The following is a 57,671-nucleotide window of genomic DNA, read 5'->3' as shown; positions in this document are numbered from 1 at the left end:
GATCTGCTGCAATTAAGGCAGATAAAGTAAAAAAGTTAAATGCAGGCGGTGTATCTATAAACACTCGATCATAATGCCCTTCTAATTGTTGCAAGGCATCTCTGAGTTTATAAATTTTATGTTTCGACTCTAATGCATGTGCTAACGCGCCTAAACTAGGGCTTGCAGGAATCACATCTAAATTTTTAAAAGGCGATTGATGTACAAAAGCCTCTAGCCCCTTAGATCTATTTTTTAAAAGATTGTTTAAGGTATTTCCAATTAAACCCTTCGTTTGATTTGCACCCAAAATCTCATCAAAATAATTTTCTATATTGGGCTCTAAAGCAGGCTTATCTGTTGAATATGTTGCATCATCACCTAATAAGTACTGACTAGAATTGGCTTGAGGGTCTAAATCGATAACAAGCGTGTTAAAGCCATGATGTGCGCTAATTGCCGCTAAATTAACGGTAATACTCGATTTTCCGACACCACCTTTTTGGTTAAAAATCACTCTGGTTAGCATATCCACTTCCCCCATTTATTTTTATTTCATGCATGTAGTTTAACCTACATGCATTTTGACCAAGAAGAAAGTGTCTAACAATTACCCAAAGACAGGTTTCAGCAAAACTAATCCATAAATTGAAATAAAAGCAACCAAAGCAATGCCCCAACCTGCTTTACGCTGAATCAATAAAATCGCGTCATCTTTTTTATAAGCTTTCATTAAAGACGAAAGCATAACCAAGAACAAAACCACTTTTGCATAAAACCAAGTTTCAACTTGGAAATTATTCATTGCTAATAAAGTTATGCCTGTAATCACAACAAGTGTTAAAGATGTATGTTGAATGGCAACAAATAACTTTCTAAAAGATGGATTCGGCTGATTCCCTTGCGTACCTTTAAATAAAGTCGTTGAACGAGCAACAATGACCATAAAAAGCAATGCAATACCCACAACATGAATTGTGCTTATAACAGTAGGGTTCATCTAGAAATTCCTCTTATGATGTTTTAGGTGCATGCGCACATTCCGGACTAGATGTATCTTGGTTTTTCCACTCTTCAGCAATAAATGCATGAATGGCCAAAGCATGAATATTTCCTGCACCCAAAAGCTCACCCACAACTGCATATACTTTTTGATGGCGCTGAACTAAACGCAAACCTGTAAAACACTCACTCACAATAACAACTTTAAAGTGCGATTCTTTGCCAGGGAAATACCCACCATGCCCTGAAGACTCATTCACAATATCCAAATAGCTGGGTGCTAAAGTTTGTAAACGCTCATTGAGTTGTTGTTCCAAGCTCATATTTAACCTTTATATATTTAAACCATCTTCATATTGAGTATAACGTGTTCTGACATTTTCAATAAAAATTATAATAATGATTCTGTTCCATGTGGCTACACAACCAATCTCTGCATGTTTTTTACCCATATCCATCATGCTATACATAAAAATGGCTTTTATTTATGCAAACGATTAAAGTTTTTGAATAAAAATGTTGACCCTATTTTTGCTTACTGTATTATACACGGCATGCGGGAATAGCTCAGTTGGTAGAGCATAACCTTGCCAAGGTTGGGGTCGGGAGTTCGAGTCTCCTTTCCCGCTCAAATTTTTTTCATTTAGTTTTTTATTTAAAAAACTTTATAGACTCCGCGGGAATAGCTCAGTTGGTAGAGCATAACCTTGCCAAGGTTGGGGTCGGGAGTTCGAGTCTCCTTTCCCGCTCCAGATTTAAAAAGCCCTCATCGAAAGATGGGGGCTTTTTTATTGTTGATTTTATTATATTTTTTGAAAATTCCCCTTCTTTTGTTATTCGATTCAATAAAAAATATTCTTAATGTAATTTGTATTTTGTGACCAAGATGTGACCATGGCGTGCCCACGACAATAAAAATGGTCTCAATTGACCTTAAATGTCCTCAATCGATCACCACTTTCAGAGCTTTTTTGAAGGCAAAAAATCACCCTGTTCTCTTCCAAACAAGGTGTTTTTTACCAAATGATCAATAATTTGTGACCATTTCACTTTTTGATGTGACCATTTGTGACCAAACTACTCACTAACAGGTTGTTCTTTATTATCTTTTTCAAAAACAAATAAATCTCCCACCTGTACATCTAAATAATCGCAAATACGATCGATAGTCTCCAAATCAATTCGAGTCAATTCGCCATTATAAAGCTTATGCAAAGTTGTTTTATTAATGCCTGTACCACGAATTAAGTCAGCTACACGCATTTTTCTTTCAGCCAACAATATTGGTAGCTTACAAATAACCATTAATTTCTCCCCTAATACAATGAAAATTTAATTGCATTTAATTAAATTTGAGGTTATTTTAGGTCTAAGGATGAAAAATTACTTACATCCGATGAATTACGCCAGGAATACAATTATGTCATATACCTATCTCACAGCCCAGCAACTGGCTGAAAAAATCCAGTACGACGCTCGTACCATTCGCAACCAGCTGAAGGACAGTGTCTTTATTGAAGGTGTTCACTACATCCGTCCTTTTGGTGGTCGAAAAATTCTTTTTGTTTGGGAACGCATTGAAACTGAAATGCTTAAATTCACCGGTTTAAGCATGGATGCCTTGCAATAAGGCTTAGGAGGTTTAACTGATGGCTACCATCCGGGAACGAAGTGGCAAACTGATTGCCGACTTTCGCTACATGGGCATTCGTTGTAGAGAGACAACTAATCTTGAAGACAATGCTTATAACCGACGCATTTTGAAAAAACGTCTCGAACAGCTTGAAGCTGAAATTACTTTGGGAACTTTTGAATACGAAAAGTACTTTCCAAAAAGTAACCGTGTTGAGGAGTTTAAGGAAAAAAGAAGTCAGCAAATTGCTGTACAGACCAAAGTTCCTCTTTTTAAAGAGTTTACTGAATTGTGGTTTAAGCAGAAACAAGTTGAGTGGAGAACCTCATACCAGCAAAAGGTTTCAATTGTGATCAAAAACTATTTGATTCCTGCTTTTGGTAATCAGGTTCTCTCGAAAATCAAGAAGTCAGACTTGCTGAACTTCCGTGCCTCTCTCGCCAAAGTGACACACGGAAAAGATCAAACAAGTCTGAAAGCATCGAGGATCAATCAAATCATGACGCCTTTACGTATGATACTCAATGATGCGGCTGAACGATACGAGTTTGAGTCGCCTTATAAAAATATTAACAATCTGAAGGAAAGCAAGATTGAAGTCACACCTTTTTCTCTGGAAGAGGTGCATAAAATTCTTACCACAGTGCGTGAAGACTTCCGCCCCTATTACACCATTCGCTTTTTTACGGGTATGCGTACCAGTGAAATCGATGGTCTGCAATGGAAAAATATCGACTTACAGCGTCGTGAAATCCATATCAGAGAAGCGTTAGTGAATGGTGTGCTTGGTGGAACCAAAACTTATGGTTCTGACCGCACGATCCAGATGAATGACCGCGTTTACCAAGCCTTTCTGCAGCAGAAAAGCTTAAATAATGGTAAATCCAGTTTTGTCTTCTGTAATCGTGATGGTGGACCTCTCGATTATCGTCTGGTGAATAAACGTGTCTGGCATCCGATCTTGCGCTTTCTAGGATTGAAGTCTAGAAGAGCCTATCAAACACGTCATACAGCAGCAACTCTTTGGCTGTCGGCAGGAGAAAATCCAGAATGGATCGCACGTCAATTGGGACATTCAACGACTGAAATGCTATTCCGAGTCTATAGCCGTTACATCCCCAATGTTACGCGCCGCGATGGCAGTGCATTTGAAGCCATGCTGGAAAAACTAAATACAGAGGAGCTTGCACATGAATAGTAAAGCTTTCTTTGGTGGTGTGGTCGTCAGCCCTGAAGCAGATATTGTCGCTCGTGAATTAATCCATGAGCTACACATTCCCAAACTGCACAATCTGGCCTTTTTGCTGGAAATCAATAAATGCTTCGATGATCACCAAGCATTAAGACTCTGGCTACAGCGAATGCTGGATGAAGGGCAAGCCCATTACGATGACTTGGCCCAACAGGCGCGCCTCCGGTTAATGAGTCTCGGTCACTAATAAAAAACATACAAGGTCAACCAATCGATGACCTTAGCCCCTCTATACCCATAAAAAGGTAAACCCATGCATAAAGATATTTCAATTTGGATGCCACTCTATATTGGCGATTTACAGGCAAAATTCGCACGAATGACCGCAGAACAAATCGGTGCAGCACTGCTGTTAATGATGGATTTCTGGAAAAATGGTGCCATTCCTCATGACCTAGCTACTGTATGTAGCATCACAAAATTATCGCAACATACTAAGGCTAAAACTTTGTTGAATACGCTAATAGCCTTGGAATTGTTTGAAATCGAGTCCGAACAGATTCATTCAAATTTTTTAACCAGTTTAAAAAGCCAGGCATTACAAAATCAGCAAATGAAATCTGATAAAGCTAAAAATGCAGCACAAGCACGCTGGAATAAATCCGCAAGTAATGCTCAAGCATCTAACAAGCAAATGCAAAAAAATGCTCAAGCATCCTCTGAGGATAGCTCAGGCATTGCTCCGACCAAGCTCAAGCAATGCCCTTCATCTTCATCTTCATCTTCATCTTCATCTTCATCTTCAAATTTTGAAGAAAAAAATGAGAGTTTTTTAAAAAATTCAAAATGGATTTAGGAGAACAACCATGAACACCATGCTTAAAACGCTCCAAATTTGCGCAGAAGCAACAGAAACACTTTGCCCTACCCATAACCTACCCTTGATGGAAATTGCCGGTCACAGGCTCTGTAAATTGTGTACCAAAGAAAAAGTCCATCACTCACATGCAGCCTATGAGAATGAACTGCAACAGCGATTGCTACAACAGAAAATTAAAAATTCAGGGCTCAATAAACGTTACCTGGATCGTGGCTTCAAGAATTATGTAATTGCATGTCCTGCACAAGACAATGCCGTCAAACTATGTCAGGCTTTTGCACAGCAGATTATTTCTGACCACAACCCGAACATGTTGATGATTGGTACACCAGGTACAGGTAAAACCCATCTGAGTGCATCAATCATTCGCAACATTATGCATAACAGTACAAAATCTGCACGCTACTATACCAGTGCAGAAATTGCTCAAAAAATGATGGACACCTGGTCAGATGCTTCACGCTCTGAAAAGGAAGTCATCGACCATTTCTCCAGTTTTGATTTATTAGTGATTGATGAATATGGCCTGCATGACCGGCATGAAAAACGTCTAGAAATGGTACATAAGGTTTTATATAGCCGTTATGACAGTATGAAGTCGACTCTGCTAATTTCCAATTTCACAGTCCAAAATATGCAGCGGGATTTAGGTGTCCGATTATGGTCACGATTACATGAAAACAATTTGATTGTAGTACCGTGTTATTGGGATGATCGACGAATAAGCGGATAGCCAAACTCTTTGCTCAAGCCAATTATCTTCCGAGATAATTGGCTTTTTATAATTAGATTTTTCAAAATTGCATTAATTGCATATTGAACCGTACCGGGTTTGTCGGAGACTTTTTTATTTAAGTTAGGCTACTTGACCTAACGGGTTCATCTTATCATAGTAGATTGCTTCAAACTCTTTACTGATAAAGATTTATGGAAACTCGTAGATGAACCGTACCGGGTCAGTGTTCCACAGTTTTCATAAGATAAATAATTATAGTCGCCAATTTCAACTGAGTTCCTCTCCGGCTTTTAAATAGCGGTATACCGCTTGGCGGCTAATTCCAAATGCCTGGCCTAATGCCATTTTTGAAGGATACTGCCCTTCCTTCCATGCTTGTCGCAAAGCTTCAGCTTTATCAGGCTTCAATTTATGTACCCGGCCTTTGTACTTCCCTTGAACAGAGGCGAGTTTAATTCCTTCCTTTTGCCTTTCCAGAATGATTTCACGTTCAAATTGCGCAAAAGCACCCATCAGTTGCAGCATCAAATTATCCATCGGCGTGGATTGGGCAGTAAAAGTAATATTCTCTTTTACAAACTGGATAGCGATCCCTCTTTTGACCAGTTTATCTACTTCAGTGACCAAATCTTTTAGACTTCGTGCAAAACGATCCATGGAATGTACAATCACCCTGTCCCCTTCCCGGACATAGTTCAACATTTCTTGAAATTTCGGTCGGTCGGTATTTTTGGCACTGTTGCAAATAGTGATTTGAGTCGATGATGTTCCCTTTAAAAAGTGCTTAGAGACCGAAAACCCTGTTGATTAGACACACTTCACCCTGAGGCTGACCATAATAAAATGACGATGCTTGTCCTTTACGTAGTGCACGCATGACTTCAATACCTTTAATTGTGGCATAAGCCGTCTTCATAGATTTGAATCCTAATGTGGCCCTGATGATTCGCTTTAACTTACCATGATCACATTCAATGACATTATTTTTATACTTAATCTGCCTGTGCTCAATATCTACTGGACATTTTCCTTCTCGCTTTAATCGTGATAAAGCATGGCCATAGGTCGCTGCTTTATCTGTATTGATGACCCGTGGAATTTGCCATTTTTTCACCGTATTGAAGATCTTTCCTAGAAAACTATAGGCTGATTTACTGTTCCGTCTAGCGGAAAGGTAAAAGTCAATCGTATGACCCCGTTGATCAACTGCACGATACAGGTAAGTCCATCGTCCCTTCACTTTGATATAAGTCTCATCCATATGCCATGAATGTAAATCTGTAGGATTACGCCAATACCAGCGTAACCGTTTTTCCATTTCTGGAGCATAACGCTGAACCCAACGATAAATTGTACTGTGATCCACATTTATGCCTCGTTCAGCGAGCATTTCTTGAAGTTCACGATAGCTGATGCCATATTTACAATACCAACGAACAGCCCAAAGAATGATTTCACCTTGAAAGTGCCGACCGTGGAAGGGATTCATCTGCTGTATCTCGAAATAAATAAGATATTTAGCTTATCATGTCAGCCTATTTGCAACAGTGCCCCTGCATGAACTATCTTATTTAGCAAATCAGGGTGAAAGCTATGAGGAGTTAGCTATTAAAATTAAAGATATGTTGCGAGATCAACAACAACAGAAGCAATTATTCCCTTACTTAAAAAACTTAGGTTTCAAACCTTGAGTGTATTGAAGAATACACTTATTGTATTCTTCAATACGTATCGTAAATACACAGTAATACACTATGAAAACAAGTACAAAATACAGTGTGAGTGATGCAGCAACACTCTATAAAAAATCAAGAGCAACACTTTATAAAGACTTGAAAAATGGAACTTTAAGTCGGGATCATGATGGTTTTATCGACTTTTCAGAATTACTTCGTGTGTATGGTGAGCCATTTGTTGGAAATCACCAAAAACGCACCGATACGTCTTCAATACAAAGTTCGAATACACCTGAATACAATGAAAATACAGTTATAGAACTCAAGAATCAGATAGACTTTTTAAAGAAACAATTAGAAAAAGCGGAAGATAGGGAAGCGAAAGCTAATTCTCGCATTGATACTCTTCTTACGCTTATTGAGATGAAGCCATCCCAAACAATGACAGATCAGAATGATCACGCTGAATCTAATATAGAACTAGATAAAGTAGAAATACAGGCTAAACATGACGGATTGACTACTAATCAAGACATCAAGAAACCTATTCCAGTACCTGAATACATTGAACCTGAGCGTAAAAAACGAGGTTTGTTTGGTCGAGTTTTACATGCCGTTTTGAGTGATGATTAGAGTTGACATTGTTCACTGGTATTAAACAAACTCGTGGAACATTGGTTAATAATTGCTCGTGGAACGTGATAAATCATTAAAAAAGCCCAGATCGGTAGGTCTGGGCTTTTTGCTATATGATAAGACTATGATTTATATGAAATAAAAATTTGCATTTCGTATAAGGTGTATTATGTTAATTTTAATAATTCTTAAAAAACTGCTTATTATGTTCTAAATTTTTTAAGTTGGGTATTAGGTAGGAATAAAGTAAAAATTCCTAATAAAGGTAAATATGAACATAGTGTAAATACCCATTCTATGCCGTTTCTATCAGCTAGGTATCCTAAACCAGCTGCTGCTATACCACTTACACCAAACATTAAACCAAACATTAGGCCAGCAATCATCCCAACACGCCCAGGAACCGCTTCTTGTGCATATACGACCATTGCAGAAAATGCAGATGACATAATTAAACCCGCCATAATCGCGAGAATACATGTCCAAAATAAATTTGCATAAGGAATGAATATAGCGAATGGAGCCATTCCTAAAAACGAAATCCAAATAACTGCTTTACGTCCAATACGATCACCAATAGGGCCACCAAAAAATGTACCAAAAGCAACGGCTGCCAAAAAAGCAAATAAATATAATTGAGCACTCTGAATTGGAAGGTTAAATTTTTCAATTAAATAAAAAGTATAGTAATTGCTGATGCTTGCGATATAAGTAAACTTTACAAGCATTAGTATAGAAATAATTATGAGAGCTCGAACTAAGGTACTGCCATGTAATTTAAAACTTGTGATAGATGTTGTTTTGCTAATTTGAGTTTTCGCATGATGAATAGTCCATTTACTCACTTTAAATAAAACAAAAATTGCAATTAAAGCAAATAACACCAACCAGGATGCTGAAGCTTGACCGTTAGGAACGATAATAATAGCAGCCAACAATGGACCAATTGCAGACCCAGTATTACCACCAACTTGAAAAGTCGATTGAGCTGTACCAAATCGACCACCAGAAGCCATACGTGCAACACGAGAAGCTTCAGGATGAAAAGTTGATGAACCAACCCCAATTAGTGACGCAGAGACAAGTAGCATATAAAAACTACTAGAAAATGCGAGCATTACAATCCCTATCAAGGTAACTACCATTCCTAAAGGCAGAAGATAAGGTTTGGGATATTTATCAGTATATAAGCCGATCCAAGGTTGCAATAATGAGGCTGTAATTTGGTAGACCAATGAAATTAGACCGATTTGCGTAAAACTTAATGAAAAATTATCTTTTAGTAATGGATAAATAGCCGGTAAAGCAGCTTGAATTAAATCATTGAGTAAATGTGCGAAAGCGACAGCAAAAATAATATGATTTACCATTTTCGGCACCAAGTTGGTAACTTCAACTTGTGTGTTTTCCTTTATCTGAATAGGTGGTTGCATGAAATACCTTACGTGCCTTAAACCCTTAATAATTACTATTATAATCTGTCATATTGACGGCTATATGCCAAAAATCATTCTATAAGTGACAATATAAAGAGTTAATAACAATATTTTTTAAGGAAGGATTGGATTGATTTCTACATTAATAATTTCTATGGGATCAGAGCATGATTATGGAAGTGTTATTCCTCCTCATACTCATAATCGTGCGCAATTGCTTTATGCATCTAAAGGTGAAATACGCGTTCATACTGCAGAAAATATTTGGTTAATCCCTCCACGATGTGCTTTATGGATTCCAGCATTTGTTGAACATAGTGTTACGTCATTAAGTGATGTACGCTTAAGTACAGCCTTAGTTGAACAAAATGCTGCAAACATTTTAGGAGATAAATGTTTTCTAGTTAGAATGACTAATTTATTGAAAGAATTAGTTTTGAGACTGAATCAGCTTGATGAAATGCAACAAAATGGAATGCTATATAGTGAAGATTTACAAAAATCACTGCAATTACTTATTTTTGAAGAAATTAAACAATCTCCTACCTTCCCAATAGAAATCCCTTGGCCTAAAGATAAACGCCTAGTTTTAATTTGTGAGCAATTAATTAAGCATCCAAAGCATTCTAAAGATTTGAATACTTGGTCCAGTATAATTGGAACCAGTTCAAGAACTTTAATCAGACTATTTAAAAAAGAAACTGGACTATCTTATAGAGGATGGATCCAACAAATGCATATTGTATTAGCATTGAGTCAATTAGCACAGGGGCAAGCTATATCGCATATAGCCACATTATTAGGGTATACAAGTACAAGTGCATTTAGTGCTATGTTTAAACGCCATTTAGGCTATTCTCCTCAAAAATTTAAATAAAATTCCATCAAATCAATCTCTATTTAACATAATGGGCATTATACGAAGTACACTTGTATATTAATTTAAATATCAACCACTTAATAAAAATAGAAAAATCCAAGAATGCCCAAAAAGCCGATTTTGAAACAAGTCGGCTTTTTTATGAGCAGTTTTGATAGTTCTTGCCAATAAAATTGATCAACATTTGATCAAGATGAAAATTTTCTCAATGTTCCCGGTCTTCCCAGAGCCAAAAATATCCCCAATTTCTGCGGATAAAAAGGGGACAGTTTTTAGCCGGTCTTGTACGCATTTGCTTACGTGAATTACGGCCCTTTGCGGCTATACGATCTGGCTGCAATTTCCTATGATGGATTCATCAGGAACAGGAAGTTCCACACAATAATAAGAACATAGATACGCACAAGGACAGTAAGGTACGACAGGAGTTATACCGAGCGAACCAATACGAAAAACCCCGACAGGATGTCGGGGTTTTTTATTGCCTATCCTTTCTCATTTGCAAAACAAACATAATGCCCCTAAAATATAGACTATAATCTATATTCTGGTTGTGGTATGTGGACAGTCATTACGACAGATCTATTTAATCAGTGGCTTGAACAGCAAGATGAACCTACACAAGAGAAGGTCCTAGCTGCCCTGGTTGTTCTACAGCAGCAGGGACCGAGTTTAGGCCGTCCTTTAGTAGATACTGTGTATGAGTCTAAATTTACCAATATGAAAGAACTGCGTGTTCAACATCGCGGTAGACCCTTAAGAGCTTTCTTCGCATTTGATCCCTTACGACAGGCTATTGTTCTATGTATTGCTGATAAAGGCGGTAAAAAGCGTTTTTATAAAGACATGCTGGATATTGCAGATGAACAATACCAACTTCATCTCACTACCCTAGGAGATAAATCTAATGGCTAAGACTCTGCAAGAATTGTTAGCTAGCCGCTCTCCAGAGAGCCAAGCCCGTATTCAAAAAATGGCTGATGAATTACTGCTAGAAAATCAGCTTCATCTTATTCGTGAAGAACTCGAAATTTCTCAAAAAGAGCTTGCTGAAACTTTGGGAATAAAACAGCCATCGCTTTCAGCAATAGAAAATCGTGGCAATGATCTTAAGATTTCAACCATGAAAAAGTATGTTGAGGCAATGGGTGGGAAGCTCCGTATTGATGTAGAGCTTCCAACAGGAAAACATATAGGATTCAACGTTTAACAATAAAAATGGGAGCTATAGGCTCCCATTTTTAGATTCGTATAACGTTGAACCCAACGGTAAATAGTCGTGTGATCAACATTCACACCCCGTTCGGCCAGCATTTCCTGCAGTTCACGATAGCTAATGCCATATTTACAATACCAGCGCACAGCCCAAAGAATGATTTCGCCCTGAAAATGCCGACCATGGAAAGGATTCATATGCTGCACCTTTAGCTAAAACAGTCTTCAGCTTACCATTCGTGGTTATTTGCAACAGTGCCACTTGGGTGGTCTGCCTTTAGCTGGAACATGCTTCTGCAATTGCTCAACCATTTAAATAAAAGGTTGACCATGAGATGCCTGTATATCGCTTAAACTGTGTTTCAGAAAGCTTCTTTGAATCAATGTATTTCATCCGCAGATTATGCACGAATGCTAAGAAAATTAGAGTACAAATATCAATCAAAAAGGTGCTCGTTTTTTGATTTATGAAAGAGATCTATTATTCAATTATATCTTTTAATGATCAATAGAAAGCCTAGTTTCAAACACATTCTTCAGACACAAACAAATATGATCAAAATAGAGTGATTACTCTATAAAATAATAAAATCAATTACTTAAATCATATTTTATTTTAAAAAAATACAAATGTGTATTAAAAATAACCATTACTTACATTTTTTTGATTACAAAATATAATGAGTAAATTGCTTCCCATTTCATACATTTTTCATATATAAAAAGTCATACTATTTTTAAGGTTTTTCTAAATCACATTTTATACTTCATAGTTTTTAACATCATTATTAAAGGTGAACCATGCAAAAGAAGAAGCGCACCCCATTAGACGCACAACAGTCCCATCTTTGGATTATTGGTGGTGGTATCGCAGGTATGGCTGCTGCTGCATTTGCAATCCGTGATGCCAAAGTCCCTGCCAAAAATATCCATATTTTAGAAGAACTCGATATTTCAGGTGGTTCGATGGATGGTGGACATACACCGCATGCCGCGCAAGCTTGGGTAACACGTGGTGGGCGAATGCTGACCGATGAAACTTATTTGTGCCTATGGGACTTATTTTCCAGTATTCCATCTTTGGAAAATCCAGACATTTCGGTGCGTGAAGAATGTCGTGAGTTTAATGAAAAAGTGAAAACCCACGCCAATGCACGGTTGATTGATGCCGAACATGTCATTGCGGATGCAGCAAAGCTTGGTCTGAATACGCTACATCGTGCACAGATGCTGCGCCTATTAGCTTCAAAAGAAGAAAAAATTGGCAGTCGCCGCATTGATGAGTTTTTTGATGAAACCTTTTTTGAAACCAATTTCTGGCGCATGTGGCGCACGACTTTCGCTTTTCAAAAATGGCACAGTGCAGCAGAGTTAAGACGCTATTTCTTGCGTTTTATTCAAGAATTGCCACGCATTCATACCTTAGCGGGTGTGAAACGTACCAAGTACAACCAATATGACTCGATGATTCTGCCCCTACAGCGTTGGTTAGTCGCACAAGGCGTCGATGTGCGTTTTGGACACTATGTCACAGATGCAGACTTCATTACCAATGCTGAAACTCAAGAACGCTACGCTTCACGCCTATATGTACAATTGCCTGAAGGCTCAGAGCAAATTAATCTGAAAGCCAATGATTTAGCTATTTTCACTTTAGGCTCTATTACAGCAGACTCACGTTATGGCGGTAATCATGACGTGCCTGCCCTTATTCGTCATCGAGAAGATCATGGCTGGACGCTTTGGGAAACGCTGGCACAAAAAGCCCCAGACTTTGGCCGTCCAATGACTTTTTATGGCAATGTCGATGAACATAAGTGGGAGTCTTTCACTCTGACCATGAAAGATGACGTGCTACTTAAACGTATTATTGACTATACAGGCAATGAACCAGGCACAGGCGCACTCATGACTTGGTATGAGTCGGGTTGGCATTTATCCATCGTGGTTCCTGCACAGCCACACTTTGCCGACTTACCTGAAGGTTTATATACCTTATGGGGCTACGGTTTCCAAATTGACCATATAGGCGATTACATCAAAAAACCAATGTCCGAAGCCACGGGGCAAGAAATCCTAACAGAACTGATTAAACAGCTCGGTTTTGACGACATTTTAGATCATGTTTTGGCAACGACTGATGTTACTACCGCCATGATGCCATACGCCTCTGCCCTATTCGCCTGCCGTAAACCGGGGGATCGTCCACAGGTAATTCCACAAGGCTCACAAAACTTTGCTTTCCTTGGACAGTTTGTGGAAATTGAAGATGACGTGGTCTTTACTGTGGAATATTCAGTTCGTGGGGCGATGCTTGCCATTTATGAATTTTTTGGGGTGGAACGTGAAATCCCTGAAATTTACAACGGTCTACTTGATCCCAAAGTGGGTTTAAAAGCTTTAGAAACAGTGTTCCACTAAGTTTTTAATATATAGCGATAAGAGCACCTTTATGTCGCCACTATTACATAGTTTAATTTAAGCAACGTTTGGATACACGAGTGTGGCAGGGATGCCACACGTTATCCATCATAATAGGGATGTTATGTATGGGTAACAAAGGCTTTTGCTTTCTTTTGGCTTATCAAAAGTAAGGGTATTGCCTACACAAACACCTTTTATACTTTATTGAAAGTTGAGGCCGTGTACGCACTGGTTTACCGTTAACATCAATATAAGGAATATAAAATGAAAGCAGCTCGTTTTTATGACCGAGGGGATATTCGAATTGAAGATATCCCTGAACCGAAAGTACTTCCAGGCACAGTTGGAATTCAAGTTGCGTGGTGTGGTATTTGCGGTACAGATTTACATGAATTCATGGAAGGTCCTATTTTTATTCCACCTTGTGGTCACCCACACCCAATTTCGGGAGAATCTGCACCTGTAACAATGGGACATGAATTTTCAGGCGTGGTTTATGCAGTTGGAGAGGGTGTAGATGATATCCAAATTGGGCAACATGTCGTAGTTGAACCCTACATCATTGCTGACGATGTGCCGACTGGCCCCAATGATAAGTATCATTTATCAAAAAATATGAACTTTATTGGTTTAGGCGGACGCGGTGGTGGTCTTTCTGAAAAAATTGCAGTTCAGCGGCGTTGGGTACATCCTATTTCAAATGATATTCCTTTAGACCAAGCAGCATTGATAGAACCTTTATCTGTCGGTCATCATGCCTATGTCAGAAGTGGCGCAAAAGCTGGCGATATCGCACTGGTTGGTGGAGCAGGCCCAATAGGCTTACTTTTATCTGCTATTTTAAAGGCTAAAGGTCTCACGGTCATCATTACTGAACTGAGTGCAAAACGTAAAGAAAAAGCGATAGAAGCGGGTGTTGCCGATTATGTACTAGACCCATCTAAGGTTGATGTAGTTGCTGAGGTAATGAAAATTACAGAAGACCGCGGTGTAGATGTCGCTTTTGAATGTAGTAGTGTCAATAAAGTCATGGATACACTCGTTGCAGCAATGAAACCAACTGGTGTAGTCGTTATCGTTTCTATTTGGAGCCATCCTGCCACAATTAATGTGCATAGTGTGGTGATGAAAGAGCTAGATATTCGTGGCACGATTGCTTATGTAAATGATCATCAGGAAACTATCCGTTTGGTTGAGCAAGGTAAGATTAATCTAGAACCTTTTATTACCCAACGGATTGCATTAGATGATCTTGTTTCTAAAGGCTTTGAAACATTGATTCATAATAATGAGTCTGCTGTAAAAATTATTGTTCATCCGTAGTAACGCCTAATTTGAACGACTAATTTGAATAAACTAGAAATAAACTCTATGTAGCTATTTCTAATATCTTTATAGATAGGGAATGAGTCTGTACGTACAGATTCATTCTCAAATTTACGGCACTGTTGCAAATAGAGATTTGAGTCGATGATGTTCCCTTTAAAAAGTGCTTAGAGACCGAAAACCCTGTTGATTAGACACACTTCACCCTGAGGCTGACCATAATAAAATGACGATGCTTGTCCTTTACGTAGTGCACGCATGACTTCAATACCTTTAATTGTGGCATAAGCCGTCTTCATAGATTTGAATCCTAATGTGGCCCTGATGATTCGCTTTAACTTACCATGATCACATTCAATGACATTATTTTTATACTTAATCTGCCTGTGCTCAATATCTACTGGACATTTTCCTTCTCGCTTTAATCGTGATAAAGCATGGCCATAGGTCGCTGCTTTATCTGTATTGATGACCCGTGGAATTTGCCATTTTTTCACCGTATTGAAGATCTTTCCTAGAAAACTATAGGCTGATTTACTGTTCCGTCTAGCGGAAAGGTAAAAGTCAATCGTATGACCCCGTTGATCAACTGCACGATACAGGTAAGTCCATCGCCCCTTCACTTTGATATAAGTCTCATCCATATGCCATGAATGTAAATCTGTAGGATTACGCCAATACCAGCGTAACCGTTTTTCCATTTCTGGAGCATAACGCTGAACCCAACGATAAATTGTACTGTGATCGGCACTGTTGCAAATAGAGATTTGAGTCGATGATGTTCCCTTTAAAAAGTACTTAGAGACCGAAAACCCTGTTGATTAGACACACTTCACCCTGAGGCTGACCATAATAAAATGACGATGCTTGTCCTTTACGTAGTGCACGCATGACTTCAATACCTTTAATTGTGGCATAAGCCGTCTTCATAGATTTGAATCCTAATGTGGCCCTGATGATCCGCTTTAGCTTGCCATGATCACATTCAATCACGTTATTTTTATACTTAATCTGCCTGTGCTCAAGGTCTGGTGGACATTTACCTTCCCGTTTTAACCGTGATAAAGCACGTCCATATGTGGGTGCTTTATCCGTGTTGATCACTTGTGGAATTTGCCACTTCTTCACATTATTTAACATTTTTCCAAGAAAACAATATGCTGATTTGGTATTACGTCTAGAAGAAAGATAAAAATCAATGGTATCGCCACGTTGATCGACTGCACGATACAGATAAGACCATCGTCCATTCACTTTTACATAGGTTTCATCAATATGCCACGAGCTCAGATCTGTAGGATTACGCCAATACCAGCGTAAACGTTTTTCTATTTCAGGAGCATAACGTTGAACCCAACGGTAAATAGTCGTGTGATCAACATTCACACCCCGTTCGGCCAGCATTTCCTGCAGTTCACGATAGCTAATGCCATATTTACAATACCAGCGCACAGCCCAAAGAATGATTTCGCCCTGAAAATGCCGACCATGGAAAGGATTCATATGCTGCACCTTTAGCTAAAACAGTCTTCAGCTTACCATTCGTGGTTATTTGCAACAGTGCCCAATTAAGCGAATCCATTTGGATACAAGATTTGTATTCAATCCATGTTTCAAAGCGACCGAAGCAATTGAAACGTCTGGTGCTTTACAAGCCTGAACGATCTTAAATTCAGCACTGTATGTTCTTCGTTTTTTCGCAAGAGATGCGATGGATGTCTGATTATTTGTAGTCATAAATTTAAGTCCCCACTTTGTTTTTAAGTGGGGACTAAATTAAAGCTTATAGGATGAATTCATAAGGTGTGTTCAGCGGACGCTTACGATATCCACGCTTTTTTTAATTGAGAAACAACCAAGTTGTTTCGAAAATGGATTTTTACCTATTTTTCTCATAAATGATTTTTAAGTTATTTATATTAATATACGAATTGTTGTTAGAACCCATTTAAAGTGTATATATTCTCACCAAAAAAACCGACTTAGGAGGTTTTTTAAAATCAACTGGATTAAAACTGCGGTTTAACCACCACTAAAATCACTACTGCGAGTAAAATAAGCGTTGGCATTTCATTGAAGAAACGCCAAAACTTATGTGATTTGTAATGCGGGTTTTCCATCAGTTTTTTACGGTAATAACCACAAACAAAATGGTAAATCACCAGTAAGCCCACTAATCCAACTTTCAGGTAAAACCAGAGTGCTTCATGGTAATGCCGAGTTGCATCACCCCAATCCACTAAAAAATGCGCTGTGATGAGAGTGGCAAGCATTGACGGCCACATGATGCCGCGGTACAACTTTCGTTCCATAATCTGGAAACGCTGATGACTCGTGGCATCTTCACTCATCGCATGATAAACATATAAACGTGGCAAGTAGAACAAAGCGGCGAACCAGCAAACTACAGCAATAATATGTAATGCTTTTACCCACAAGAAAGCATCAGAAGGAGCATCCATCTATTCACCCTTTTAAGGGCAGTGTGGCAGAAGTTGATCATCCGTTGCCGAATGATCAACAATTCTTAGCTTAGCCTTCTCAATTTTTTGAAAACAAGACATGCATTTACACCGCCAAAACCGAAACTGTTACTCATCATAGTATTCAATTTTATGTCACATTTTCAAGCACGATATCAAATGGTTTTGCACCTTCATCCAGTTCAGTCACGTTGATTTTTGGTGCAATAAAGTCATTTTGCATCATCAATACTGAATAAATCACTCATATAGGCATACGGATCCAGTCCATTCAGTTTCGCTGACTGTAAGCATCATGTGTTCACAGCTCGTTGACCACTGTACAGTGATCCTGCAAACAGCTAGCTCTTACGTCCCATGTATGAGTATTTGTAGTCATGAATTAAGTCTCCACTTATTTTAAGTGGGGACCAAATTAAGGATTATCGGATAGCTTGATAAAGTGTGTTCACTAGAGAGGTTGCTACAATCCTTTTTGGGGAAGAAATTGTTTTATATAATACTTAGAAATAGATTATATTATTCTTAATTAGATAAGATAAGCAAAATACAGATGCAAACATTTCTATTAGGAAAGAGGGCTCTTTCCGTTCTTGTAGTGCTTATTACATTAATCTTATTTTTGGTTTATGTCCTATTGCGTACAGGACCTTTTGCACCAGTCAAGGTCAGTCTGACACAGGTTAAGTATAAATCTATTCAGCCTAGTCTGTTTGGTATAGCGACTGTTGAAGCTCGTCATAATTACAAAATTGGTCCCACAGCGGCAGGTCGTCTTAAAAACCTTCAAGTCGATATTGGCGATGCTGTACAAACTGGACAGCTCTTGGGAGAAATGGATCCAGTCGATTTGGAAGAAAAAACACTTGCACAACGTGCCATTATCCAAAAAATCATCTCTCAGCAACAAGATATTCAAATTCGTCAAAAGTTTGCACAGCAACAAGTTCAACGCTATCAGCAACTCACCAAAATCAATGCCACCAGTCAAGAGTCACTCGCGATTAAGCAGCAGGAGCTTGATCTCGCTACAACAGCACTTGGCTCAATGCAACAAGAACTTAATAAAGCTCGTGCAGACCTCAATACACTACAAGCCCAGCGCGACAATTTAAATTTAATGGCAACAGCACCAGGTATAGTCACAGCCCGTTATGCAGAACCTGGCTCTACTGTAGTTGCAGGGCAAACCGTATTGGAAATTGTAGACCCGAAGTCTATTTGGTTGAATACACGCTTCGATCAATCTAGTGCGATTGGCTTAGCCTCAGGTTTACCTGCACAAATTCATTTACGTTCGCGTCAAAGTAACACGCTTTCAGGTCAAGTCTTATGGGTAGAGCCTCGTGCAGATGTTATTACCGAAGAAATCTTAGCCAAAGTAGTCTTTAGTCAACAACCTAACCCTCTACCCCCTTTAGGTGAATTAGCAGAAGTGACAATTAAATTAGCACCACTGTCTCGCAGCCTTGCTATTCCAAATGCTGCTATTCACCGCATCAATAACCAAGTCGGTGTCTGGAAAGTGACAGATCAAAAACTACAATTTATTGAAATTAAACTAGGTCGCTCTAATTTAGAGGGTGATGTTCAAGTACTCGATGGTCTATCAGAAAATGATCAAATCGTTTTATATAGTGAAAAACCACTTAATGCGAAAAACCGTTTGCGTATTGTAAAAAATCTTGCAGGAACATCTGAATGATTAGCTTAGCCGGTCGGGATATATTCCATTCATGGGGTAAGTTTGTTTTTACTGGTTTTGGACTTGGCTTGTTGATCGGCGTGACTCTAATTATGGCGGGTGTCTACCGTGGTATGGTGGATGATGCCAAGGCTTTATTAAATAATAGCGGTGCAGATTTATGGGTGGTACAACAAGATACGCTTGGTCCATATGCTGAACCTTCTAGTGTGCGTGATGATTTATATCGTAGTGTCATGACTACACCTGAAGTAGAACATGCCTCAAATATTACTTATCTGACCACACAAGTTCATTATAAAGATAAAGATATCCGTGCGATGGTGGTTGGAATCCATACAGGTGAACATGCCTGGAATAATTTAGGCTGGCCACCTTACCTTTTAGCGGGACGTCAATTGACTCGGGGGCACTATGAAGCTGTTGTAGACATCACTTCAGGACTTAAATTAGGTGATCGCATCAAAATCCGTCGTAATTATTTTACTGTAGTAGGATTGACTCGACGAATGGTGTCATCAGGTGGTGACCCGATGATTTTTATTCCGCTTAAAGATGCACAACAAGCCCAATTTCAAAAAGATAATGCGGCAATTTTACAAGACCGCCGACGTACCGCACAAAATCCGATTTACAATCGTCCTGCGTATCCAGATTTATTAGACAGTGTTCTGAGTGCTCAAACCAGCAATCGTTATGTAAATGCAATTTTAGTCCGTCTTAAAACTGGTACTTCCGCAGAAGATACTGCTGAACACATCCAACGTTGGCAGCAACTGACTGTCTACACGCGTCTTCAAATGGAACATATTTTAATTAGCAAGATGATTGCAACATCAGCAAGGCAGATTGCGATGTTTTTAGTAATTTTGGCTTTGGTGAGCGCGGCAATTGTGGCATTTATTATTTATACCCTAACCATGGATAAAATTCGAGAAATTGCAGTTCTGAAACTAATTGGAACACGCAACCGAACGATTGCCTGGATGATCTTACAGCAAGCGCTCGCACTTGGTCTAATTGGATTTACTATAGGTAAAATCACTTCAACCTTTGCTGCGCCATATTTTCCAAAGTATGTATTATTGATTCCTCAGGATTCTATTCTTGGATTTATTGCTGTGATGTTGATTTGTATGTTGGCAAGTCTAGTAGCTATTCGTATGGCATTACGTATTGATCCAGCCGAAGCAATTGGAGGATAACACATGACCCACGGAATTTTAATTGAGGGTTTAAAAAAACGTTTTGGGCAAGGTGATAATGCTTTTTATGCATTAAAAGATGTCAATATGTGGGTGGATCCAGGAGAAGTTGTTGGACTGATTGGTCCGTCAGGTTCAGGTAAAAGTACCTTATTAAAATGTTTAGGCGCTGTGATTGATCCCACTGAAGGACGTATGACTTTAGGGAGTGAAGTGATTTTTGATCAACACTGGTTGGTAAAAGATTTAAGTGCATTGCGACGTGACAAAATTGGTTTTATGTTCCAAACACCTTATTTGATTCCTTTTTTGAATGTTTTAGATAATGTTGCGCTATTACCTATGCTTGCAGGTGTTCCTAATGACACTGCACGTGCAAGTGCTTTAGAAATTTTGACTGCTTTAGATGTTCAGCATCGTGTTCATGCCATGCCTGGGCAATTATCAGGTGGTGAACAACAACGTGTAGCTATTGCACGCGGCTTGATTAATAAGCCACCTGTCATTTTGGCAGATGAGCCAACGGCACCTTTAGACAGCGTTCGTGCCATGACTGTAATTCGTTTGTTGCACGAAATGGCGGAAAAATTTCAAACAGCAATTATTGTTGTTACACATGACGATAAAATTATTCCGACTTTCCAGCGACTGTATCATATTCGTGAGGGAATAACGTATGAAGAAAAAGGAGAGGGTCGTAGTTTCTAAAAACTTAGAAATTTAAAGTATTTTATCTAGGGCGTGTCATCAATTACCTTGAGGAAAACCACCTTGTCCCCATTATACTTTTATGACTAAACGCTATGCCTTAAGAGATGATCAATGGGAACAGATTAAAGATCTGTTACCTGGACGAATGGGTACTGTTGGAGTAACGGCCAAAGACAACCGACTATTTGTTGAAGCAGTATTGTATCGGTATCGTTCAGGTATCCCGTGGCGAGACTTACCAGAACGCTTTGGTGATTTTAGAGTCGTGCATACTCGTTTTAGCCGTTGGGCTAAAACAGGTGTGTGGCAGAGGGTCTTTGAAGTGCTGTCACATGACAGTGATAATGAATACGCCATGTTAGACTCCACCATTGTACGTGCTCATCAACACAGCGCTGGGAAAAAAAAATCAGGTGATTGGACGCAGTAAAGGTGGCTTAAGCACCAAAATTCATGCCCGTACTGATGCTTTAGGCAACCCAACAGGATTTTATCTCACTGATGGGCAGGCCCATGACTTAAACGGTTCAGATGTGTTGCTGGACTTATCGTTGAGCCAGACCTGGCTTATGGATAAAGCCTACAACTCCAGGGATCGGGTCATTGCTCCAATTTTAGCGGCGAAGGGTCAAATTGTGATGCCAGCGAAAAGTAATTCTATTGATCAGCGTGATTATGACCGACATCTCTACAAGGCAAGACATCTGATCGAGAACTTTTTGCCAAGCTCAAGCAGTATCGTGCTATTGCCACACGCTATGATAAATTGGCTCAAAACTTCTTATCAGCGATCTACTTAGCATCAACAATCATCTCCATTAATTGATGACACGCCCTAGATTCTGTGCATTCTTTCAGCTTATATCGCTCTACTATTAAATCAATTTTATGCAATAGAGCCAGCAAAACACTTGGTTTAAAAATTTAGTCGGTTAAAAGACTCAGAGTGATCATCACTTCAGCTTTTAGCAATAATCCCAATATCTTTACATAGAAAACTTATGAAATGGCCAAGATATCAATTAATTGATGCGCTGAAATCGTGGGTGATGCCATGGGACGACGTAAAATATCTTGTAGGGTATATTGATTGAGAAACTGATAAAACTGACTGAGCGCTTGATCTAATAAATAAGGTAAACCACATGAGGCGCGTAACACACATTCAGGTGCGTCACAATTAACCAAATGGGCTGATACCGCATTATGAGTTTGTAAGGTTTTAATCAGATGACCAATCGAGTAGTGCGCTAAAGGATGGGTTAATTTAACGCCGCCGCCCTTGCCTCTGGACGTGGTTAGCCACTGTTGTTTGGCCATAAAATGAATCACTTTGACCAAGTGATTTCTAGAGACTTGTAAGTCTTTGGCCATTTTTTCGATGGTAAAAGGTGGCTCAGTAGATGACTGGGCCAAATAAATTAAAGCGCGAATCCCGATATCTGTAAATTGGTTTAATTTCATCTTGCTCTCATTAAGGTAAAAAAGTAAGAGGGCGTAAGTTCCCTCTTACTTCCTTTAGGTCTTAAAGTGCAACGCCACCGGTACCAAATGCTTCACTGTGAATATTTTGTGCTGGAATTCCCAATTCAAGCAAGGCTTTATGTTGAACTTGCATGAATGGAATAGGACCACAAAGATAGTAATCTGCATCTTTTGGTAACATTTTGGCATCCAATTGTTTTAGATTCAAACGCCCTTCTGCATGATAGTCACGGCCCAACACATCTTTACTGTCGGTTTGTTCATAAGCCACAAAAACATTTAAATTGTCATGTTTTTTCGCCAAATCTTGCACCGTCTCTTTCATGGCATGTACACGTGAATTACGTACTGCATGAATAAAGTTAATCGGGTTTTTAGGTTCAGGCTTATTAAAGTTCGCCTTGATTTTTTCCCACAGGGTCACTTTTTCGTTCGGATCGGTATTACCGGTCAAAAGTTGGTTCAGCATGGCCATCATCGGTGTTAAACCAATCCCCGCACTAATCAACACATTGGTTTTTTCTGGATTAAACAAGAAGAAATTACCAGTCGGCGCAGACAGCTCAATCACATCATTTTCTTTGACTTTGTTATGTAAAGTCGATGAGACATAACCTGGATCTTGACCTTCTGCTTTTGGACTTTCATTTTTAACCGAAATACGTAAATACTGACCAGTTGAACTGTCGGATAGACTGTATTGACGCGGTTGTTTAAAGCCTAGTGCATCAATAAACAGACGTACAGTGACATATTGTCCGGCTTTATATTCAGGTAGCGCGCCGCCATCTTGAGGCACCAAATAGAACGAAGTAATCTCATCGCTTTCTTTAACTTTTTTAGACACCACAAAGTTGCGCCAGCCTAACCAGCTGCCTTTGGTTTGTTCATGTTCTAAATACATTTTTTGTTCAGTTTCAATAAACAAATTCGCCAATTGACCATACGCCGCAGCCCATGCACTAATTAGCTCATCTTCCATCGGCACACTCAGCACTTCACTGATGGAATGCAGCAAGTTTTCACCAACAATATCGTAATCAGGTGCTTGAATATTCAAACTGACATGTTTGTGACAAATCAATTCAATCACCGGCGCCAGCACCATTGGATCTTCAATATTTTCGGCATAAGCCAGTACCGCGCCCGCCAATGCTTTGGCCTGTGCGCCCGTACGTTGATGCCCCATATTAAAGGTTTCTTTTAATTCTGGATTATTGTTCAGCATACGTTTATAGAAATAATCGGTCAGTGCAACGCCATTTTCGCGTAATACAGGTACGGTTGCTTTTACAATATCTTTTTGATGTTGGCTTAACATAATGCTTAGCTCACTACAGGGTAATTTCTAAAGATGTATTTATAATACACCTTTAAAAACCCATGTCAATTCATCCGTAGCATTTTAATTTTATTTTTTAAAACCTAAAAATTTAAGTCATAAACATTTGATATAACTAAATTTTTAATTATAAATCAATTGGAAATTCTAAAATATAGTCAAAAATAAGACCCCATCACACAAAATAGTGTCGAAAATAAAAATAAGGATTTTAGGGGGATGAATCAGAATTTTTTCTTTTATATCCGCGAGGCTGTCGCTAAAGCACATCTGCATGATGCACACTGATGGCTAAGAAATTAGAATAGAAATAGATGAATCTCTATAAAAATAAGGCACTCAGCCTTAGATCAGTCGCGCTATAGCAAACGGCTGAATTATTTAAAAGGGATGAGCGTAATTTAAAGGTCAGGGTTTTAACTGTGATTTTTTGCGCGCTGAGGCTGCATAGAAAAAATGAAGTGTCATATTTAAAATAGGATCAAACTTATTTTTATGCTTGGTGTTGTTAATCTACCAGATTAAAGACCAGCCTGCCTGCTGAAGTAAATCCTGAGTTTATTTTAAAGAAGACACCGCTAGAGCAGTAAAGATGATCGCCTTAAAAGACAAAGGCCATAGTTACAAATGCACTATGACCTTTATCGATGGACTAGGGCGTGTCATCAATTAATGGAGATGATTGTTGATGCTAAGTAGATCGCTGATAAGAAGTTTTGAGCCAATTTATCATAGCGTGTGGCAATAGCACGATACTGCTTGAGCTTGGCAAAAAAGTTCTCGATCAGATGTCTTGCCTTGTAGAGATGTCGGTCATAATCACGCTGATCAATAGAATTACTTTTCGCTGGCATCACAATTTGACCCTTCGCCGCTAAAATTGGAGCAATGACCCGATCCCTGGAGTTGTAGGCTTTATCCATAAGCCAGGTCTGGCTCAACGATAAGTCCAGCAACACATCTGAACCGTTTAAGTCATGGGCCTGCCCATCAGTGAGATAAAATCCTGTTGGGTTGCCTAAAGCATCAGTACGGGCATGAATTTTGGTGCTTAAGCCACCTTTACTGCGTCCAATCGCCTGATTTTTTTTTCCCAGCGCTGTGTTGATGAGCACGTACAATGGTGGAGTCTAACATGGCGTATTCATTATCACTGTCATGTGACAGCACTTCAAAGACCCTCTGCCACACACCTGTTTTAGCCCAACGGCTAAAACGAGTATGCACGACTCTAAAATCACCAAAGCGTTCTGGTAAGTCTCGCCACGGGATACCTGAACGATACCGATACAATACTGCTTCAACAAATAGTCGGTTGTCTTTGGCCGTTACTCCAACAGTACCCATTCGTCTAGGTAACAGATCTTTAATCTGTTCCCATTGATCATCTCTTAAGGCATAGCGTTTAGTCATAAAAGTATAATGGGGACAAGGTGGTTTTCCTCAAGGTAATTGATGACACGCCCTAGTTAATTTTGCTTAAAAAACAAAATTTTTCATAGCCCACCAAAGTATTATAATTGATCAATCCTGATGCTGATTTTTTTGTATAGATTCTTTTAGCCTGTTATGCTTTTATTTTTGAACAGATTAAATTATACACAAATTGATTTCAATGAATCACTTTTTTGATGCTTCGTTAGTATGTGCTAAGAGCGTATATTAGTATATTAAATTGAAAATAATACCACAGCACCAGTCAGAAAAACCTGACTAGTGTATCGCTGAGGAGATTAGTATTCATAGTTATTACTAATGGACCATTCCTGTAACTTTCCAAACACGATCTGGTCATTAAAAAGCAAATCATTGTTTGCTAGCGTCCTACTCTCATCTGTTGGACAGAAACCATCATCACAGTCTGAATCGACGACCCAACAACCGCGGACAAACAGGATTTCATTTCCTTCTTGCTCCAGCTGTTTTTCCACCCGTTGAATTGCTTCATCAATGTTTTTTGCGCCTAAATAAGCTGTCACATACGCATAGGATTCTGATGGATCCGATGCTTTTTTAAATTCAATGCCTACACAAAAAAGATATTTTTTCATCATTTACTCCTAATTTATTTTTAGTCCAAACTTCTCATCACACTTATTCAGATCCAGCAACTTTTTAGTCTAAAAAACTGAACCTCTATAGAAAATAGGTCAGTAAGGAAAACCTCACTGACCCATATTTAAAATTTAATACGCCAATTTTAACAGAAATCTAAATAATCCAGCGACCAATGCCAAACTTAAAAAACCAGCTAGCCATAAGCCAATAAACCATTTTAATTCAGAAATTTTCATTCAGCCTCCTTAATGATAACCTTCATCACCCACACGGACTTTATCCCTGAAAACCCAATAGGATAATCCGGTATAAATAAGAATGATCGGAATTAAAATCAATGCTCCAATGAGGGCGAACAATTGACTACTGGCAGGTGCTGCAGCCTCCCAAATGGTGACTGATGGTGGAATGACATAAGGCCATAAACTAATCAGAAAACCGCTATAAGCGAGAATTACCAAAGCCAAAGTATAAATGAATGGCAGGAACTCTTTGCGCTGCTTACAGGCTTTGATTGCCAGGAAAGTAAACAGCAGAACCAGTACGGGTACCGGGCTAAAATAAAAGAGTTGCGGTTGACTGAACCAGCGTTCTGCAATTTGAGGATGAGCCAAAGGCGTATAGATGCTGACACAAACAAAAATTATCAGTAATGAAATCAGCAGTTTTGGCATCAATTGAAACATGCGGTTCTGCAGCATTTTTTCAGTTTTAAAGATCAACCAGCCACATCCTAGCGTTGCATACAGTACGACTACACTTAAACCGGTAAACAGGGAAAAAGGTGTTAACCAATCCAGACCGCCGCCAGTATATATCCCATTGGTGGTTTCAATACCCTGAATATAGGCACCCAAAATTACGCCTTGTAAAAATGAACTCAGAATGGAACCCCAAATAAAAGCTTGATCCCAGAGATGTTTAGTTTTATTGGCCTTAAACCGGAATTCGAAGGCAACTCCCCTGAAGATTAGCGCAATCACCATCAGAATAATCGGCATATACAGAGCCGATAACACAGTGGAATACACCAAAGGAAACGCAGCAAATAATCCTGCTCCACCCAGTACCATCCAGGTTTCATTACCATCCCAGACTGGCGCGACGGTATTCATCATAACATCACGTTCCTGCCGATCGGAAATAAAGGGAAATAGAATACCGATACCGAGATCAAAACCATCTAGCACGATATAGATCAGTACACCTAATCCAATAATTAGAATCCAAATCAATGATAAATCGATCATTTTTGATTCTCCTGAGATTGCGTAGAACTTACTTGATCCAGATCGCTCTCATCATCAATCGTACTTAATGGACGTTTTGATGCCTGTATAACTGCCTGCTCACTATGTGGTGCCGAATGTATAAATTCTGGACCTTTGCGCATCAATTTCAACATGTAGAAAATGCCGACTCCAAACACAATAAAGTAGACCATCACAAAAATAATAAGGGTTAAACCTACCTGTTCCGCTGAAACTGGAGAAAGTGTATCTTTGGTACGCAATACACCATAAACAACCCATGGTTGACGACCGACTTCAGTGGTAAACCAACCTGCAAGTAAAGCGATAAATCCTGAAGGTCCCATGTATAGCGCAAATCTATGCAACCATACCGAGTCATAGAACTTGTCAGTTTTTCTTAGCCATGCACCTAGCACCGCCATTAAAATCATCAGTACACCAAGTCCGACCATAATTCGGAAACTCCAGAACACGACCAGCGAGTTTGGACGGTCTTCAGGTGCAAATTCCTTTAAGCCTTTGACTTCACCATCTAAGGTATGTGTCATGATCAGGCTACCTAGATTCGGAATTCCGATCGCATACTTGGTTTCTTCAGCTTCCATATCTGGAATACCAAATAAATACAGTGGCATGCCATGATCTTTATTGGTTTCCCAGTGTCCTTCCATAGCTGCCAGTTTGGCCGGTTGGTGTTCTAGGGTATTCAAGCCATGTAGATCTCCGACAAACATTTGCAATGGTGCCAATGCGAGAATCATCCACATTGCCATTGAAAATGATTTTTTCACTAAGGCATCACGACGGCCTTTTAATAAATGGAAAGCAGCTGTTGCTGCAACTAACAAGGCTGAAACAAGGAAAGCGGCCATCGCCATATGTGCTAATCGGTATGGGAAGGATGGATTAAATACAATCGCAAACCAATCTTGCGGGACGATAATCCCATTTTCTATAATGAAGCCTTGAGGTGTTTGCATCCAGCTGTTCGAAGATAGAATCCAGAACATGGAGATACAGGTACCCACTGCAACCATTAGTGTTGCAAAAAAATGAGTTTTTGGACCTACTCTACCCCAGCCAAAAAGCATAATCCCAAGAAAACCTGCTTCAAGGAAAAAAGCACTTAAGACCTCATAAGCTAATAATGGTCCTGTCACACTGCCGGAAATTCGTGAAAACTCACTCCAGTTGGTACCAAACTGATAGCTCATCACCACGCCAGAGACCACGCCCATACCAAAGGACAGGGCAAAGACTTTGATCCAGAACTTAAATAAGTCTCGGTATACTGGATCGTTAGTTTTAAGCCAACGCCATTCCAGAACAGCCAGAAAACTGGCCAAACCAATAGAAATGGCAGGAAAAATGATATGAAACGATACGGTAAATGCAAACTGGATACGCGCCAGTTCTAGCGCGGTTAACCCTAAGTCCATGTTGTCACCTTATCCTTCTATTAATGGGTGAAAAGATTTCAGCAAAACACTCTGAAATATCGTTTTATGTATATTTAAATTTAAGTGTGTCCACATATTTACAGTATTGTAAATACGTAAGCCTTCACGTTTGCATGCCCACATTACTTTTTTAAGGCTGAGATAACTCATAATGCTGCTAACAGGCAACAAAGTATTAATTTTCATGATTAAAACTCTTTAAGATGTTGTGTGGTACAAACAGATCAACTGTTTGATGTGACAAATCGTGTCTTAAAGAGCCAAAGGAGGCGCTCTGCCCTGCGGCAGCAAATACAGCTTCTGTAAGCTGAAATAGACATGCCGGAAAACAGTCTGATAGAAATTTAATCTGACTTGAATCCGGTCCAGAACTTCATCAATCCCCAACTTAAATGGCAGCACCAAATCACCATAGACCTTACAATATTGGCATTGATGGTTATGTTCATTGTGATCGTGGGAATGTTGAAGCATCAAATCCTGTAGCAGCTCATGATGAACCGAGTGAATATGATGATGATCAGCAGGCGAAAGAAGATTGTGGGTGATCGACATACAGACCGGAGCAATATGAAATTTTTCCGGCAGCAGAGGCTGTAAATATACTGCAATTTGCAAAAGTATGGCTGCAAATGCAATAAAGATTCCACTTCGCTTCAGCAAGTTTTCTCTCGACTGGCATCGAATAAGAGGGATACGCTGGATAAAAAGATGAAATTTAAAGATAAATTCCTACTTATTTACTCAGCTTTTCATTCTATAAATATATAATATATATTCGTTTTTGAAAAGCAAAAAAAAAAAATAAATAAAAAGTTGATTAAATTAAACACTTAAGATAATAAAATAACTTTCTCTTACAGTTGATGCAGGAGAAAGTTATTTATTGTACAAAGAGTGTTCAGAAGAAGACTTTGCTTACTTGAAATAATTGAGAGGCAATTTTAAGTAAGATACGCCATTTTGTTCTGGTTGGGGAAAGCGTCCCGCATTCATATTAATCTGAATGGATGGCAGAATCAGCTCAGGCATTCTCAAGGTTGCATCACGTTTTTGGCGCATTGCAACAAACTCCGCTTTTTCTGTGCCAATATGAATATGAATATTAAACTGTTTCTGAGTTTTGATATCCGTTTCACAGATGTAGTCATGACGTGATTCCGGTAAATAGTCATGACATAGGAAAACACGAGTGTCTTCAGGCAACTGATAGAGGGTCTGTACAGAGTCAAATAAAGTCGCAGCACTGCCCTTAGGAAAATCACATCGTGCCGTTCCATAATCAGGCATAAACAAGGTATCACCCACAAAAACAGCATCCCCAATCACATAACTCAAGCATGCAGGTGTATGGCCAGGAGTAGGAATATTATAGGCTTTCAGGTTGCCAATATGAAATTCTTCGTGATCCTGAAATACATGATCAAATGTCTGGTAAGCATTGAATTGTTTGATATCAATGTTATAGATTGAGCTAAAGGTGTCCTGTACCAGTGAAATTCGTTCGCTCATCGCTGTTTTTCCACCCAGTTTCTGTTTCAGATATTGGGCTGCAGTCAGATGATCTGCATGAACATGGGTTTCCAGAATCCATTCGACAGTTAAACCTTGCTCTTTGATATAGGCAATGATACGGTCTGCCTGTGTGGTTGAAGTGCTTGCAGATGCCGCATCATAATCCAGCACACTGTCAATAATTGCACAGCGCTTTGTGACTGGATCGGATACCACGTAACTGAATGTATTGGTTGCCTCGTCAAAAAAATTCTGTACCAGTGGGTGTTTTGCCATGGTTATTCTCCAGCCCATTTACGGTGCAACAATACGCCAATAAACATCGCGATAATAAAATAGAAGACTTGGTAATGCCCTAGGCCAATCAATGTGAAACTTGGTGCGGGACATACCCCAGCAATCCCCCAACCGATACCAAATAAGAGGCTGCCAATGATTAAGCGTGGGTCAAGTTTTTGACTGGTTGGCAATACAATAGGTTCGTTAAATACGGTTTTCGGTGCTTCAGAACGCATGGCCTTTTGAAATGGAATGAATGCCACAGCAATTGCACCCATCATGACAAAAGCCAGACTGGCATCCCAATCACCAAACAGATCCAGGAAATCCAGCACTTTTTCAGGATTCGACATACCTGAAACCATCAGTCCAACAGAAAAAAGAGCACCAAAAATAAAAGCTAGAATATTTTTCATTTTAAAATGCTCCGGTTACGTGACGAACAAGATAAACAGTAACAAAACCTGCAAACATGAAGGTGATAGTTGCGAAAATAGAGCGTTTTGATAAGCGGCTCATTCCGCAGATCCCATGACCACTGGTACAACCCGAACCTAAGCGAGTACCAAAACCAACCAGCAAACCTGCAATAATCATCATGAGTGGGCTTGCATTCAGTTCAATTTCAGGCTGTATAAACAGACCATAAATAAATGGCGTGATCATTAGACCCAATAAAAACCAGATCGCAGGGGTTTTAAAGATGGTCTGAGGATTCAGCACTTGTCCGATCAAACCACTGATGCCTGCAATGCGACCATGCACATAAAGATAACCTACGACCGAAATGCCGAGCATCAAGCCGCCTAGAAAAGCAATCAGAAAGTCATGCATAGCGAGTTTACTTCTTTACAATATATTTTTTTATAATATATAATACTAAATATTAATCAAGTCCCTTGTGATATTATTCTGTAACTAATTTTCAATATATCGGATTGAAGGATATTGTAATGAATACTGTAGTTAGTCAGGCTAAAATTGATTTTTCAGAAGCAGACCGAGTGACTGGCTGTTTAAAAGTCTTGTCCAATCCTGACCGTCTAAAAATTCTCTGTGTTTTAGTGGATGGTGAACTCAATGTGCAACAAATTGAGGATGGCACTGATATTCATCAACCCACCCTATCGCAACAACTGGCTGTACTGCGTAAAAGCAATATGGTGAGTACCCGTCGTGAAGGTAAACAGATTTTCTATCAGGTTGCTGATCCTAAAGTTCTTACGCTTATGCAAACCTTGCATCAATTATACTGTGCTGCTTAAGCCTCTTTTTCACTCTAGCTGGCTTTGTTGCACAAAGGTTTAAAAGATAGATACCCTAAAAGATCCAAATTTAAGATACAACTTGGGTATGAGGGCGACCTAGTTCAATGAATTTATTCAAGACAAGAAGCATGAATCTCATTCACCTGACGATGAAAGTACCTTGCCGTTAATTTATCTTCTAATAATTTGATGCAATACATCTTGGTTTCGACCAATTTATCAAAAGTCATATTGTTTTTTTCAGCATACTTTTTGAAACACCACCGAAAATTCTACTATTCCGAATAGCAGCAAAGCACCGGAATTGATGTAAGCCAAAGCTTACAAAACAGCCTAAATTTTATCCATAATAAATGTGGATGGGATTCATCTGCTGTATCTCGAAATAAATAAGATATTTAGCTTATCATGTCAGCCTATTTGCAACAGTGCCCTTTAAGATCAGGATCAACTAATCCCCAAGAAGAAAAGGATTCTTCAGATAGAAACAGCCCTGAAATTTTTATGGTTGTAATTGAAAAAACTGTACAAATAATGTCACTTAGATTGAGTGCTTTTTATGAGGCATTCATCCCTAAAATTGGATTAAATCACCAAGATAAGGTTTTTGTGCCAGGTTTAAAGATTGCCTCTCCCATAGCATCAGGATTCGCATATTTTAAGCCTTTGATGAGATCACCATCTTTAACACCATATTGATCCATACACATTTTACAGATAAAGACTTGCCCACCATTCGCCATAATATTTTTCAGCATGGTCTGATGCTCTGCATATCTATGTTCGAATCGGCTAGAAGCAAGCATAACCCCTTGATCGACTAAATATACCGTTAAGGGATGACCCTTTTGGAATTGATTATTGCTCATACCGATAGCCATCTTTGTCCGATGCGCATCATTACTGGTGAGCAATACAAATAACGGATCTTTTGTCATTTCTGCTACTGCCATCGATAAACTCGAAAAACACAACAACAGAGACAAACATAGGTTTCGAATAAATTTCATAGTATCCATATTTTCTCTAAGACTTAAATAATGCATGAATTATCACACATATATTTATGGTGACAAGACAGTTACGTGGAGATCATTTTATCATCAAAATTCAACTTTAATCAGGTTTCTAAATGTTAGTCATCTCGATTTATAGTGAGTGACTCATCAATCTGTTTTAAATATCGATAAACAGCCTGTCGACTGATACCAAATGCTTTAGCAAGATCAACTTTGGATGAATACTTTCCTTCTTTCCAGGCTTGTTGTAAAGACGCAGCCTGCTCAGGATTAAGTTTATGAACACGACCTTTATATTTCCCTTGAGCAGAGGCTAGTTTTATTCCTTCCTTTTGCCGTTCCAGAATGATTTCACGTTCAAATTGTGCAAAGGCCCCCATCAGTTGCAGCATTAAATTATCCATCGGGGTAGATTGAGCAGTGAAAGTAATATTTTCTTTTACAAACTGGATGGAAATCCCTCGTTTGACCAGTTTATCTACTTCAGTGACCAAATCTTTTAAGCTTCGCGCAAAACGATCCATGGAATGTACTATCACCCTGTCCCCTTCCCGGACATAGTTCAACATTTCTTGAAATTTCGGTCGGTCGGTATTTTTACCCGAAGCACGGTCAACAAAAATCCGGTCGACTTCAATCCCCTCAAGTTGACGCCCAGTATTTTGCTCGACCGAACTCACTCGCACATAACCTACTTTTTGGCCTTTCACTCTTTCTCGCCCCAATTGGATAAAAATGAACAATTTTGTAAATTATAAATCTTTAATATCAAAGTTACATGTTACTTATGATTAAAAATCATTTAAATGGTACATGGTTTTACGAACTTTTAAATTGTTACTTTAGGGTATGCTCTAAAATTACATTAGGCCATTCAGTAAAGTTATAAACCCTAAATAGAAATGTCCGGTTTTTCATCCGATCAGGAATAAATATATTCTTAATAAAAAACAATAAATTAAATAGTTGCTTAGTTTTCATAATGTATATATAGTGTATATACATTTTATTGTATTAGTGCCTTTGGGAATAAACATCTTATGACTGATCAACCCAGAAAAATAAAGGCCAACAAAAAAGATGGGCAACTCTTAATTCGAATTAACAGCACTGAACGTGATGAGTTCATTCAGTTATGTGAAACTATGGACACCAGTGCCGCTAGAGAATTAAGAAAATTTATCCGTAGTTTTATGAAAAAAAACCAGTCAGCGGATATTCATACCAAGGAGTGACATCATGTCGAAGCAAGTTAAAATCTTGAAACAGAAGATCAAAGCACGTCTTGAAACGATTTCAAAACACGAAAATAAGTTAAATAAGCTCAAAAAGCAGCTTAAAAAACAGAAGTAATAGCGAGGATTAGCCTCACTAGAAAGTAAAAAAGCTGAATTTCCTATTAGGAAATTCAGCTTTTTTCATTACTTACTGTCTAACTTTTAAGGGACAGATCAGGATGTGTGTTTTTATTGCCTATATTTCTAAATCAGACTTGGAGGTGCATCAAAAATACGAATTAAAGTAACTGCAGGACCAGTTGAAAAGGCACTGTTGCAAATAGAAATTTGAGTCGATGATGTTCCCTTTAAAAAGTGCTTAGAGACCGAAAACCCTGTTGATTAGACACACTTCACCCTGAGGCTGACCATAATAAAATGACGATGCTTGTCCTTTACGTAGTGCACGCATGACTTCAATACCTTTAATTGTGGCATAAGCCGTCTTCATAGATTTGAATCCTAATGTGGCCCTGATGATTCGCTTTAACTTACCATGATCACATTCAATGACATTATTTTTATACTTAATCTGCCTGTGCTCAATATCTACTGGACATTTTCCTTCTCGCTTTAATCGTGATAAAGCATGGCCATAGGTCGCTGCTTTATCTGTATTGATGACCCGTGGAATTTGCCATTTTTTCACCGTATTGAAGATCTTTCCTAGAAAACTATAGGCTGATTTACTGTTCCGTCTAGCGGAAAGGTAAAAGTCAATCGTATGACCCCGTTGATCAACTGCACGATACAGGTAAGTCCATCGCCCCTTCACTTTGATATAAGTCTCATCCATATGCCATGAATGTAAATCTGTAGGATTACGCCAATACCAGCGTAACCGTTTTTCCATTTCTGGAGCATAACGCTGAACCCAACGATAAATTGTACTGTGATCCACATTTATGCCTCGTTCAGCGAGCATTTCTTGAAGTTCACGATAGCTGATGCCATATTTACAATACCAACGAACAGCCCAAAGAATGATTTCACCTTGAAAGTGCCGACCGTGGAAGGGATTCATCTGCTGTATCTCGAAATAAATAAGATATTTAGCTTATCATGTGAGCCTATTTGCAACAGTGCCAGAGGAACTCAGTTGAAATTGGCGACTATAATTATTTATCTTATGAAAACTGTGGAACACTGACCCGGTACGGTTCATCTACGAGTTTCCATAAATCTTTATCAGTAAAGAGTTTGAAGCAATCTACTATGATAAGATGAACCCGTTAGGTCAAGTAGCCTAACTTAAATAAAAAAGTCTCCGACAAACCCGGTACGGTTCAGTTTTTTGTTGGGATTCCCGGTGGATTTGTTTTGAACCACCAAAAATAAATCCCGTGTTCTGCAGGAATCAAAGAGGGCTCTTTCATTAACTCGGCACGACTGTATAAACGCTGCGGGTAATAATCAAAAGCATGTGATTGCTTTTTCCATATTACGTTGATCCACTCTTCTGTACGGTCTGGACGTTTATCTACAGTAATCCATTGCTGTAACAGTAAAGCCTGATCTATTTGTTTGAGTAAGTCGTAAGCTTGCTGCTCATTCAAGTCAGTAAAGCTGCGCCCTTCTTTCTCACGGTCTGCATCGCCATATTTAAAAGACATGTAACACACACCATTTGGCTTTAATGCTTTAAATAAGCGCCCCAACACTTCAGTCAGGCGATCTCTTTCACAGTGTAAAAGAGAAGCACAGGCCCAAATCCCATCATACTTAGCTACTTCATTCAGCTCATAAAAACTTTGCTGACGTACCTCGATGCCTGTCAGCTCTCTCGCCTTTTCAACCAGCTCCGCAGAATAATCAATTGCCTCAACTTGATAGCCTTTTTTCTTAAATGCCAGAGTGTCACGCCCAGAGCCACAGCCCAAATCCAGGATCAATGCCTGTTCCGGCAAATATCTTAGAAATGGTGTGTAAAGACTTTCCATCTCAACCTGATAGGTATTTTCAAAAAATGCTTGAGCATGTTGATTGTAATAATTTGATGTTTGATTCATTGTCTAAAAGCCAATATCTTATGTTAAAGAACATACTGATATTTCACTAGATAAGTCAAATGATCAGTCCTATGAATGAATCAAACTCTTATTTCACTGTATCCGGACAACTGAGATAGAAACCAAACTGGTTCTTGTAAATGGAAAAAATATGGGCTTCAGATTTCGCAAGAGTATTAAAATATTACCTGGATTAAAAATCAATCTGACGCATAAAGGCATTAGTAGCGCGAGCATTGGCAAACCTGGTGCTTCTTTAAATATTGGCAAAAAAGGCACCCGAACCAGCGTTGGTATTCCAGGCACAGGCCTATCCTATTCCAAGCACCAACCCTATAAGAACAGAGCTGGCAACCAAGAGAATCCTGCTCAGGAACAACAACCACTCTATACATCACATACTGAGAAACCCAAATCGAATGTCTGGATTTGGGTAATTTTTGGATTATTTTGTTTTATTGTCGGGGCTATTATTTTTTAAATTTAACCATTCTTTGTACCCCATAATCTCCACTGCTAGGCAAAATTTAATTCATTCATTACTATGGAAGGATGTTAAATACAATAAAGGTTGCCGCTGATGTCTGATCATGACAGTACTCTGGATTATGATGAAAATGATTTAATCGACTCTCCCTTATCTCAAGTTTTACAAGAGGATAATGAGCAAATTGAAATTCTAATTTATCGATTACCTGATAGTGACTGGACACTGGAAGTGGTGAACCAAAGTGGTACTTCTACTGTATGGGATGAAACATTCCCGTCAGATCAGGAAGCTCTATCTGTCGCTTTAGATGGAATTAAAGCCGCAGGCGGTATTCAAGCATTTTCCGAACTCAGTGACCTCGAAGCAAAGAAAAATATTTTTCCTGAATCCCTTACTCGCCATTAAAAATGAAGCTGCTGGCGTGGATCTGAATCAGTGTTTTCTGGATTCTTAGAACCTATCGCGATGATAGGTTCACTTCAACCCAAACCCATCTAGGGTTGAAGGGTCAAAGTTTTCATCAAACATAAACTCATCTGCTCGCTCTTTCTTTAATGTCGCAAGTGCATAAAAAAAACATTTCTCACATAACTGCAATTCATATCTTTCCCCGTCATGCTTAGAACCATAGCCCCAATGCGCAGATAAAGTTCCAAATTCCAATTTCGTTGATTGGTTGCATACATCACATACAATATCTGTAAGGACTTCTACCTGTTTCAGTTGTTTAATTTCCATATACGGCTCCCGATATCAATCAAATTAAATTTGTCTACATAATTATCAAAAATTGATTCCTGTTTGGTTTTAATTACCATTAAAAAAGATCAAATTTGAGCATTGTTATTGTAATAATCAACTGTACTCATCCCTACTGTATTCATTGTAATCTGCTATGTGAACATCATAATAGAAACATGTTATTTTTTGCCAATTCACAAATATAGCTAACTAATAGTGAGTATCCTATCGAGTAGGAAATTTTGAAACCTTCAATAATAAAAAAACTTTAAAATCAAGAAAAAAATGATGCTTCCTGCCATATTCAAAAACTCTAAATATACGTGAATATTGCTGTATTATTTTTATTCAATAGCACACATGGATCTGACATCTGAACTACTTTTGAAGTTTCCAGCAACACAGATAAGTACTCTAAAAAATTTCAAAAAAAGCAGAATCACAATTCATCCACAAGCGTATGGTTTCAACTTATGCTACTTAAATATGTTTAAAAATCTCACTGCAGATTTAGATATTTCTAATCGCATAAAAGAACTCCATGTGTGGAAAACTTCAGAATTTGATGGCTACTCCATTTTCAATAATATTCACTTATATCTTAGCTATTTAAAGCAAGATATTAATGAAGTCACTTTAATTATTCACAATCAACAATCTTTTTCAGATGATGAGTTAGCATTTCTGATGGAGTTATGCAGTCGTGAATTTATTCAATTCATCAAATCTACAAAATTTGACATTAAGCCTTTGAACCCACGAAAAACATTGCACTTGATTAATACACATCTTTCACGTCAAACACTATTAACTCTTAACAAAGAATTATCTTTGAAGCCACACCATCAAATGAGCCTAGAGTTACTTGCACACTTGCTTTCATGCTCTCGAAACCAACTCAATCAGCGGATGAAAAAGATCAAGCAAGAACGTACACAGATTTTTAATGAATTATCATTACACAGCAGATGTGTAAAAGATCTCTTAGATCACTCAAATAGCGATCTGAGTGCAGAAAAAATTTGGAGATCATAATGTTTAATGATCTAAGCGAGCATGTTGATTTATCCATGATCTCACTCAAAAAGACGATTGAAAAATTGTTTGCTGATGAGCAATTTGAACGTGCACAACACATCAACTTTGTAATTAAACTATTGTCTTCGCAACAGGCTGAAAACTTTCTAGATGGTCTCAATCTCGATTACTTTAACGTCGATGTAGAGTTTGATTCGCAGCTACCGATACCAGCAGTCATCGCTTTCACTAAAAAAGTGAAGATTAGTGATTTACCCATCACTTCATATATCAATTCAATTTCTCAATTATCTGAGTCACAAACTCATGCACAACATTGGAATATTTTAGTTTTAAAAGCGGCAATTTATTTAATTGCTCTTCCTGAGCTTAAACCAGAGCTTTTTAAACAAGCACACACAGAACACTTCAATACCGTAAAGCGCTTATTCCAGCGCTTTAGGAATGCGAATAAAAATTTAGATACTGAAAAAAAATATCATAATACAGAAGAGTATAGACGCCTCTGGAATGTATATCTTAAAGATCCAACGCTAAGCTTAGAACAATTTATTCAACATCTGATCACATTAGATACGGATGAATTGCCTGAGTTTGATCGCAATCTACTCAATGATATTCGTATTACTTTTAACTACGTTTTAAAAAACAAAGCGAAGATTGCACGTGCAAGTATCGATACACAGCTTCAACATCAGTTTCTTGATGAAGAACAATTCATTGAAGAAAGTATCGAAATCAAAAAAGGTGCTAAATCTAAAGCACTGAATATAGAAACGTTAATTGATGAGCCGATTAATCGGCAAATTGTTGTCAACCCAACTCACGTCACACCACTCGCAGCACATTCAGAAACGAGTCAAAGCTATGTTCTACCGCTTGTTGCAAAACATATTCAACGCAAAGAACATTTACTCACGTCGAGTAGTTTTTTCCCGAATCCATCTAGTGTGAACTATCTACTGAAAAGACTTCATGTGGACTACTCTGAGCATCAAAATAAAAGTGCTTTGATCCTGATGCTCGCATTTTTAACAGGAAATAGTCTGAATGAGTGGTTATATATACAAAGCAAGCGAGCTAAAAACTTAAATAACCGCCAAAAATTGATCCATAAAAATGATCAATTTTTCTTAAGTAGTAAATTTAATGTGTTTGAGAATCGAGATTTTGAGTACTCAGATAGCCTGCTCAACCAGACTATCTATTTAGACATTCCAATACCCAATATATTTATTACGGATCTACGTAAGATGGATTCGGTTAGTTTCGATGATATACAACAATATTTACGCAAATTAAGACAAGAATTATTAATTCCAAAACTCTCAGTCGTTAAAGTAAGCTCTCTTCTGCATCATATAGTTCTTTCAAAAACAGGAAATAAACAACTCGCCGATTTAATGACAGGAATTGATGCCAATCAGTCATCATCCCTCTCTTATTGTCATCAGAATATCCCATGTTTACATGCACAATATCTCGATACTTTAAAATCACTTTGTGCAGAGGTAGCGAGTATATATGAAAGCAATGTAACTCTTGTACCATCTACAAACATTAATTTCGGCAGTCGTAAAGCTCCAAAGCCACAGGTCATTACAGAGATTTTTGCTATATTGAAATTTAATATTTTTTCACAGGCCGAAGATGATTTAATTTCACTTTTCAATCATTACAACATCTGGATGTGGCATGTTTTATTGCTATTTACAACAGCTCGACCTGTTACTGAATTCCCTGGTTTCATCAAAAACTTTAATCTAAACCGTAAAATTTTAATGGTTTCAGACAAAGAGGTAGGTGGTCGAAATGGATTCGGACGCATCATTCCACTTTGTCCATTTTTAGTTGAAGAGATAAAAAAATTCCTTAATTTTTTAGAATATTTTTCAATTCAAATCATAATGAGTCAACCAGCTTTAAGTGATGTCATACAACAAATAGAAGCAAGTAAGCTGCCCTTCTTGGGAATCATCCAAGATGATGAGTGGAAACCACTAAGCCCTTCTACAGTCAAAGATTTCCATCCTGAATTAGGACTTGATCATGCAAATTGGCATCGCCATACAGCTCGTGCATTTTTGACTCATAAAGTTTCTGAACCTGAAATTTTAGCTCTATTTGGGCATGAACTCATGCAACAAGAAGCAGCACATCCATTTTCCAGTTTATCGCTCTCTCAATTTTCTAAAATTGCAGATATTTTAGAGCAAATGAAAGATCAATTTAAAATTAGCGGAATTGAAGTACATGTCATCATTCAATAAAAAAATCCAAAAAAAACGCTATGCTGAAGATAGACGTCAACTTCAACGTAATGAATTAGAAAAGACCCTACGAGCTGATGCAGAACAAGAGCTCCGACAATACTTTGATGAACAAAATTTCTCAACTGAAGACTTAATTCAAGCTTATCCCGCGATTTATGAGTTTATTAAACGTAAAGCACCAAATTTGGCTTGGAAAAAATATGCACATGAATTCTTCCGAACATACATCAAAGATCTCAATAAGAGCAATAACCTAGACTTCCCATTACCTTACCTCACCTTTGAGATGAAACGTGATGAACCAATTTTCACCCTAGATTGGATCCAGGCCGGTCATGAAATTGACATCATTATAGAAAAACTTTGGGATTATTGGATTCTTGCTCAAGGTAGTTCCGCTTTTTCTGATGATGAAATTATTGGGAATATTCTGCTTTGCTCAATGTTATACGGTGGATTAAATCAAACAGCTTCATCAAATGCTTTGCTCGAACATTTGAAAAACCCGGCAAAAATCCAAAAAATTTGCGATTTTAATATCATCTTTTTAGAGCCACTTTCTCAGAGCTATGGTGATTTATTTATTGATGAAAAAACGATACGCAAATCGCGTAATTTTGTTCCAGATCAACTAACACGCCTTTGGCTCATTCATTTCAATACAAGACAAATTCGTGACATCAGTCTAGACGTGAATGCGTATTTGCACCTCATTTTTCAAAAAATTAAACATCCATACACAAGTAAGACTTTCAAATTTCTACGTGACTACTCCACTTTCAACTGGCTGCAACTGAAAAATTCAGATGTTGACCCAGCATTATCACAATGCTTGTTAGAAAAAACTCTCACTTGTGGTTTATCTGAACATGAATTTGAAAACTTTACTTTCCCAAAATTTAAAACTCGGTTAGTAAATGAGTTCAAACAAAATAGCTCTTCTGCACCAAGGCCATTACCAGATCTAAATACGCCTAAATTGGTAAATAACGTGATATTTATTCATAAAAATTTGCTAAAAATTATTCGTATATCATCAACGGAACAGCCTATTGTTGAACTCATTATTAATTTCTGCCAAATCCACCAAGAGCAATTTAATGAGTTTTCTAAGCGTATTATTTTATGGCTCATCAGTCTCTATCGACCAAACTCAGAACAAGTCAAAGGGCTAGCATCTACCTTTGATTTTGATATAGCTAAATACAATAAGTCATTTCAATACAATCAAAAACTTGTAGATAGTTCAATCTATACCTATTACACACGGATCGCAGAACCTTTTTTAACTCATGCTTTACAATACAGTTGTACCCAAGATAGCGTTAATGATCTACACAGTGATACCGAGAATGACATTAATGATCTACTGAACAAGATCTATCAACAAATCATTAGCAATACACGGCTTGCTGATGAAGCAGGTCAACCTAACTTTAAAAAATCTAAAGACCAAACTATTCGTATGTTGAAACGCTTTCACACCTTTCAACAAATTGTTTTTCAAGCAGAAGATTTTGAGCTCGAATTTATCGCATCACAAAGTAGGCCCCGCGCACGTATCATTGGGCACGTAACATTCCAAGTGATATTAAAGAAATTAGAGCAACTCTTACATGACCAATTTATTTCAGATCATTTTTATAAAGTATTGAAAATAATTTATATTTTGGCCTACCGTACAGGTATGCGCATTAACGAGGTACTTGGTTTACGTGTAAAAGATATAGAAGGTTTAGATCAATTTTCTATATGGGTTCAACCTTATGGTTCAAAAAAACAAGGGAATCAACATCTACTCAAAACTGATAGTGCTGAGCGGATTGTACCTGCTTATGCGTTACTCCGAGATAATGAACACCAATTTTTTAGCGATTATATTGTAGAAAAACGTTTAGAAAATAAGGGGAATTTATATCTATTCAGCAACTTAAATGAAAATAAAAAACTGAATAAACATACCGTCACCACGCCACTAAAACAAATACTGAACCAAATTTTTAAAGAACATCATTATTCATTTCACTCTTTTCGCCACACCACAGCGAATCATTTATCACTTTTACTTAACGCTGAATATGTACCCCTTGTACAAAATCTGACTGACTATAGCGAAGACGAATATCAAAATATTCGGACTGAACTACTTCAAAATCAACATGGACAAAACCATTGGTTTGTTATTGCACACCTCTTAGGACATATAGAACCAGTTGAAACTTTCAAAAGTTATATTCACTTAAGTTATCTCATTGCTGGTCAAAAGCTACTCAAATATCATCCAAGTATGCCAAATGAGCTGGCTAAAAAAATCATGGGTTACAATGCAACGTTTAAAGATTTAAAAATGAAAAAGGATGAAAAAGACTTTGATTTTGAAAAAAATCAAGGCTTTCTAGCCAAAATATTATTGAATGATCAAACAAATTGGCTCCGAAGCAATGAAGCTGACATTTTGAATGAACTCTCACTACAATCAGAAAAACCACATGATTTTTTTGATTACTTTGCAGGAACAGAAGATTCGAAAATTTCACTTAAACGCTTCTATGAAACACTCAATATACTGGAAGTTACCAACGATCCTGAAAGCACAGCTCAACGTATGTGTTTACCTGAAGAGCTCGTCAATTATTGGTATAAAAATGCCCTAAATTTAGCAGATATTAAATCGAAAAAAGGGAATCAGCGTTTATTTAATATTGATAGCTCAACCCACTTAAAACCTGCGATGATTGATACCGATGAAGAACTTCATGCAGTGACTTATTTTTTTGAACACATACAAAAAATAGCTCGTAAAAATCCTACACAAATTGAATCTGTTCTGAATATATTTTTGAATCGAGTGACCGCTTCACACACTGGCATCCATTATCGTTGGAAGGATATTGATCAACTTGAGTATTTCTATTCCCAAATTAAAGTATTATTTCCTGCAAAATTTTGGCACTTACTTGGCCAAAACTTGCAAACGAAACTAAATGTAAAGCAACAACCTCAACTTTTCAAATTAGCTAAATCAGCAACTATTAAACACCCATCAACTCAAGAAGAATTTCCGCGTCTACAACTCTATTCAGTAAAAGATGGTCATGCTCTTGCTGCATTTAAATTTTGTCTGCATCTTGCCTGCATTGGTAAACCACTCTAAACCCAACTAAATATAATCAATAATCTCTATATTTCTTCCATGGAGTATCATCGAGAAAAAAATCACGACATTATGAATAAAGCTCGATCATTATGGTCAGCGCTATTACTAGACTTACCTAAAATTCCCGCTCATAAAGCAAAATTAAGAGAACATTGGAAAAAAAATCATCCAGACTTACAGATGATTAGGGTGATCTGTAACCAAACTAAAATTTCTCAAACAAGTTCATCACGTCATTTTCCGTCAGTTTCGCTTCGCCTTCATGATCTGTACTTAGAATAGAGTGTGCCAGTTCTGCTTTATTTTGCTGTAAGGCAAGAATTTTTTCTTCTATGCTTTTATTGGTAATCAGCTTATACACAAATACCGGCTTGTCCTGTCCAATCCGCCATGCACGATCTGAAGCTTGATCTTCAGCAGCAGGGTTCCACCATGGATCATAGTGAATGACTGTATCTGCGGCGGTTAAATTCAGACCGACCCCTCCTGCTTTCAGACTGATTAAAAATACCGGCACTTGTCCAGACTGAAATGCTGTAATGACTTCATCTCGCTTTTTGGTCTTTCCAGTCAGCTTCACATAGCCAATTTCTGCGTGATGGAGCTGTTGCTCAATCAGTTCCAACATTGAGGTAAACTGAGAGAAGATCAGAATTTTTCGCCCCTCCTCCACCATTGGAACGACCATATCCATCAACTGTTCAAGTTTGGCAGAGTGTGCCTGCCCGGTTTTCACTGAATCCAGCTTTAGTAAGCTAGGATGGCAGCACACCTGACGTAGCTTCAGTAAGGCATCTAAAATTTGAATTTGACTACGTTTAAAGCCTTTTTCTGCCACAATTTTCTGAATATTTTCCTGCATCGTGGCACGAACAGCCTCATATAACTTGGATTGCTGGTCATTCATATCAATATTGACTTCAATCGTAGTTTTTTCTGGCAATTCTTTGGCTACGTCAGTTTTCAAGCGACGTAAAATGAAGGGCTTAATCCGGTTGACCAGCTTTTGCCTTAACTGCTGATCACCGCGTTTTTCAATCGGATGACGGTACTTTTTATTAAAAATTTCTTGTGAATATAAAAATCCTGGCATCAGGAAATAAAATAGTGCCCACAGTTCACCCAAATGATTTTCCATCGGGGTACCTGTTAGACACAAACGATGTCGTGCTTTTAATTGGCGTACTACCTGTGCAGCTTTGGCACGCGGATTTTTGATATTCTGCGCCTCATCCAAAATGAGTTGATGATATTCATATTGCTTTAGTTGTTCTTCATCTCTCGCTAGAAGCGGATAGGTGGTTAACACAATATCATAGTGCGGAATCTGCTCAAAATTCTGATGGCGGTCGGGCCCCTGTAGCAGCAATACCTTGAGCTCAGGGGTAAATTTCTCCGCTTCTTTGAACCAGTTATGCATCAGCGATGTGGGTGCAACAATTAAGGCGGGACTGTCCTGCAAATATCCAGCCTGCTTTTCCATGAGTAAATGGGCTAAAGTTTGTGCTGTTTTCCCCAAGCCCATATCATCTGCCAGAATCCCGCCATGCTGGGTTTCCCTTAAAAACTGTAACCAGCCTAAGCCCTGCTGCTGGTATGGACGCAACTCCCCCTGAAAACCTTGTGGTGTCGGCAGTTGTTGCTGATAGCCTTGTTTGAATTTCTGTACAAATTGCTGCAGGCGATCACTGACCTGCCATGTCATCCCAAGATTATGCTGCAATTCTAATAATTGACTCGCATCATAGCGATCAATACTGCGCTCTTCTTGCTGTAAAATGCTCTGCAGATGTAACAATACCGGCTTAATATCCCTAGCGGATAGAGCCAAATCAGGTTGATCAACTGCAGTTTTCACGGTGAAAATTTGACTGTCATGCAGATAAATAAACGTCCGCGGATCAAGTAAATCAGGATTTACTCGCACCAAAGCTACGAGCGCATCAAGCAAATTATAAGAATTACCTGCACTGTCTTGAACCGTCGCCCCGATATTGAACCAGTCCTGCTGACCTTCAGATTCAGTGATAGAAATATTTAAATTTTCGACATATTGCAGGTTAAAGGGGCTGTTTTCCAGATGCTCTATCTGCCAGCCCATCAACTCAATTTGATTGATGGGCATGAGCTGTTTGATCCAGTCTCCATAGAAAGCAAAAACCATAGAATCAAGACGTTGTTTATCCAGTTTTAATTGCTGGTCATAACTAAGATCTTTCACCCACTTCAGTGATTCGACCAATAGCTGTAAACGCTGGATTGACTGTTGTTCCTGAACTAAGTCCCGAAGCTGTCGCACCATTTTGCCATGCTGTTCACCAATAAAACTGTCACCTGATGTACCTGCTTTAATTCGCCCACCTGCATAGGAGAATTCAATTTCAGCACAAACAGACTCTTCCCATTTCCAATCAAATTTATCTAAAACACCGAAGCGTAAAATTGGCTGGGGACTACCCTCAAAGACATCAATATGCTGAATAAACTCGGGTTGAGGCAGATTTTTCACATCTGAATATTGATGAGTCAGTTGCTCAAACTCTGGCAAGAGCGTAGCTGGAAGATCAGGCATCTGTAAAAAATGGTAGAGCAGATTTGCCGTATATTTACCATATAACTGGCCCACCGTGTTCTGTTGAATATCCACATAACATGGTGGCTGGCTCGCGAGAATCTGGATATGTGGATTTGATTTTAAATCGAGTCGAATATCGCCATTGACCAATTCAATGTTTAAATGCTCCGTCTGTTTGTTGACACCTTGTTCCCAGATCAATTCGATGTGATAGCCTTGTTCTGACCATTGAAGTGCAGCATAGCTCTTTTTTTGCCAGTACACATCGCCACTTTGAATAAAAGATTTAAAGTGCTCCAATGAAATTCCGGAGATATCAAGATTGCTTTGATAAAAACGCTCGTCGCTGTTTATTTTGGCGTAATAATAAATCTGGTTAAATAATTGTCGTTTTTGTTCAGGTAAAGTCAGATGCTTTCTGGTGATATTTTCATATTGGGTATAATAACTTTCCCCTGCAATTGAGCCGTTTTTATTGCGTCTGGCCTTCTGAACATCAACTGTCAATTTCTTTAAGCTGACCGACTGATCTAGCAGGTAAATTAAATAATTGTTTGTTTTGACAGATTGCTCTGGTTCAGTCTGTTGTAAATACCGTTTAAAATCATTCAACCAGCGCTGCGCCTGATCATCCCCCCATCGGCGTTTTGCGATTCCCTGCGGAGATTGAGATTCAGCATAACGCTGTTGAAATTCCTGACGATATTCTTGAAAGAATAACCGCGCTAAAGCAGCAGCATGTTTACAGTTATATCCAACTGGACAAGTGCAGTCATCATCGATTAAACGGTCTTTTTTAAGATTATAGGTAATCGCGGTATCGTAATAATCTGTCCCTTCAATTTGAGCATACATCGTGACATCATCATTTTCCTCAAAGAACTCAATCGTTTCCCTATCAATGTGTTTAGCATAGCTCAGACTGCGATGAAGAGTTGCAGTACTAAAGTGAGATAGAAAATTGATCAATGAGGACATGATTACCAGACACTAAAAATGTTTATACAATTATAACGGACAAAGCTGTCATTTTAGAATAGTAGCCGAACTGCTCAACCTGAGCACAAATTCGACTCATTCAATAGGAATATTGTGAGTAAAGACAATCAAATCAGAAAAGTTAAACAGATCATTGAGGTCGAAAATATCCTGATAGAAAGTTCTCATTTCTTCACGACAGTTAACTTTAAACCAAATGGGGTTAAAAGTTTTAGCATTGTTTCTACGGTTGGATTTGCATCTGATCGCTCTAGCTTCTGTAAAGTTTGAAGCGAAATTTTAGTGATCTTGGACATTTCATTTAACGTCAGATGCAACTCTGTTCTAATGAATTTTGCAATGACATGTATCGGCCAATCAGGATTCAGTTGAATCTGTTCTAAGACATATTGTCTTTTTTTAATTTGCTCTATTTGAGAGAGTGGAATAAAACGTTTATCCATAACAAATCTCCTTTAATTGTGCGCAAATCCCTTCAATGCGATATGCACAATTTTCTAGAATTTCATCATCTATCCCAATAGATTTCATCTTGATCAAAAGCCCTTGATACAAAGGTAATTGTTCAGAAAATAGAGATTTTATTTGTTCTAAAGTTAAAGAACTGCATTCTACAATTTGATGAGCAATTGAAGCCCAGTTGTTATCGTCTTTTTCCCATCGAGTAGATCTCGCGATTCCATCAGGATGTAACCACATGGGGGCAAAATCAAATAAAGGCGTTAATCGAATATTGCCATTGTTAAGCCTTTGAAATGCCGTATTACGGGTATGATTATCTTTATTTCCTAAAGCGATATTGGCTAAATCTCTTTTTACATATTCAAGAGTTTCTGTTTCTGGATCTGTACAACAATTCATGATAATTTTGCAGACTTCGTTATGAGACATTTTTACTCCGAAGCCCGCTTTTCCACTAAAAGAAGCTAAACTTTCTTGGGCTATTCTTTCAACACGGTTATCAACCACTTGCCGATCAAAACGTGGAATAAATAAAGTTCTTCCATGTAATTCTAGAGGTCTAAACACTCGCAATCCTAAATATGCTGCTATTTGCATATATAAGGGTTCTTGATTCAAAATTTTGTTTAGACGTTGATCCGTTCCTCGGCTAAATTTAACCAACCAGTGCTGTTTAGCCATTTCATCAGGTAACGTATGATCAAGATAAAATAACTCATCATGACCTTGTGTGAGTAATAGTTTTGGCCACTCACCTTGAACACCCGATGATCCAGAGATAAATAGTCCAAAAGATGATAATGACTCAAGAAACTCTTCACTACGTTCGATAATTTCCTGTATTGAAAATCCTTGTACTAACTGATCTGAATATTGAGTTAAAAGCCATTCATGAGCTTCTTTTATTCTTAAGTTACCAATAGGATTGCTCGCTCCTACTTTAAGCAATGGCCAATCTGCTGACTCTTCTTCATACTCAGGGCGGCCAAGTTTTTTTAATAGTTCTTTTCGACCATATCCTTGAGGTAATAGGTCAACTAGAAAAGCTGGCCACGTAGGCTCAATATTGCTTTCTAAATTAATCGGATAATGGTTTGAAACAGCATGACCATCTCGCAACCCCATATGTTCAATTGCGTAATCTATTGAATAATATGTTCCGCAGCTAGCTTTCCAACCTTTAGCTTTTTCACCTATTACTTCAATAGTGGCGCAATCGATCCATTGATTATTCAGAAATATTTGGACAGAGCGAAAATCATTCATAATTCTATTTAAATAGTAAAGTATAGTCAGTTTTTCCTATTATATACCTATTATAGTAGTAAAGTATTATTTTTATCCAAGTGAGTTTTCAAAATTTATTTTTTATTTAACATAAAATCTCTACTTGGGAAAACAACGGCTTTGTTGCACAAACCTAGCTTAGAAGGTTTATTCAGCCTTATAATTTCAATATGAATAAACTGAACCGTACCGGGTTTGTCGGAGACGTTTTTATTTAAGTCAGACCACCTGACCTAATGGGTTAATCTTATCATAGTACATTGCTTCAAACTCAAAAGACGACACATAACCCAATGCACTGTGTACACGCTTTTTATTGAACCAATCTACCCAATTCAATGTCGCAAGTTGTACATCCGCTAAACCTTGCCAATCTGCTTTTAAATATTCAATCACTTCTGTTTTGTATAAGCCATTTACCGTTTCAGCCAAAGCATTATCATACGAATCACCAGTCGTACCGACTGACGCTCGTAAATTTGCTGCTTCTAGACGATTGGTATAGCGAATGGAGAGGTATTGCACACCTCTGTCTGAATGATGAATTACATTCTTTGGCATACCTCGATCATGCAAAGCTTGTTCTAATGCATCAAGTACCATATCTGTATTCATCCGTGTTGATACTTTCCATCCAACAATTGCTCGTGAGAACACATCAATAATAAATGCGGTGTAAACCCAGCCAGAATTGGTTTGAATATACGTAAAGTCACTGACCTGAGAAGCACTGCTTCGCAAGGGTCAGGTCGATCAGCACTAAAATTACGTTTCACTAAGTCATCTGCTCGTTTTTGATCATCTCGGCTGCGGGTGGTTTGTTTGTTCTTACCACGCCAAAAACCTTGTATACCTAGCTTTTGCATCGGTAATACCCCCATTTTTAATTGAGTTAATGAGTAGAAAAACCAAAGCCCTTGTCATTGTTTAAATTTAGGTGGTTTACCATCAACTGACATATGAGGTCGTTCATGATTATAAAAGTGTTGCCACGCAGTTGTATAGTCTTGAACATCTTCAAGTTCTCGAAATAAATACTGATTTAAACATTCATAACGTACTGTTCGATTAAAGCGTTCTACATAAGCATTCTGCTGTGGATTGCCAGGCTGAGTAAATACATGCTCAATTTTGTGTTGCTCACACCACACTTCCATTAAATCACTGATGTACTCGGGTCCATTGTCACTGCGTATTCGTTTTGGTTTTCCTCGCCATTCAATGAGTTGATCGAGCCCTCTAAGCACACGCTGAGCTGGCAATGAGAAGTCAACTAAGATATCCAAGGACTCACGGTTATAGTCATCAATCACGTTATGAACACGGTAGCTGCGACCGTCGCTGAGCTGATCATGCATAAAATCCATTGACCATGACTCATTTGGGGATTCTGGCACAGCCAGTACTTCAGGTTGAGCTCGTTTAATCCGTTTGTTGGGTTTGATTCGAAGGTTAAGTTCAAGTTCCTTATAGATACGATAAATACGTTTATGGTTCCAAGGGTAGCCTTTGACATTTCGAAGATACAGAAAGCAAAGCTTAAACCCCCAAGTCTTATTTTCATTGGTGAGCTTAGTTAGCCAATCTGCAATAACTACATTCTGCTCTTTCAATTTAGCTAAATAGCGATAACAGGTTTGGCTAACCTTGAAAATGAAGCAGGCCTTGCTCACTGATATCTTATATTGCTCAATAGCTTGTTGAGCAAGCGTTTTACGTTGAGTCGGCCTTATAACTTTTTTGACAGTGCATCCTGAAGGATATCAGCTTTAAGTCGCTCATCCGCATACATACGTTTAAGGCGAGCATTTTCAGCCTCTAGCTCTTTGAGTCGAGTCATCATGGAAAGATCCATGCCGCCATATTTGGACTTCCATTTATAGAATGTGGCAGAACTCATTCCATGCTCACGGCATAGGTTTGGTACTGGGGTACCCGCTTCAGCTTGCTTCAAAATACTCATGATTAAGCTGTCTGAATATTTAGATGTTTTCATCGAAAATCTCCTTAAATCAAGGTTATTCGATTTTCTACTTTTAAGCTCAATTATTTAAGGGGAGCATTACCCATCAATCGAGCAACTGTACAACGTGCAATAACATAGCCTTCACGTTTCAACCTTTGCCAAACTTTACGAACACCGTACCGACCTGAACTTTCCTGCCAAATTCGTTTGATTTCCTCAGCATAATGTAAATCATGTAGATCTCGTTTCGCTCGATGTTCTGGGTTATCAACGATATCTAAAACCCGATAATAGGTTGATGCTGCAATCGGTAAAATTCTACAAATCGCATCAACACCATATTGATCTTTATTGTTATGGATAAAATCCACCATTATTTGTGTGGGCGGTCGAGCTCCGCCTGGGCGAAAAAAGCGGCTGCTTTACGTAGAATTTCATTGGCCCGTTTTAATTCTTTAATTTCACGTTCGAGTTGCTTAATACGTTCTTGAGCTGAATGTTGTTGTATTTTAATTGGATTCTGTTGATCCAGATTTCTTAAATACCAAACACGTAATGTCTCAGCAGTACAACCCTTGCGCAGCATGCTGCTCAGGTGCAATTGCGGAAACTGCTGCCCAGTTCGATGGATAATCTTTTTCGGATTCAATCACAAGTTGAACCGCTCTTTCTCTAATTTCGGGGGTATAGTTTGGTTTTTTCATCGGAATAGTCTCTCAGAATATAGAGTCTCCGACAAACCCGGTACGGTTCACCTATGGCTGTATTACACCAACAGGAACTTCTTAAAACTGATTAAATCACTGATCTATTTATGATTTCCATTGTGTGTTTAACACCCCCCATAATTCTATTGTAATAGTAAAAAGCCCCTTATTTTCAATGGTCAGACTATCGACATTAAACAAAATGATAAAATCATAAATTGCTTTTCACAATAAAAGAAACTAATATATTTCTTATAACAAATAAAAGCAACAAGTGTGTCTACAATGAATAAATCTTTACTTCAGCAAATCAAAAAAAGACGAACCCTATTGGGCTTAAAGCAAATTGATATGCAATCCCGTACAGGCATTTCAAGACAGCAGTACCAAAAACTGGAAAGTCAGGGCAATCCTCGATTAGAGACCTTAGAAATTATCGCGGCAGGATTAAATGCTCAACTGATGCTCATCCCTGATGATAAGGTTCATTTGATCAGACAATTATTGAATGATGAAATTAAGGTCACTATTGAAGATCAGGATGACTTAATGACTAACCCATGGAAGGGTCTTCTCGGAGGAGAGGAACCATGAATACTATTGCCGTCCTGAAATTAACATTACATCATGCTGTCGTTGGATACTTGGCAGGATTTCAGAGCGGAAAAAATATTCTGGTTTTTACAGATTCTTTCCGCTCTGATCAGCAACGCCCGACCTTGAGCCTGCTGACTTCCCCCTTGTATCCTCAAGTGGATAAGATTTTAGAAAAGACCTATATTACACATCAGCGTTTACATCCCTTGCTATCAAACTTGCTACCAGAAGGTGCATTACGCGAACTAATTGCACAAAGCCTCAAAGTACATATAGACAATGAATTTCAGTTATTGGCAGCTTTAGGTCATGATTTACCTGGAGCACTCATTGCGACTCCATTAGATCCAGAAGAAATTCCAGATGAAATAAAATTTAAACTGCAGATCTCGAATCCAGATCAAATTTTAAAGCAAGAGATTCGAACAGATAATAAGTTTTCCTTGGCCGGCGTCCAAATGAAGTTTTCCATGAAAGCCAAAGATGGACATTTTACACTAGCACAGGCAACGGAAACGACTCTACTCGGGGACTGGATTATCAAAACTCCTTCTTCCAGACATGCTTTTGTTCCGTTAAATGAATATTCTATGATGAGCCTTGCCAAAACGGTCGGAATAGATGTCCCTGAGATTCGCTTGGTGGATATGGCCCTTTTACAAGACCTGCCACCATTAAATTTACCCCAAGAGCAATATGCTTTTGCAATTAAGAGATTTGATAGACAGAGTACTGCTAACACTACAGAGCTTATTCATATTGAAGATTTTGCTCAGATCTTTGGTGCATATCCACATCAGAAATACAGCACCACAAATTATGAGCAGATAGGCAAGATCATTTACCAGTATTCAGATAACAAAATTATTGATATTCAGCAATTTGCCAGCCGCTTACTCATCAATATTTTACTCGCCAATGGAGATGCGCACTTAAAAAACTGGAGTATGATTTATTACGATAAAAGTGCACCAAGATTATCACCCGCATACGATATATTAATGACCAGTGTATATATTGAAAATGAGCATCATTTCGTATTAAATCTTGCCAAAAATAAAGATTGGTATTTAGCTGAGATGAAGCATTTTAAGCAATGGGCAGAAAAAGTCGGCGTTCCATGGCGTATCATCGAGAAGCAACTTCACGATATTATGGATAAAGCTCGATCATTATGGCCAGCGCTATTACTAGACTTACCTATGATTTCCGCTCATAAAGAAAAATTAAGAGAACATTGGAAAAAATTGCATCCAGACTTTCAGATACTTACAGATGATTAGGAGAACCTGTAAAAAGACTAAAATTTCTCAAATAATTTTCTTTTTATCTAAAAATTACTCTTTTTGCACTTCGACTGATAATGTAAGCCACTAAACTTTTATTCATCATCTTCCGCAAACATTGCTTCAATTTCATCCCACTGCGGAAATTTATACTTCTTTTTATCCACTTCAAATTGCAGGCCTACCGCATTAAGTACACTTTCAAATATACTAAATGAGCCTGTAAAATGGCCATTTTCTATCTCTGAAATTGTTGTTTTATTGACGTTGGTTTTTTCTGAAAGTTTTTTCTGTGTATAGCCTAGAGCTTTTCTTGCCAAACGTATTTCTTTACCTATTTCTTCTCTTGTAGCCATATCAATTTTAACTCTAGAAATTTGTTAGCCATATAGCAAACTTTTAACAAATTATGGCAAATATTCGCTATATAGCAAACTTATTATTGTGACTCTTGAATATTATTGAATTTATAAAGTTCTATTTTGCCTTAAATTATTAAAATAGAGCCTATATGTGTATAGTAGTTTTTACTTCATTTTTTAGAGTTAGGTTAGCCTACCTCTTGAGAAAGATGCTTCTTATATTGTGAATTTGAAGGATGGGATCGGGTTATAGCTTAAGTTTCTAAGTAATGAAGCCTTGCATAAATTACGACTTAGCTTGAAGGCCTTCCACAAATTGTAAAACGGTTTCAAGCTCAGAAATATTTTGGATTTGATCCAACGGAATACCTTTCGTTATTTTATTCGGATATTTCATAAAATGTTGGATAGTTGAAATATTGCCGCCGGAGAGAGTATCTACGGCCACTGTGATACGTATAAGTTTGAGGGCAACTTCTTTTTGCGGTAATGAGAATCTGCAACAATCTATATTGGTTATCGATAAATTTATATCAAGAACCATGGCAAGTTGATCATGTGTTAGCCCAATTTTTTGTGCTGCAGTTAAAACAGCTTTAGCTAAGACCTTTTCGCTGTTAGTCATTTGTTCGATTACCCGCATTACAAAGAGGTCTTTAGGTTCTACTACATAATTCGTACTGATGGTAGTAAAAATAGTTTTGAATGTGGTATTTGTAGTTGAATTGGGCTTTGTTGCATAAAGACTCTAAAGATAGAGCTTCCCCAAGTTACTCAAATTTAAGCGACAACTTGGGTATGAAGTCGACCTAATTCTATAAATTTATTTATGGACTGCCACCACTTTCCTTACCAAATACGATTGACCCAATATGAACACATCCAATGACCCTTTACACGGCAAAAAGCTTGCTGACATTTTGAATGAGTTGCTAGATTACTATGGCGGCTTTGAAGGCTTGAGTCGTAAAATTGAAATTAGATGCTTTTGCATAGACCCAAGTGTTAAATCATCATTACGATTCTTGCGTACCACACCATGGGCACGTGAAAAAGTAGAAAGCTTATATTTGTACGTCTTACGCCAAAAGACAAAACAGAAACCGTAGCCCCAAGCACCCCCCTCTCATCATAAAATTATACCAGTCTGTAAAACACCTTTAGATTAAGCATGTGTATGTTGGTTATTATTGTTGATTATCAAAGTAAATTTAGTGACCAAAAATCAAAGTACCCTACCCTACCTTAAATTACACCACACAAAATAAAAACTCTATATAACTGTTATATATAGGATTTATTAAAATACCGATTATGTTATTTAGTGTATTTTATGTCGGTGACTCTTGCCAAGGTTGGGGTCGGGAGTTCGAGTCTCCTTTCCCGCTCCAGATTCAAAAAATCCCTCATCGAAAGATGGGGGATTTTTTTGCTAAAATAAAAATATAGTTGGATTAACCAACTACAAAATCAACTTTTCATAATTTGTTTTTTTCTCTCGATATAAGCGCGGCTGGTTCATCCAAATAGAATCTCCATAGAAACTACCATTTAACTGAGAGTAATCAACCAATTCATCTCTAAATTTTTGAAAATAAATAGAATCTACAGCGCCTGGATGTTGCCAAAATTGAGCCAATTTATGCTGATTCGTGAGTTTTGGTAAATTATACAAAGCATGCCCTAACACTTTAACAGGCACATCATGGTAAAGCGCTTGAATACCTGTGGTGCTATTCACTGTTACAAATCCAATGCTATTTTTAAGCAGAGTTGGAAGATGAATATCACAGAAATAATGCACTCTACCATCAAGCCCATATTTATGAGTTAGCCTTTTTATTTCACTTCCATAGTGTCGATAACCTCGATCCATTGGATGATGTTTCAGTACTAAATGATGATGTTCATTTGCATTATTCGCAAAATTTTCGATGACCAGTTGTATATATTTTTTCACACACCTTAAATCGCTATGTGTTCTGATTTGAAAATCATTATGCACTTGCAACGCAAAAACAAAATATTGAAATTGACGATGTTTTATAAATTTTTCAAATTTTTTCTTTTCCAATAATGAATTTTTAACTCGACGAAACCCAGACCAGCACCAGTAATAAATTTCTGTCCAAACACTCATTAAACGATGATGTTTATACTTAGGATATTTAAATGTACAAAGCCACATGAATAAATAATAGAGAATCGCATAACACACCATTTTTTTAAATGAAGTATTCACTTCTAAAACTTCAGTATGGTGTATAGATTCTAAATCTTGACTTGATTTGAGATGCGCTAAAAAATTTGAAAAAAAGTTAACTCCATTTTCTTCGAATGTAACAAAATTTGGACGAATATAACCCTCTTCAAATGCAAAGAATTTCACACTTCGATCAACAGAAACCTTCTTTGCAACTTGGTGGTAGTAACGACAATCGCCAAAGCATACAACAGCATCAATTTCATGATTCGATATAAATTTATCGACCCAATCAGAGAAATCCTCAGGCGCTCCTGTAAAAGCAAAGCTTAAATTAATGTTTTTGAGAAAAAGGCATCTCCTCCATTAAAATTAACTTTGTAACATTGAATACCATTGTCATCTAACCATTGTGCAAACTGAGAGAAAAAACTACCCAAAGGGCCTTGTAGCAAAAGAACACGCCTTGATAGCAAAAGACTATCTATATGAACAGACATAACAGGAAACCTATTTTTTAAATACTCGGTATAAATTTGTTATTGCAATGGAATAAAAGGATTGTTTCTTCGGAGGTTTATCTCTTTGCTTTTTGATAAAACCAATAACGTCTTCTGGGCGAACTAAGGGGATCTTTAATCTCTCTGAATCGAGTAAGTTATAAGATGCGTATTGAACGAGGGTGATATAAATAAGTGTCTCTAAAGAGACTTTCTTACTCCTCCTTTCACATAAATAATGATCATTTGTTAGCCCCCATCCAGCATAAAATGGCAGCCCGTAACAATAAACTGGAATACCTCGAATAAGCGCTTCAAACCCACTTAACGATGTAATGGTGTGAACTTCATCACAGACTTCAAAACACTGTAAAATAGACGAGTCCAACTCTATTTGATTGGCATATTGATCCATCAATTTACTGTCAATTTTTCCTATTCTTAAACCAGACTGAACATCTGGATGTGGTTTATAAATAATGTAACTATCTGGATTATTTTCACGTACTTTTTTAAGTAAATCTAAGTTGGTCTTTATACTGACGCCACCCAAGCTAATAGATAAATCATCTTCAACCTGACCAACCACTAAAAGAACGTGCGAATGTATGGGGCGATTTATTCTTTTAAAATCGCCAACATTATATTTAGAAATATTTAATTCAATTAATGACTTCCTAAGCGCATATGCTCGCTCAATTTGCTCATCATCAAGTTCTGCGTGTTGAAGTAAATTTTCTATTTTTGATGGCTGTGTCGCGTCGTAATAAATCCCAACATCATCAAAAACCAAAGAGCAAGGTCTTACTAATTCAGCACCCAACCCGACGGAACGAATAAAACCATCTTCAACAGTCGTCACATTTTTATAATTTAAATCTTTTAACGCTTTTGCCTTTTTACCCCAAGCCACTATATTTTCAGACTTCTTAGGCTTCAAATAA

At 38.0% G+C, this 57,671-nt stretch carries 55 protein-coding genes, 2 tRNA genes, 12 pseudogenes and 1 other annotated feature (2 of these 70 running past the window's edge); of the genes and pseudogenes, 28 read left to right on the top strand and 41 right to left on the bottom strand.

Annotated elements, in window-relative coordinates:
• The 3 genes from GTK57_RS06585 to GTK57_RS06575 form a co-directional block, all read right to left on the bottom strand.
• A protein-coding gene (locus GTK57_RS06585) for a ParA family protein (RefSeq protein ID WP_152874231.1) crosses the window boundary here: on the bottom strand, positions 1–508 show its 5' portion. It extends 335 nt beyond the left edge of the window; only the first 508 of its 843 coding nucleotides appear in the window; it begins with the start codon at positions 506–508; the stop codon falls past the left edge of the window.
• An 81-nt stretch (positions 509–589) separates the two neighbouring features.
• Entirely contained in the window at positions 590–979 is a 390-nt protein-coding gene (locus tag GTK57_RS06580) for a SirB2 family protein (RefSeq protein ID WP_152874230.1), read from the bottom strand.
• Positions 980–992: 13 nt separating this feature from the next.
• Complete coding sequence (locus GTK57_RS06575) at positions 993–1,304, bottom strand: BolA family protein (RefSeq protein ID WP_152874229.1); 312 nt, start codon at positions 1,302–1,304, stop codon at positions 993–995.
• Positions 1,305–1,537: 233 nt separating this feature from the next.
• On the opposite strand from GTK57_RS06575, the gene GTK57_RS06570 reads away from it, so the two are divergent.
• Positions 1,538–1,610 (top strand) — tRNA-Gly (locus tag GTK57_RS06570).
• A 47-nt stretch (positions 1,611–1,657) separates the two neighbouring features.
• A tRNA-Gly gene (locus GTK57_RS06565) sits at positions 1,658–1,733 on the top strand.
• Between the two features lie 325 nt (positions 1,734–2,058).
• Here the strand turns inward: GTK57_RS06565 and GTK57_RS06560 are convergent.
• Positions 2,059–2,286: a helix-turn-helix domain-containing protein gene (locus GTK57_RS06560; RefSeq protein WP_017482406.1), complete on the bottom strand. Its 228-nt coding sequence runs from the start codon at positions 2,284–2,286 to the stop codon at positions 2,059–2,061.
• A 115-nt stretch (positions 2,287–2,401) separates the two neighbouring features.
• Here GTK57_RS06560 and GTK57_RS06555 point away from each other — a divergent pair, with 115 nt between their 5' ends.
• From GTK57_RS06555 to GTK57_RS06535, 5 genes are all read left to right on the top strand, one after another.
• Positions 2,402–2,611 carry a hypothetical protein gene (locus GTK57_RS06555; protein WP_000122748.1) on the top strand — a complete coding sequence of 70 codons (210 nt, stop codon included), beginning with the start codon at positions 2,402–2,404 and terminating at the stop codon, positions 2,609–2,611.
• Between the two features lie 19 nt (positions 2,612–2,630).
• Positions 2,631–3,812 (top strand): site-specific integrase, encoded by a 1,182-nt coding sequence (locus GTK57_RS06550; protein WP_071851248.1) that lies wholly within the window; start codon positions 2,631–2,633, stop codon positions 3,810–3,812.
• Entirely contained in the window at positions 3,805–4,053 is a 249-nt protein-coding gene (locus GTK57_RS06545) for a hypothetical protein (protein ID WP_163122008.1), read from the top strand. The genes GTK57_RS06550 and GTK57_RS06545 overlap by 8 nt, the downstream gene beginning before the upstream one ends.
• 66 nt (positions 4,054–4,119) lie before the next feature.
• Positions 4,120–4,662 carry a DUF1376 domain-containing protein gene (locus GTK57_RS06540; RefSeq protein ID WP_163122007.1) on the top strand — a complete coding sequence of 181 codons (543 nt, stop codon included), beginning with the start codon at positions 4,120–4,122 and terminating at the stop codon, positions 4,660–4,662.
• 10 nt (positions 4,663–4,672) lie between these two features.
• Positions 4,673–5,419, top strand: a complete 747-nt coding sequence (locus GTK57_RS06535) for an ATP-binding protein (protein ID WP_163122006.1) — start codon at positions 4,673–4,675, stop codon at positions 5,417–5,419.
• Between the two features lie 270 nt (positions 5,420–5,689).
• Here GTK57_RS06535 and GTK57_RS06530 read toward each other — a convergent pair.
• Positions 5,690–6,160, bottom strand: a pseudogene (locus GTK57_RS06530) (recombinase family protein); the annotation flags it as partial.
• Between the two features lie 46 nt (positions 6,161–6,206).
• Positions 6,207–6,911 carry an IS6-like element IS1008 family transposase gene (locus GTK57_RS06525; protein ID WP_001067783.1) on the bottom strand — a complete coding sequence of 235 codons (705 nt, stop codon included), beginning with the start codon at positions 6,909–6,911 and terminating at the stop codon, positions 6,207–6,209.
• Positions 6,912–6,975: 64 nt separating this feature from the next.
• On the opposite strand from GTK57_RS06525, the pseudogene GTK57_RS06520 reads away from it, so the two are divergent.
• Positions 6,976–7,113: pseudogene (locus tag GTK57_RS06520) on the top strand (replication initiation protein RepM); the annotation flags it as partial.
• 63 nt (positions 7,114–7,176) lie between these two features.
• Positions 7,177–7,731, top strand: a complete 555-nt coding sequence (locus GTK57_RS06515; RefSeq protein ID WP_163122005.1) for a plasmid replication DNA-binding protein — start codon at positions 7,177–7,179, stop codon at positions 7,729–7,731.
• A 206-nt stretch (positions 7,732–7,937) separates the two neighbouring features.
• On the opposite strand, the gene GTK57_RS06510 is transcribed toward GTK57_RS06515, so the two are convergent.
• Entirely contained in the window at positions 7,938–9,167 is a 1,230-nt protein-coding gene (locus tag GTK57_RS06510) for an MFS transporter (RefSeq protein ID WP_163122003.1), read from the bottom strand.
• A gap of 157 nt (positions 9,168–9,324) precedes the next feature.
• On the opposite strand from GTK57_RS06510, the gene GTK57_RS06505 reads away from it, so the two are divergent.
• From GTK57_RS06505 to GTK57_RS06495, 3 genes are all read left to right on the top strand, one after another.
• Positions 9,325–10,047, top strand: coding sequence for an AraC family transcriptional regulator (locus GTK57_RS06505; RefSeq protein ID WP_163124640.1), 723 nt, complete (start codon positions 9,325–9,327; stop codon positions 10,045–10,047).
• A 561-nt stretch (positions 10,048–10,608) separates the two neighbouring features.
• A complete protein-coding gene (locus tag GTK57_RS06500; RefSeq protein WP_004668307.1) occupies positions 10,609–10,965 on the top strand; it encodes a type II toxin-antitoxin system RelE/ParE family toxin in 357 nt (118 codons plus the stop codon).
• The gene (locus GTK57_RS06495) at positions 10,958–11,260 is read left to right on the top strand and encodes a helix-turn-helix domain-containing protein (protein WP_001140620.1); all 303 of its coding nucleotides are present in this window, start codon (positions 10,958–10,960) and stop codon (positions 11,258–11,260) included. The genes GTK57_RS06500 and GTK57_RS06495 overlap by 8 nt, the downstream gene beginning before the upstream one ends.
• 41 nt (positions 11,261–11,301) lie before the next feature.
• On the opposite strand, the pseudogene GTK57_RS06490 reads toward GTK57_RS06495, so the two are convergent.
• A pseudogene (locus GTK57_RS06490) lies at positions 11,302–11,463 on the bottom strand (IS6 family transposase); the annotation flags it as partial.
• Positions 11,464–12,066: 603 nt separating this feature from the next.
• On the opposite strand from GTK57_RS06490, the gene GTK57_RS06485 reads away from it, so the two are divergent.
• On the top strand, positions 12,067–13,686 hold the full coding sequence (locus GTK57_RS06485; RefSeq protein ID WP_004726755.1) for an oleate hydratase: 1,620 nt from the start codon (positions 12,067–12,069) through the stop codon (positions 13,684–13,686).
• 267 nt (positions 13,687–13,953) lie between these two features.
• Positions 13,954–15,012, top strand: coding sequence for a 2,3-butanediol dehydrogenase (locus GTK57_RS06480; protein WP_004281883.1), 1,059 nt, complete (start codon positions 13,954–13,956; stop codon positions 15,010–15,012).
• A 170-nt stretch (positions 15,013–15,182) separates the two neighbouring features.
• Here GTK57_RS06480 and GTK57_RS06475 read toward each other — a convergent pair.
• The 6 genes and pseudogenes from GTK57_RS06475 to GTK57_RS14845 all read right to left on the bottom strand — a co-directional run.
• Positions 15,183–15,767 (bottom strand): annotated as a pseudogene (locus GTK57_RS06475) (IS6 family transposase); the annotation flags it as partial.
• A gap of 46 nt (positions 15,768–15,813) precedes the next feature.
• Positions 15,814–16,518: an IS6-like element IS1006 family transposase gene (locus GTK57_RS06470; RefSeq protein ID WP_087011447.1), complete on the bottom strand. Its 705-nt coding sequence runs from the start codon at positions 16,516–16,518 to the stop codon at positions 15,814–15,816.
• A 45-nt stretch (positions 16,519–16,563) separates the two neighbouring features.
• A complete protein-coding gene (locus GTK57_RS06465) occupies positions 16,564–16,752 on the bottom strand; it encodes a transposase (protein WP_163122001.1) in 189 nt (62 codons plus the stop codon).
• A 272-nt stretch (positions 16,753–17,024) separates the two neighbouring features.
• The gene (gene hemJ / locus GTK57_RS06460) at positions 17,025–17,477 is read right to left on the bottom strand and encodes a protoporphyrinogen oxidase HemJ (RefSeq protein WP_074947791.1); all 453 of its coding nucleotides are present in this window, start codon (positions 17,475–17,477) and stop codon (positions 17,025–17,027) included.
• A 65-nt stretch (positions 17,478–17,542) separates the two neighbouring features.
• Positions 17,543–17,739 (bottom strand): annotated as a pseudogene (locus tag GTK57_RS06455) (beta-ketoacyl-ACP synthase I); the annotation flags it as partial.
• A pseudogene (locus GTK57_RS14845) lies at positions 17,735–17,839 on the bottom strand (transposase domain-containing protein); the annotation flags it as partial. The pseudogenes GTK57_RS06455 and GTK57_RS14845, both read right to left, overlap by 5 nt.
• 212 nt (positions 17,840–18,051) lie before the next feature.
• Here GTK57_RS14845 and GTK57_RS06450 point away from each other — a divergent pair.
• From GTK57_RS06450 to GTK57_RS06435, 4 genes and pseudogenes are all read left to right on the top strand, one after another.
• The gene (locus GTK57_RS06450) at positions 18,052–19,203 is read left to right on the top strand and encodes an efflux RND transporter periplasmic adaptor subunit (RefSeq protein ID WP_074947792.1); all 1,152 of its coding nucleotides are present in this window, start codon (positions 18,052–18,054) and stop codon (positions 19,201–19,203) included.
• Entirely contained in the window at positions 19,200–20,408 is a 1,209-nt protein-coding gene (locus GTK57_RS06445; protein WP_074947793.1) for an ABC transporter permease, read from the top strand. The genes GTK57_RS06450 and GTK57_RS06445 overlap by 4 nt, the downstream gene beginning before the upstream one ends.
• A gap of 3 nt (positions 20,409–20,411) precedes the next feature.
• Positions 20,412–21,116, top strand: a complete 705-nt coding sequence (locus GTK57_RS06440; RefSeq protein WP_074947794.1) for an ABC transporter ATP-binding protein — start codon at positions 20,412–20,414, stop codon at positions 21,114–21,116.
• An 82-nt stretch (positions 21,117–21,198) separates the two neighbouring features.
• Positions 21,199–21,945, top strand: a pseudogene (locus GTK57_RS06435) (IS5 family transposase).
• A 173-nt stretch (positions 21,946–22,118) separates the two neighbouring features.
• On the opposite strand, the gene GTK57_RS06430 reads toward GTK57_RS06435, so the two are convergent.
• The 10 genes and pseudogenes from GTK57_RS06430 to GTK57_RS06385 all read right to left on the bottom strand — a co-directional run bounded on the left by GTK57_RS06430 (position 22,119) and on the right by GTK57_RS06385 (position 31,345).
• Entirely contained in the window at positions 22,119–22,583 is a 465-nt protein-coding gene (locus tag GTK57_RS06430) for an RrF2 family transcriptional regulator (protein ID WP_092693058.1), read from the bottom strand.
• Positions 22,584–22,644: 61 nt separating this feature from the next.
• On the bottom strand, positions 22,645–23,925 hold the full coding sequence (gene hmpA, locus GTK57_RS06425; RefSeq protein ID WP_092693055.1) for an NO-inducible flavohemoprotein: 1,281 nt from the start codon (positions 23,923–23,925) through the stop codon (positions 22,645–22,647).
• 686 nt (positions 23,926–24,611) lie between these two features.
• Positions 24,612–25,359 (bottom strand): annotated as a pseudogene (locus GTK57_RS06420) (IS5 family transposase).
• Between the two features lie 320 nt (positions 25,360–25,679).
• Positions 25,680–25,997: a hypothetical protein gene (locus GTK57_RS06415; protein ID WP_163121999.1), complete on the bottom strand. Its 318-nt coding sequence runs from the start codon at positions 25,995–25,997 to the stop codon at positions 25,680–25,682.
• 252 nt (positions 25,998–26,249) lie between these two features.
• On the bottom strand, positions 26,250–27,254 hold the full coding sequence (cydB, locus tag GTK57_RS06410) for a cytochrome d ubiquinol oxidase subunit II (RefSeq protein WP_163121996.1): 1,005 nt from the start codon (positions 27,252–27,254) through the stop codon (positions 26,250–26,252).
• The gene (locus tag GTK57_RS06405; protein ID WP_163121994.1) at positions 27,251–28,696 is read right to left on the bottom strand and encodes a cytochrome ubiquinol oxidase subunit I; all 1,446 of its coding nucleotides are present in this window, start codon (positions 28,694–28,696) and stop codon (positions 27,251–27,253) included. Before GTK57_RS06405 ends, cydB begins: the two co-directional genes overlap by 4 nt.
• Positions 28,697–28,969: 273 nt before the next feature.
• Positions 28,970–29,380 (bottom strand): DUF2946 family protein, encoded by a 411-nt coding sequence (locus GTK57_RS14675; RefSeq protein ID WP_081401333.1) that lies wholly within the window; start codon positions 29,378–29,380, stop codon positions 28,970–28,972.
• A 255-nt stretch (positions 29,381–29,635) separates the two neighbouring features.
• Positions 29,636–30,508, bottom strand: a complete 873-nt coding sequence (locus tag GTK57_RS06395) for an MBL fold metallo-hydrolase (protein ID WP_163121990.1) — start codon at positions 30,506–30,508, stop codon at positions 29,636–29,638.
• Positions 30,509–30,510: 2 nt separating this feature from the next.
• Positions 30,511–30,927, bottom strand: a complete 417-nt coding sequence (locus GTK57_RS06390) for a YeeE/YedE family protein (RefSeq protein WP_086200033.1) — start codon at positions 30,925–30,927, stop codon at positions 30,511–30,513.
• Position 30,928: 1 nt separating this feature from the next.
• Complete coding sequence (locus GTK57_RS06385) at positions 30,929–31,345, bottom strand: YeeE/YedE family protein (protein ID WP_163121988.1); 417 nt, start codon at positions 31,343–31,345, stop codon at positions 30,929–30,931.
• 119 nt (positions 31,346–31,464) lie between these two features.
• Here GTK57_RS06385 and GTK57_RS06380 point away from each other — a divergent pair, with 119 nt between their 5' ends.
• Entirely contained in the window at positions 31,465–31,776 is a 312-nt protein-coding gene (locus GTK57_RS06380; RefSeq protein ID WP_005404971.1) for an ArsR/SmtB family transcription factor, read from the top strand.
• 70 nt (positions 31,777–31,846) lie between these two features.
• Here GTK57_RS06380 and GTK57_RS14670 read toward each other — a convergent pair.
• The 3 genes and pseudogenes from GTK57_RS14670 to GTK57_RS06370 all read right to left on the bottom strand — a co-directional run.
• Positions 31,847–31,994 (bottom strand): annotated as a pseudogene (locus tag GTK57_RS14670) (IS5/IS1182 family transposase); the annotation flags it as partial.
• A 375-nt stretch (positions 31,995–32,369) separates the two neighbouring features.
• A complete protein-coding gene (locus GTK57_RS06375; RefSeq protein WP_228720296.1) occupies positions 32,370–32,732 on the bottom strand; it encodes a DsrE family protein in 363 nt (120 codons plus the stop codon).
• Between the two features lie 182 nt (positions 32,733–32,914).
• A complete protein-coding gene (locus GTK57_RS06370) occupies positions 32,915–33,508 on the bottom strand; it encodes a recombinase family protein (RefSeq protein WP_194240564.1) in 594 nt (197 codons plus the stop codon).
• A gap of 330 nt (positions 33,509–33,838) precedes the next feature.
• On the opposite strand from GTK57_RS06370, the gene GTK57_RS06365 reads away from it, so the two are divergent.
• Positions 33,839–34,033 (top strand): hypothetical protein, encoded by a 195-nt coding sequence (locus tag GTK57_RS06365; RefSeq protein ID WP_131269202.1) that lies wholly within the window; start codon positions 33,839–33,841, stop codon positions 34,031–34,033.
• 361 nt (positions 34,034–34,394) lie between these two features.
• On the opposite strand, the gene GTK57_RS06360 is transcribed toward GTK57_RS06365, so the two are convergent.
• Together GTK57_RS06360 and GTK57_RS06355 are read right to left on the bottom strand one after the other, a co-directional pair.
• Entirely contained in the window at positions 34,395–35,099 is a 705-nt protein-coding gene (locus GTK57_RS06360) for an IS6-like element IS1008 family transposase (RefSeq protein ID WP_001067783.1), read from the bottom strand.
• Positions 35,100–35,505: 406 nt separating this feature from the next.
• A pseudogene (locus GTK57_RS06355) lies at positions 35,506–36,084 on the bottom strand (class I SAM-dependent methyltransferase); the annotation flags it as partial.
• Between the two features lie 151 nt (positions 36,085–36,235).
• Here GTK57_RS06355 and GTK57_RS06350 point away from each other — a divergent pair.
• The gene (locus tag GTK57_RS06350) at positions 36,236–36,565 is read left to right on the top strand and encodes a DUF4236 domain-containing protein (protein WP_087013843.1); all 330 of its coding nucleotides are present in this window, start codon (positions 36,236–36,238) and stop codon (positions 36,563–36,565) included.
• Between the two features lie 99 nt (positions 36,566–36,664).
• Positions 36,665–36,979, top strand: a complete 315-nt coding sequence (locus GTK57_RS06345) for a hypothetical protein (RefSeq protein WP_096911306.1) — start codon at positions 36,665–36,667, stop codon at positions 36,977–36,979.
• Between the two features lie 69 nt (positions 36,980–37,048).
• Here GTK57_RS06345 and GTK57_RS06340 read toward each other — a convergent pair whose 3' ends face one another.
• Positions 37,049–37,312, bottom strand: coding sequence for a hypothetical protein (locus tag GTK57_RS06340; protein WP_163121984.1), 264 nt, complete (start codon positions 37,310–37,312; stop codon positions 37,049–37,051).
• A 363-nt stretch (positions 37,313–37,675) separates the two neighbouring features.
• Here GTK57_RS06340 and GTK57_RS06335 point away from each other — a divergent pair, with 363 nt between their 5' ends.
• The 3 genes from GTK57_RS06335 to GTK57_RS06325 are packed head-to-tail and all read left to right on the top strand — an operon-like array spanning position 37,676 to position 43,780.
• On the top strand, positions 37,676–38,350 hold the full coding sequence (locus tag GTK57_RS06335) for a hypothetical protein (protein ID WP_163121982.1): 675 nt from the start codon (positions 37,676–37,678) through the stop codon (positions 38,348–38,350).
• Entirely contained in the window at positions 38,350–40,623 is a 2,274-nt protein-coding gene (locus GTK57_RS06330) for a hypothetical protein (RefSeq protein ID WP_163121980.1), read from the top strand. Before GTK57_RS06335 ends, GTK57_RS06330 begins: the two co-directional genes overlap by 1 nt.
• The gene (locus GTK57_RS06325) at positions 40,607–43,780 is read left to right on the top strand and encodes a site-specific integrase (RefSeq protein WP_163121978.1); all 3,174 of its coding nucleotides are present in this window, start codon (positions 40,607–40,609) and stop codon (positions 43,778–43,780) included. The genes GTK57_RS06330 and GTK57_RS06325 overlap by 17 nt, the downstream gene beginning before the upstream one ends.
• A 208-nt stretch (positions 43,781–43,988) precedes the next feature.
• On the opposite strand, the gene GTK57_RS06320 is transcribed toward GTK57_RS06325, so the two are convergent.
• The 6 genes and pseudogenes from GTK57_RS06320 to GTK57_RS06295 all read right to left on the bottom strand — a co-directional run.
• On the bottom strand, positions 43,989–47,336 hold the full coding sequence (locus GTK57_RS06320) for a DEAD/DEAH box helicase (protein WP_163121976.1): 3,348 nt from the start codon (positions 47,334–47,336) through the stop codon (positions 43,989–43,991).
• Positions 47,337–47,521: 185 nt separating this feature from the next.
• Complete coding sequence (locus GTK57_RS06315) at positions 47,522–47,800, bottom strand: helix-turn-helix domain-containing protein (protein ID WP_151838134.1); 279 nt, start codon at positions 47,798–47,800, stop codon at positions 47,522–47,524.
• Positions 47,793–49,085, bottom strand: coding sequence for a type II toxin-antitoxin system HipA family toxin (locus tag GTK57_RS06310; protein WP_163121974.1), 1,293 nt, complete (start codon positions 49,083–49,085; stop codon positions 47,793–47,795). Before GTK57_RS06310 ends, GTK57_RS06315 begins: the two co-directional genes overlap by 8 nt.
• A 240-nt stretch (positions 49,086–49,325) precedes the next feature.
• Positions 49,326–49,972: pseudogene (locus GTK57_RS06305) on the bottom strand (IS3 family transposase); the annotation flags it as partial.
• Between the two features lie 54 nt (positions 49,973–50,026).
• A protein-coding gene (locus GTK57_RS06300) for an IS3 family transposase (protein ID WP_163121972.1) occupies positions 50,027–51,102 on the bottom strand; the annotation gives its coding sequence in 2 pieces (ribosomal slippage) (positions 50,027–50,850 and positions 50,850–51,102; 1,077 coding nt in all).
• A gap of 71 nt (positions 51,103–51,173) precedes the next feature.
• Positions 51,174–51,776 (bottom strand): annotated as a pseudogene (locus tag GTK57_RS06295) (IS3 family transposase); the annotation flags it as partial.
• Positions 51,372–51,488: a sequence feature (AL1L pseudoknot), on the bottom strand. Its footprint overlaps the pseudogene before it by 117 nt.
• 288 nt (positions 51,777–52,064) lie before the next feature.
• Here GTK57_RS06295 and GTK57_RS06285 point away from each other — a divergent pair.
• Positions 52,065–52,373, top strand: a complete 309-nt coding sequence (locus GTK57_RS06285) for a helix-turn-helix transcriptional regulator (RefSeq protein WP_163121970.1) — start codon at positions 52,065–52,067, stop codon at positions 52,371–52,373.
• The gene (locus GTK57_RS06280; protein ID WP_163121968.1) at positions 52,370–53,659 is read left to right on the top strand and encodes a type II toxin-antitoxin system HipA family toxin; all 1,290 of its coding nucleotides are present in this window, start codon (positions 52,370–52,372) and stop codon (positions 53,657–53,659) included. Before GTK57_RS06285 ends, GTK57_RS06280 begins: the two co-directional genes overlap by 4 nt.
• Positions 53,660–53,757: 98 nt before the next feature.
• Here GTK57_RS06280 and GTK57_RS06275 read toward each other — a convergent pair whose 3' ends face one another.
• A complete protein-coding gene (locus tag GTK57_RS06275; RefSeq protein WP_086196716.1) occupies positions 53,758–54,018 on the bottom strand; it encodes a helix-turn-helix domain-containing protein in 261 nt (86 codons plus the stop codon).
• A 292-nt stretch (positions 54,019–54,310) separates the two neighbouring features.
• Positions 54,311–54,649, bottom strand: a complete 339-nt coding sequence (locus tag GTK57_RS06270; RefSeq protein ID WP_228720295.1) for a DUF2384 domain-containing protein — start codon at positions 54,647–54,649, stop codon at positions 54,311–54,313.
• A gap of 247 nt (positions 54,650–54,896) precedes the next feature.
• On the opposite strand from GTK57_RS06270, the gene GTK57_RS06265 reads away from it, so the two are divergent.
• A complete protein-coding gene (locus tag GTK57_RS06265; protein WP_163121964.1) occupies positions 54,897–55,133 on the top strand; it encodes a VF530 family protein in 237 nt (78 codons plus the stop codon).
• Positions 55,134–55,486: 353 nt separating this feature from the next.
• Here the strand turns inward: GTK57_RS06265 and GTK57_RS06260 are convergent, their stop codons facing one another.
• The 3 genes from GTK57_RS06260 to GTK57_RS06255 all read right to left on the bottom strand — a co-directional run.
• On the bottom strand, positions 55,487–56,488 hold the full coding sequence (locus GTK57_RS06260) for a capsular biosynthesis protein (RefSeq protein WP_228720333.1): 1,002 nt from the start codon (positions 56,486–56,488) through the stop codon (positions 55,487–55,489).
• Positions 56,489–56,556: 68 nt separating this feature from the next.
• Positions 56,557–56,727 (bottom strand): hypothetical protein, encoded by a 171-nt coding sequence (locus tag GTK57_RS14665; RefSeq protein ID WP_228720294.1) that lies wholly within the window; start codon positions 56,725–56,727, stop codon positions 56,557–56,559.
• Positions 56,728–56,737: 10 nt separating this feature from the next.
• Positions 56,738–57,671, bottom strand: partial view of a capsular polysaccharide biosynthesis protein gene (locus GTK57_RS06255; RefSeq protein WP_228720293.1) — the 3' end only. 1,070 nt of this gene lie beyond the right edge of the window; only the last 934 of its 2,004 coding nucleotides appear in the window; the start codon falls outside the window, past its right edge; the stop codon is at positions 56,738–56,740.

Source organism: Acinetobacter portensis (genome assembly GCF_010646905.1).
Classification (GTDB): Bacteria; Pseudomonadota; Gammaproteobacteria; order Pseudomonadales; family Moraxellaceae; genus Acinetobacter; species Acinetobacter portensis.
This window is presented reverse-complemented; position numbering and strand designations above follow the sequence as displayed.

What these genes read in the sequence shown, in the direction of transcription:
- GTK57_RS06580 (WP_152874230.1), bottom strand. Translation starts at nt 979, where the DNA reads ATGAACCCTACTGTTATAAGCACAATTCATGTTGTGGGTATTGCATTG.
- GTK57_RS06575 (WP_152874229.1), bottom strand. Translation starts at nt 1,304, where the DNA reads ATGAGCTTGGAACAACAACTCAATGAGCGTTTACAAACTTTAGCACCC.
- GTK57_RS06560 (WP_017482406.1), bottom strand. Translation starts at nt 2,286, where the DNA reads ATGGTTATTTGTAAGCTACCAATATTGTTGGCTGAAAGAAAAATGCGT.
- GTK57_RS06555 (WP_000122748.1), top strand. Translation starts at nt 2,402, where the DNA reads ATGTCATATACCTATCTCACAGCCCAGCAACTGGCTGAAAAAATCCAG.
- GTK57_RS06550 (WP_071851248.1), top strand. Translation starts at nt 2,631, where the DNA reads ATGGCTACCATCCGGGAACGAAGTGGCAAACTGATTGCCGACTTTCGC.
- GTK57_RS06545 (WP_163122008.1), top strand. Translation starts at nt 3,805, where the DNA reads ATGAATAGTAAAGCTTTCTTTGGTGGTGTGGTCGTCAGCCCTGAAGCA.
- GTK57_RS06540 (WP_163122007.1), top strand. Translation starts at nt 4,120, where the DNA reads ATGCATAAAGATATTTCAATTTGGATGCCACTCTATATTGGCGATTTA.
- GTK57_RS06535 (WP_163122006.1), top strand. Translation starts at nt 4,673, where the DNA reads ATGAACACCATGCTTAAAACGCTCCAAATTTGCGCAGAAGCAACAGAA.
- GTK57_RS06525 (WP_001067783.1), bottom strand. Translation starts at nt 6,911, where the DNA reads ATGAATCCCTTCCACGGTCGGCACTTTCAAGGTGAAATCATTCTTTGG.
- GTK57_RS06515 (WP_163122005.1), top strand. Translation starts at nt 7,177, where the DNA reads ATGAAAACAAGTACAAAATACAGTGTGAGTGATGCAGCAACACTCTAT.
- GTK57_RS06510 (WP_163122003.1), bottom strand. Translation starts at nt 9,167, where the DNA reads ATGCAACCACCTATTCAGATAAAGGAAAACACACAAGTTGAAGTTACC.
- GTK57_RS06505 (WP_163124640.1), top strand. Translation starts at nt 9,325, where the DNA reads ATGGGATCAGAGCATGATTATGGAAGTGTTATTCCTCCTCATACTCAT.
- GTK57_RS06500 (WP_004668307.1), top strand. Translation starts at nt 10,609, where the DNA reads ATGTGGACAGTCATTACGACAGATCTATTTAATCAGTGGCTTGAACAG.
- GTK57_RS06495 (WP_001140620.1), top strand. Translation starts at nt 10,958, where the DNA reads ATGGCTAAGACTCTGCAAGAATTGTTAGCTAGCCGCTCTCCAGAGAGC.
- GTK57_RS06485 (WP_004726755.1), top strand. Translation starts at nt 12,067, where the DNA reads ATGCAAAAGAAGAAGCGCACCCCATTAGACGCACAACAGTCCCATCTT.
- GTK57_RS06480 (WP_004281883.1), top strand. Translation starts at nt 13,954, where the DNA reads ATGAAAGCAGCTCGTTTTTATGACCGAGGGGATATTCGAATTGAAGAT.
- GTK57_RS06470 (WP_087011447.1), bottom strand. Translation starts at nt 16,518, where the DNA reads ATGAATCCTTTCCATGGTCGGCATTTTCAGGGCGAAATCATTCTTTGG.
- GTK57_RS06465 (WP_163122001.1), bottom strand. Translation starts at nt 16,752, where the DNA reads ATGACTACAAATAATCAGACATCCATCGCATCTCTTGCGAAAAAACGA.
- hemJ (WP_074947791.1), bottom strand. Translation starts at nt 17,477, where the DNA reads ATGGATGCTCCTTCTGATGCTTTCTTGTGGGTAAAAGCATTACATATT.
- GTK57_RS06450 (WP_074947792.1), top strand. Translation starts at nt 18,052, where the DNA reads ATGCAAACATTTCTATTAGGAAAGAGGGCTCTTTCCGTTCTTGTAGTG.
- GTK57_RS06445 (WP_074947793.1), top strand. Translation starts at nt 19,200, where the DNA reads ATGATTAGCTTAGCCGGTCGGGATATATTCCATTCATGGGGTAAGTTT.
- GTK57_RS06440 (WP_074947794.1), top strand. Translation starts at nt 20,412, where the DNA reads ATGACCCACGGAATTTTAATTGAGGGTTTAAAAAAACGTTTTGGGCAA.
- GTK57_RS06430 (WP_092693058.1), bottom strand. Translation starts at nt 22,583, where the DNA reads ATGAAATTAAACCAATTTACAGATATCGGGATTCGCGCTTTAATTTAT.
- hmpA (WP_092693055.1), bottom strand. Translation starts at nt 23,925, where the DNA reads ATGTTAAGCCAACATCAAAAAGATATTGTAAAAGCAACCGTACCTGTA.
- GTK57_RS06415 (WP_163121999.1), bottom strand. Translation starts at nt 25,997, where the DNA reads ATGAAAAAATATCTTTTTTGTGTAGGCATTGAATTTAAAAAAGCATCG.
- cydB (WP_163121996.1), bottom strand. Translation starts at nt 27,254, where the DNA reads ATGATCGATTTATCATTGATTTGGATTCTAATTATTGGATTAGGTGTA.
- GTK57_RS06405 (WP_163121994.1), bottom strand. Translation starts at nt 28,696, where the DNA reads ATGGACTTAGGGTTAACCGCGCTAGAACTGGCGCGTATCCAGTTTGCA.
- GTK57_RS06395 (WP_163121990.1), bottom strand. Translation starts at nt 30,508, where the DNA reads ATGGCAAAACACCCACTGGTACAGAATTTTTTTGACGAGGCAACCAAT.
- GTK57_RS06390 (WP_086200033.1), bottom strand. Translation starts at nt 30,927, where the DNA reads ATGAAAAATATTCTAGCTTTTATTTTTGGTGCTCTTTTTTCTGTTGGA.
- GTK57_RS06385 (WP_163121988.1), bottom strand. Translation starts at nt 31,345, where the DNA reads ATGCATGACTTTCTGATTGCTTTTCTAGGCGGCTTGATGCTCGGCATT.
- GTK57_RS06380 (WP_005404971.1), top strand. Translation starts at nt 31,465, where the DNA reads ATGAATACTGTAGTTAGTCAGGCTAAAATTGATTTTTCAGAAGCAGAC.
- GTK57_RS06375 (WP_228720296.1), bottom strand. Translation starts at nt 32,732, where the DNA reads ATGGCAGTAGCAGAAATGACAAAAGATCCGTTATTTGTATTGCTCACC.
- GTK57_RS06365 (WP_131269202.1), top strand. Translation starts at nt 33,839, where the DNA reads ATGACTGATCAACCCAGAAAAATAAAGGCCAACAAAAAAGATGGGCAA.
- GTK57_RS06360 (WP_001067783.1), bottom strand. Translation starts at nt 35,099, where the DNA reads ATGAATCCCTTCCACGGTCGGCACTTTCAAGGTGAAATCATTCTTTGG.
- GTK57_RS06350 (WP_087013843.1), top strand. Translation starts at nt 36,236, where the DNA reads ATGGGCTTCAGATTTCGCAAGAGTATTAAAATATTACCTGGATTAAAA.
- GTK57_RS06345 (WP_096911306.1), top strand. Translation starts at nt 36,665, where the DNA reads ATGTCTGATCATGACAGTACTCTGGATTATGATGAAAATGATTTAATC.
- GTK57_RS06340 (WP_163121984.1), bottom strand. Translation starts at nt 37,312, where the DNA reads ATGGAAATTAAACAACTGAAACAGGTAGAAGTCCTTACAGATATTGTA.
- GTK57_RS06335 (WP_163121982.1), top strand. Translation starts at nt 37,676, where the DNA reads ATGGATCTGACATCTGAACTACTTTTGAAGTTTCCAGCAACACAGATA.
- GTK57_RS06330 (WP_163121980.1), top strand. Translation starts at nt 38,350, where the DNA reads ATGTTTAATGATCTAAGCGAGCATGTTGATTTATCCATGATCTCACTC.
- GTK57_RS06325 (WP_163121978.1), top strand. Translation starts at nt 40,607, where the DNA reads ATGTCATCATTCAATAAAAAAATCCAAAAAAAACGCTATGCTGAAGAT.
- GTK57_RS06320 (WP_163121976.1), bottom strand. Translation starts at nt 47,336, where the DNA reads ATGTCCTCATTGATCAATTTTCTATCTCACTTTAGTACTGCAACTCTT.
- GTK57_RS06315 (WP_151838134.1), bottom strand. Translation starts at nt 47,800, where the DNA reads ATGGATAAACGTTTTATTCCACTCTCTCAAATAGAGCAAATTAAAAAA.
- GTK57_RS06310 (WP_163121974.1), bottom strand. Translation starts at nt 49,085, where the DNA reads ATGAATGATTTTCGCTCTGTCCAAATATTTCTGAATAATCAATGGATC.
- GTK57_RS06285 (WP_163121970.1), top strand. Translation starts at nt 52,065, where the DNA reads ATGAATAAATCTTTACTTCAGCAAATCAAAAAAAGACGAACCCTATTG.
- GTK57_RS06280 (WP_163121968.1), top strand. Translation starts at nt 52,370, where the DNA reads ATGAATACTATTGCCGTCCTGAAATTAACATTACATCATGCTGTCGTT.
- GTK57_RS06275 (WP_086196716.1), bottom strand. Translation starts at nt 54,018, where the DNA reads ATGGCTACAAGAGAAGAAATAGGTAAAGAAATACGTTTGGCAAGAAAA.
- GTK57_RS06270 (WP_228720295.1), bottom strand. Translation starts at nt 54,649, where the DNA reads ATGACTAACAGCGAAAAGGTCTTAGCTAAAGCTGTTTTAACTGCAGCA.
- GTK57_RS06265 (WP_163121964.1), top strand. Translation starts at nt 54,897, where the DNA reads ATGAACACATCCAATGACCCTTTACACGGCAAAAAGCTTGCTGACATT.
- GTK57_RS14665 (WP_228720294.1), bottom strand. Translation starts at nt 56,727, where the DNA reads ATGTCTGTTCATATAGATAGTCTTTTGCTATCAAGGCGTGTTCTTTTG.